Source organism: Leeuwenhoekiella sp. H156, assembly GCF_052218455.1.
Lineage (GTDB): Bacteria > Bacteroidota > Bacteroidia > Flavobacteriales > Flavobacteriaceae > Leeuwenhoekiella > Leeuwenhoekiella parthenopeia.
The window spans coordinates 3325858-3383528 of record NZ_CP197499.1 but is presented as its reverse complement, the minus strand read 5'-3'; the positions used below and the strand labels follow the sequence as shown (position 1 = coordinate 3383528).

At 42.5% G+C, this 57671-nt stretch carries 51 protein-coding genes (2 of these 51 only partly in view); 15 read left to right on the top strand and 36 right to left on the bottom strand.

The features are described 5' to 3' along the window. The 9 genes from ACSSS3_RS14300 to ACSSS3_RS14260 form a co-directional block, all read right to left on the bottom strand. Window positions 1-1176, bottom strand: partial view of an aldose epimerase family protein gene (locus ACSSS3_RS14300; protein WP_442845198.1) — the 5' portion only. Its footprint begins 9 nt before the window's first position; the window shows 1176 of its 1185 coding nt (coding positions 1-1176); the start codon lies at window positions 1174-1176; its stop codon lies beyond the left edge, outside the window. Window positions 1177-1200: 24 nt separating this feature from the next. Then, window positions 1201-2712, bottom strand: coding sequence for an L-arabinose isomerase (gene araA, locus ACSSS3_RS14295; RefSeq protein ID WP_442845197.1), 1512 nt, complete (start codon window positions 2710-2712; stop codon window positions 1201-1203). A gap of 45 nt (window positions 2713-2757) precedes the next feature. Beyond that, window positions 2758-4407, bottom strand: a complete 1650-nt coding sequence (locus ACSSS3_RS14290; RefSeq protein ID WP_228228263.1) for a solute:sodium symporter family transporter — start codon at window positions 4405-4407, stop codon at window positions 2758-2760. 31 nt (window positions 4408-4438) lie between these two features. Continuing rightward, on the bottom strand, window positions 4439-5137 hold the full coding sequence (locus tag ACSSS3_RS14285; protein WP_442845196.1) for an L-ribulose-5-phosphate 4-epimerase: 699 nt from the start codon (window positions 5135-5137) through the stop codon (window positions 4439-4441). Continuing rightward, window positions 5130-6827: a ribulokinase gene (locus tag ACSSS3_RS14280; RefSeq protein WP_442845195.1), complete on the bottom strand. Its 1698-nt coding sequence runs from the start codon at window positions 6825-6827 to the stop codon at window positions 5130-5132. Before ACSSS3_RS14280 ends, ACSSS3_RS14285 begins: the two co-directional genes overlap by 8 nt. 85 nt (window positions 6828-6912) lie before the next feature. Further along, a complete protein-coding gene (locus ACSSS3_RS14275; RefSeq protein WP_442845194.1) occupies window positions 6913-9270 on the bottom strand; it encodes a beta-L-arabinofuranosidase domain-containing protein in 2358 nt (785 codons plus the stop codon). A gap of 1 nt (window position 9271) precedes the next feature. Continuing rightward, window positions 9272-10252: an arabinan endo-1,5-alpha-L-arabinosidase gene (locus ACSSS3_RS14270; RefSeq protein WP_228228266.1), complete on the bottom strand. Its 981-nt coding sequence runs from the start codon at window positions 10250-10252 to the stop codon at window positions 9272-9274. A 5-nt stretch (window positions 10253-10257) separates the two neighbouring features. Then, window positions 10258-11256, bottom strand: coding sequence for a glycoside hydrolase family 43 protein (locus ACSSS3_RS14265; protein WP_442845193.1), 999 nt, complete (start codon window positions 11254-11256; stop codon window positions 10258-10260). Between the two features lie 31 nt (window positions 11257-11287). Then, entirely contained in the window at window positions 11288-12832 is a 1545-nt protein-coding gene (locus tag ACSSS3_RS14260) for an alpha-N-arabinofuranosidase (RefSeq protein WP_442845192.1), read from the bottom strand. Window positions 12833-13031: 199 nt separating this feature from the next. On the opposite strand from ACSSS3_RS14260, the gene ACSSS3_RS14255 reads away from it, so the two are divergent. The 6 genes from ACSSS3_RS14255 to ACSSS3_RS14230 all read left to right on the top strand — a co-directional run bounded on the left by ACSSS3_RS14255 (window position 13032) and on the right by ACSSS3_RS14230 (window position 18279). Beyond that, window positions 13032-13721, top strand: a complete 690-nt coding sequence (locus ACSSS3_RS14255; protein ID WP_228228269.1) for an NUDIX hydrolase — start codon at window positions 13032-13034, stop codon at window positions 13719-13721. Between the two features lie 169 nt (window positions 13722-13890). After that, complete coding sequence (locus ACSSS3_RS14250) at window positions 13891-14796, top strand: MerR family transcriptional regulator (RefSeq protein WP_442845191.1); 906 nt, start codon at window positions 13891-13893, stop codon at window positions 14794-14796. A gap of 8 nt (window positions 14797-14804) precedes the next feature. Then, a complete protein-coding gene (locus ACSSS3_RS14245; RefSeq protein ID WP_228228271.1) occupies window positions 14805-16268 on the top strand; it encodes a phytoene desaturase family protein in 1464 nt (487 codons plus the stop codon). Window positions 16269-16274: 6 nt separating this feature from the next. Then, complete coding sequence (locus tag ACSSS3_RS14240) at window positions 16275-17114, top strand: phytoene/squalene synthase family protein (protein ID WP_228228272.1); 840 nt, start codon at window positions 16275-16277, stop codon at window positions 17112-17114. A gap of 1 nt (window position 17115) precedes the next feature. Then, window positions 17116-17565 (top strand): sterol desaturase family protein, encoded by a 450-nt coding sequence (locus ACSSS3_RS14235; protein WP_228228273.1) that lies wholly within the window; start codon window positions 17116-17118, stop codon window positions 17563-17565. After that, window positions 17566-18279 carry a YqjF family protein gene (locus tag ACSSS3_RS14230; protein ID WP_442845190.1) on the top strand — a complete coding sequence of 238 codons (714 nt, stop codon included), beginning with the start codon at window positions 17566-17568 and terminating at the stop codon, window positions 18277-18279. Here ACSSS3_RS14230 and bshC read toward each other — a convergent pair. Continuing rightward, window positions 18269-19873, bottom strand: a complete 1605-nt coding sequence (bshC, locus tag ACSSS3_RS14225) for a bacillithiol biosynthesis cysteine-adding enzyme BshC (protein ID WP_442845189.1) — start codon at window positions 19871-19873, stop codon at window positions 18269-18271. The two genes, ACSSS3_RS14230 and bshC, sit on opposite strands and share 11 nt — an antisense overlap. A 123-nt stretch (window positions 19874-19996) precedes the next feature. On the opposite strand from bshC, the gene ACSSS3_RS14220 reads away from it, so the two are divergent. The 4 genes from ACSSS3_RS14220 (at window position 19997) to ACSSS3_RS14205 (ending at window position 26989) form a co-directional block, all read left to right on the top strand. Continuing rightward, window positions 19997-22477, top strand: a complete 2481-nt coding sequence (locus ACSSS3_RS14220) for a M14 family metallopeptidase (protein WP_442845188.1) — start codon at window positions 19997-19999, stop codon at window positions 22475-22477. A gap of 6 nt (window positions 22478-22483) precedes the next feature. Beyond that, window positions 22484-23050 (top strand): mechanosensitive ion channel family protein, encoded by a 567-nt coding sequence (locus ACSSS3_RS14215; RefSeq protein WP_442845187.1) that lies wholly within the window; start codon window positions 22484-22486, stop codon window positions 23048-23050. 18 nt (window positions 23051-23068) lie between these two features. Further along, complete coding sequence (locus ACSSS3_RS14210; protein ID WP_442845186.1) at window positions 23069-25915, top strand: M16 family metallopeptidase; 2847 nt, start codon at window positions 23069-23071, stop codon at window positions 25913-25915. A gap of 69 nt (window positions 25916-25984) precedes the next feature. Beyond that, entirely contained in the window at window positions 25985-26989 is a 1005-nt protein-coding gene (locus tag ACSSS3_RS14205) for a carboxypeptidase-like regulatory domain-containing protein (protein ID WP_228228279.1), read from the top strand. Here the strand turns inward: ACSSS3_RS14205 and ACSSS3_RS14200 are convergent. Both ACSSS3_RS14200 and rimO read right to left on the bottom strand, forming a co-directional pair. After that, complete coding sequence (locus ACSSS3_RS14200; protein ID WP_228228280.1) at window positions 26952-27395, bottom strand: hypothetical protein; 444 nt, start codon at window positions 27393-27395, stop codon at window positions 26952-26954. The genes ACSSS3_RS14205 and ACSSS3_RS14200 overlap by 38 nt on opposite strands. A gap of 31 nt (window positions 27396-27426) precedes the next feature. Further along, the gene (rimO, locus tag ACSSS3_RS14195) at window positions 27427-28734 is read right to left on the bottom strand and encodes a 30S ribosomal protein S12 methylthiotransferase RimO (RefSeq protein ID WP_442845185.1); all 1308 of its coding nucleotides are present in this window, start codon (window positions 28732-28734) and stop codon (window positions 27427-27429) included. A gap of 171 nt (window positions 28735-28905) precedes the next feature. On the opposite strand from rimO, the gene ACSSS3_RS14190 reads away from it, so the two are divergent. Further along, window positions 28906-29982, top strand: a complete 1077-nt coding sequence (locus ACSSS3_RS14190; RefSeq protein ID WP_442845184.1) for a serine hydrolase domain-containing protein — start codon at window positions 28906-28908, stop codon at window positions 29980-29982. Here ACSSS3_RS14190 and ACSSS3_RS14185 read toward each other — a convergent pair. The 21 genes from ACSSS3_RS14185 to ACSSS3_RS14085 all read right to left on the bottom strand — a co-directional run bounded on the left by ACSSS3_RS14185 (window position 29975) and on the right by ACSSS3_RS14085 (window position 47401). Next, window positions 29975-30391, bottom strand: a complete 417-nt coding sequence (locus ACSSS3_RS14185; RefSeq protein WP_442845183.1) for a type II toxin-antitoxin system VapC family toxin — start codon at window positions 30389-30391, stop codon at window positions 29975-29977. The genes ACSSS3_RS14190 and ACSSS3_RS14185 overlap by 8 nt on opposite strands. After that, the gene (locus ACSSS3_RS14180) at window positions 30388-30633 is read right to left on the bottom strand and encodes a DUF6364 family protein (protein WP_442845182.1); all 246 of its coding nucleotides are present in this window, start codon (window positions 30631-30633) and stop codon (window positions 30388-30390) included. Before ACSSS3_RS14180 ends, ACSSS3_RS14185 begins: the two co-directional genes overlap by 4 nt. A 53-nt stretch (window positions 30634-30686) precedes the next feature. After that, complete coding sequence (locus ACSSS3_RS14175; RefSeq protein WP_442845181.1) at window positions 30687-32333, bottom strand: amidase family protein; 1647 nt, start codon at window positions 32331-32333, stop codon at window positions 30687-30689. Between the two features lie 85 nt (window positions 32334-32418). Further along, on the bottom strand, window positions 32419-33372 hold the full coding sequence (ftsY, locus tag ACSSS3_RS14170) for a signal recognition particle-docking protein FtsY (protein ID WP_228228285.1): 954 nt from the start codon (window positions 33370-33372) through the stop codon (window positions 32419-32421). 226 nt (window positions 33373-33598) lie between these two features. Next, entirely contained in the window at window positions 33599-33751 is a 153-nt protein-coding gene (locus tag ACSSS3_RS14165) for a DUF4295 domain-containing protein (RefSeq protein WP_228228286.1), read from the bottom strand. Between the two features lie 3 nt (window positions 33752-33754). Beyond that, entirely contained in the window at window positions 33755-33937 is a 183-nt protein-coding gene (gene rpmG, locus ACSSS3_RS14160; protein WP_028375871.1) for a 50S ribosomal protein L33, read from the bottom strand. A gap of 23 nt (window positions 33938-33960) precedes the next feature. Next, complete coding sequence (gene rpmB, locus ACSSS3_RS14155; protein ID WP_228228287.1) at window positions 33961-34200, bottom strand: 50S ribosomal protein L28; 240 nt, start codon at window positions 34198-34200, stop codon at window positions 33961-33963. Between the two features lie 79 nt (window positions 34201-34279). Beyond that, the gene (locus tag ACSSS3_RS14150) at window positions 34280-35527 is read right to left on the bottom strand and encodes a competence/damage-inducible protein A (RefSeq protein ID WP_442845180.1); all 1248 of its coding nucleotides are present in this window, start codon (window positions 35525-35527) and stop codon (window positions 34280-34282) included. Next, the gene (locus ACSSS3_RS14145; protein ID WP_228228289.1) at window positions 35527-35868 is read right to left on the bottom strand and encodes an Hpt domain-containing protein; all 342 of its coding nucleotides are present in this window, start codon (window positions 35866-35868) and stop codon (window positions 35527-35529) included. Before ACSSS3_RS14145 ends, ACSSS3_RS14150 begins: the two co-directional genes overlap by 1 nt. Window positions 35869-35885: 17 nt before the next feature. Next, on the bottom strand, window positions 35886-36497 hold the full coding sequence (locus ACSSS3_RS14140; RefSeq protein WP_442845179.1) for a fumarylacetoacetate hydrolase family protein: 612 nt from the start codon (window positions 36495-36497) through the stop codon (window positions 35886-35888). Next, on the bottom strand, window positions 36498-37274 hold the full coding sequence (locus tag ACSSS3_RS14135; protein ID WP_228228291.1) for a 3'-5' exonuclease: 777 nt from the start codon (window positions 37272-37274) through the stop codon (window positions 36498-36500). It lies immediately after the preceding gene. A gap of 199 nt (window positions 37275-37473) precedes the next feature. Beyond that, window positions 37474-38829, bottom strand: a complete 1356-nt coding sequence (locus ACSSS3_RS14130; RefSeq protein ID WP_442845178.1) for a dihydrolipoamide acetyltransferase family protein — start codon at window positions 38827-38829, stop codon at window positions 37474-37476. 88 nt (window positions 38830-38917) lie between these two features. Then, window positions 38918-40024, bottom strand: a complete 1107-nt coding sequence (locus ACSSS3_RS14125; protein WP_442845177.1) for a glycosyltransferase family 2 protein — start codon at window positions 40022-40024, stop codon at window positions 38918-38920. 3 nt (window positions 40025-40027) lie between these two features. Further along, entirely contained in the window at window positions 40028-40645 is a 618-nt protein-coding gene (gene recR, locus ACSSS3_RS14120; protein ID WP_228228294.1) for a recombination mediator RecR, read from the bottom strand. 52 nt (window positions 40646-40697) lie between these two features. Further along, entirely contained in the window at window positions 40698-41549 is an 852-nt protein-coding gene (rfbD, locus tag ACSSS3_RS14115; protein WP_442845176.1) for a dTDP-4-dehydrorhamnose reductase, read from the bottom strand. Beyond that, window positions 41542-42096 (bottom strand): dTDP-4-dehydrorhamnose 3,5-epimerase, encoded by a 555-nt coding sequence (gene rfbC, locus ACSSS3_RS14110; protein ID WP_442845175.1) that lies wholly within the window; start codon window positions 42094-42096, stop codon window positions 41542-41544. Before rfbC ends, rfbD begins: the two co-directional genes overlap by 8 nt. Continuing rightward, window positions 42093-42953 carry a glucose-1-phosphate thymidylyltransferase RfbA gene (gene rfbA, locus ACSSS3_RS14105; protein WP_442845174.1) on the bottom strand — a complete coding sequence of 287 codons (861 nt, stop codon included), beginning with the start codon at window positions 42951-42953 and terminating at the stop codon, window positions 42093-42095. Before rfbA ends, rfbC begins: the two co-directional genes overlap by 4 nt. A gap of 10 nt (window positions 42954-42963) precedes the next feature. Next, on the bottom strand, window positions 42964-44010 hold the full coding sequence (gene rfbB / locus ACSSS3_RS14100) for a dTDP-glucose 4,6-dehydratase (RefSeq protein WP_442845173.1): 1047 nt from the start codon (window positions 44008-44010) through the stop codon (window positions 42964-42966). After that, entirely contained in the window at window positions 44007-45134 is a 1128-nt protein-coding gene (wecB, locus tag ACSSS3_RS14095) for a non-hydrolyzing UDP-N-acetylglucosamine 2-epimerase (RefSeq protein ID WP_442845172.1), read from the bottom strand. The genes rfbB and wecB overlap by 4 nt, the downstream gene beginning before the upstream one ends. Then, a complete protein-coding gene (locus ACSSS3_RS14090) occupies window positions 45121-46392 on the bottom strand; it encodes a nucleotide sugar dehydrogenase (protein WP_442845171.1) in 1272 nt (423 codons plus the stop codon). Before ACSSS3_RS14090 ends, wecB begins: the two co-directional genes overlap by 14 nt. 10 nt (window positions 46393-46402) lie before the next feature. Continuing rightward, window positions 46403-47401 (bottom strand): SDR family oxidoreductase, encoded by a 999-nt coding sequence (locus ACSSS3_RS14085; protein ID WP_442845170.1) that lies wholly within the window; start codon window positions 47399-47401, stop codon window positions 46403-46405. Window positions 47402-47591: 190 nt separating this feature from the next. Between ACSSS3_RS14085 and ACSSS3_RS14080 the strand changes: the two genes are divergently transcribed. The 3 genes from ACSSS3_RS14080 to ACSSS3_RS14070 all read left to right on the top strand — a co-directional run bounded on the left by ACSSS3_RS14080 (window position 47592) and on the right by ACSSS3_RS14070 (window position 50384). After that, window positions 47592-48080: a Dps family protein gene (locus tag ACSSS3_RS14080; RefSeq protein ID WP_228228302.1), complete on the top strand. Its 489-nt coding sequence runs from the start codon at window positions 47592-47594 to the stop codon at window positions 48078-48080. Between the two features lie 27 nt (window positions 48081-48107). Then, entirely contained in the window at window positions 48108-49052 is a 945-nt protein-coding gene (locus ACSSS3_RS14075) for a mechanosensitive ion channel family protein (RefSeq protein ID WP_442845169.1), read from the top strand. Window positions 49053-49244: 192 nt separating this feature from the next. Then, on the top strand, window positions 49245-50384 hold the full coding sequence (locus tag ACSSS3_RS14070; RefSeq protein ID WP_442845168.1) for a pentapeptide repeat-containing protein: 1140 nt from the start codon (window positions 49245-49247) through the stop codon (window positions 50382-50384). Here the strand turns inward: ACSSS3_RS14070 and ACSSS3_RS14065 are convergent, their stop codons facing one another. Beyond that, on the bottom strand, window positions 50385-51950 hold the full coding sequence (locus tag ACSSS3_RS14065; protein WP_228228305.1) for a bifunctional GNAT family N-acetyltransferase/carbon-nitrogen hydrolase family protein: 1566 nt from the start codon (window positions 51948-51950) through the stop codon (window positions 50385-50387). 15 nt (window positions 51951-51965) lie between these two features. Continuing rightward, the gene (locus tag ACSSS3_RS14060) at window positions 51966-55676 is read right to left on the bottom strand and encodes a metallophosphoesterase (RefSeq protein ID WP_442845167.1); all 3711 of its coding nucleotides are present in this window, start codon (window positions 55674-55676) and stop codon (window positions 51966-51968) included. 59 nt (window positions 55677-55735) lie between these two features. Between ACSSS3_RS14060 and ACSSS3_RS14055 the strand changes: the two genes are divergently transcribed. Further along, window positions 55736-56941, top strand: coding sequence for a Pycsar system effector family protein (locus tag ACSSS3_RS14055; RefSeq protein ID WP_228228307.1), 1206 nt, complete (start codon window positions 55736-55738; stop codon window positions 56939-56941). A 7-nt stretch (window positions 56942-56948) separates the two neighbouring features. Here the strand turns inward: ACSSS3_RS14055 and ACSSS3_RS14050 are convergent, their stop codons facing one another. Then, on the bottom strand, window positions 56949-57671 hold the final stretch of the coding sequence (locus ACSSS3_RS14050; RefSeq protein ID WP_442845166.1) for a GAF domain-containing protein. 1656 nt of this gene lie beyond the right edge of the window; 723 of the gene's 2379 nt are visible here — the last part of the coding sequence; the start codon falls outside the window, past its right edge — the gene reads right to left on this strand; the stop codon is at window positions 56949-56951.

The window sequence follows — 57671 nt, the reverse complement described above, 5'->3', positions numbered from 1 at the left end:
TACCGAAAATTTAAAAGAAGTGGTAGTCTCGTATTTTTCTCCGGGTTTTAAAACCGTTGAAGGAAAATCAGCCTGATTTGGTGAATCAGGATAATGTTGGGTTTCTAAACAAAAACCACTTCGGTAAGCATAGGTGCCTTCGCCGTCTTTTTGTGTAAGGGTTCCATCCAGAAAATTCCCCGTGTAGAACTGAATCGCAGGCTCGGTGGTCATAATTTCCATAAATCTTCCGCTTTCCGGATCAAGAGCAGTAGCTGCTAATGTCATTTCGCCACCGGTTCCATTTAAAATCCAGCAATGGTCATAGCCCAGGCCTTTTTTCAGTTGATCATCTTCGGCATTGATTTCGGTTCCGATTTTCTTTGGTGTATTAAAATCGAAAGGTGTCCCAGCAACAGGTCGAAGCTCTCCGGTAGGGATTAAACCGGCATCAACCGGAAGGTACTGATCTGCATTGATCATCACTTCGGTATCCAAAATAGTCTTGTCAAAATCCCCGGAAAGATTGAAATACGAATGCTGGGTAAGATTTACCACAGTTGGCTTATCAGTCGTTGCTTCGTATTTCACCATCAGGGTATTGTCTGCCTGTAGGGTATAGGTTACGGAAGTTTCCAGATTCCCGGGATATCCCATATCCCCGTCAGGACTTAAATAGGTAAGTTTTAAACCTACATTATCGCCGTCTTTTACTTCTTCGGCATTCCAAACCACTTTATCAAAACCGGCAGTACCTCCGTGAAGACTGTTTTCACCATCATTTACCGGTAACTGATAGGTCTGACCTTCAAGTTCAAAAGTACCCTTAGCAATACGGTTTCCGTAGCGGCCAATGATTGCCCCAAAATAAGGCGAACCTTCCACATACTTATCCAGACTGTCAAAACCTAAAACCACATCCTGAAAAGTGCTGTCTTTACTTGGAGCCTTTAAGCTGGTGATGATCCCTCCGTAGGTAATGATATCTACCTGCATTCCGTTTGCGTTAACCAAAGCATATTTGGCTACCGGAATACTATCCTGAAACATCCCGAAATCAGATTTGGTGATCGATGCCTCTGGCATCTCCTCCACTACAGCTGTCTCGTCTTTTTTTGTCTCGTTTTTACAGTTAACTGCTGTAAACGCCATTCCCAAAACAACAGGAACGACCAGTAATCTTTTAATTATATTCATAAATGATAAAAGCTAAGTTGTTAATTACATTCTATGCTGAAACAAGTGAAAATAAGCTTCATTCGCATTTAGTGTGTCTTTAAAGTCACGCACACGCGTTTGATCGTCTATTACCACCAGTTCAATACCTGCAATATCGGCAAAATCCTCCATAAACTCTGTCGTAACCGCCTGGCTGTACACGGTATGGTGCGCGCCACCCGCTAAAATCCATGTTGTGGCAGCAATATCAAGGTTTGGCTTACAATCCCAAAGCACGCGAGCTACCGGTAAATGCGGCAGGTCAGCTTCCGGTTTAACGGCTTCCACTTCGTTGACAATAAGTCTGAAACGGTTACCCATATCTACCAAAGAAGCGTTGATTGCAGGACCTTCGGGCGAATTAAAAACCAAACGCGCAGGATCTTCCTTTCCTCCTATTCCTAAAGGATGCACCTCACAACTCGGCTTTCCGTCTGCGATAGAAGGACAAATCTCAAGCATGTGTGATCCCAGAACGTATGAACCTTTTGGCGTAAAATGATAGGTATAATCTTCCATAAACGAAGTACCGCCTTCCATACCAATTGCCATTACTTTCATAGCGCGTACCAAAGCAGCAGTTTTCCAGTCACCTTCTCCACCAAAACCGTAACCATCAGCCATAAGACGTTGGGTTGCGATACCTGGCAATTGCTTCAGTTCACCTAAATTTTCAAACGTATCTGTAAAAGCACCAAAACCACCTTCCTCTAAAAAGGCACGAAGTCCCAATTCAATTTTAGCGGCCTCTACGAGTGAATCGCGCTGTGCGCCACCTTCCTTAATTTTATCGGCTAAATTGTATTCGCTTTCATAGGTTTTAAGCAGTGCATCCAAATCTTCCTGCTTGATCTCGTTTATTTTAGCAACAATGTCTGAAGAATCAAAACCGTTTACGGTAAAACCAAAACGCATCTGCGCTTCAACCTTATCCCCCTCGGTTACGGCTACTTCACGCATATTGTCTCCTATACGGGCTACCTTCAGGTTTTGGAACTCATTCCATCCCAAAGCTACACGGGTAAAAATGCCGAGTTTTTGCTGAACACGGGCTTCCTGCCAGTGACCTACAACCACTTTACGCTTTTTACGCATACGCGACATCATAAAACCAAACTCCCGATCTCCGTGAGCCGACTGGTTTAAGTTCATAAAATCCATATCGATTTTATCCCACGGAATGGCCGCATTAAATTGCGTATGCAGGTGGCAAACCGGCTTGGTAAGCAGGTTAAGACCTTTAATCCACATTTTAGCAGGTGAAAAGGTGTGCATCCATAAAATTAAACCGATACAGTTTTTGTTTCCGTTTGCTTCCAGACACAGGTCTGTAATTTCGTTTGGAGTTTTTACCAGGTCTTTGTAAACAATCTTTACCGGAATGTCTTTAGAGTTATTCAGGCCTGAAGCTATTTCCTGAGAGTGGGCAGCCACCTGCTTCAGAGTTTCTTCGCCGTATAAATGTTGGGTTCCGGTTACAAACCAGACCTCTAAATGTTCAATAGTGTAATTCATAAAATAGGTTGTAGTCGTATTAATTTTATTAAGATGCTTTTCAGTTTAAGAGAAATAGATGTAGACCATCGCTACCATTGCACAGATCGCAATACCGGCGGGTTTTAGATATTTCCACGGAGTGATATCCACCTGACGGGTGTATTCCTCCAGATAATCGGTTTCGCGTGGGTAGAATTTACTTACACTAAACAGTATTCCCAGTACCAAAACAAAGATGATTCCCATAATGTGTAAGAAACTTGGGAAGGCTTCTTTAGCAATCACAGCCAGTTCTGAAGCGTCAGTAATACCTCCTGCTTCTGCAGCTGTAACCGCATTACCGGTGATGATGGGTTTGATCACGTAAAGGGTCACCAGATAGGTAACTACCGCAAAAACAATCGCAATATTTGCGGCTTTGCCGGAAACACGTTTTGAGAAATAACCTACCAAAATAATGGCAAGGATAGGCACACTAAACGAACCGTTAAGTTCCTGCAGGTAATTGAAAATACCTCCTTCAACGCCATAGAGCAAAGGAGCAATCATCATCGAAAATACAGCGAGTAAAGTACCGAAGATTTTACCGGCACGTACCACCTGCTTTTCTGAAGCGTTGTTGTTGAAATATTGTTTGTACAGGTCAAGACCAAAAAGGGTCACAGACGAGTTAAGAGCCGAGTTAAACGAACTCAAAATCGCACCAAAAAGTACCGCTGCAAAGAACCCTACAAAAGCAGTGGGAAGTACCGCTTTTACAAGCATAGGATAAGCCTCATCAGCATTGTCCAAATTTCCATTGAAGTATTGGAAGGCAATGATACCCGGCAATACCACGATAATAGGACCTAAGATTTTTACAAAAGCAGCAAGACAAAGACCCTTTTGACCTTCAGCAAGGTTCTTGGCACCTAAAGCCCGCTGAATGATTGCCTGGTTAGTACCCCAATAGTAAAAGTTTACAATTAACATCCCGGTAAATAGAGTGGTCCACGGCACCGAAGAATTAGGACCACCCAGAATGTCAAACTTTTCAGGCAGGTTTGTGGTCAACACGTTCATACCCTCAATGACACTTCCGTCACCTACGGCCATCAATCCAAAAATAGGAATCAATAAACCTCCTACAATAAGACCTACAGCATTGATCGAGTCGGAAACTGCAACGGCTTTCAATCCCCCAAAAATTGCATACACCGAACCGATAAGGCCAATACCCCATACGGTTACCCAAAGGGCAGATTCAGGCGACATGCCCATACGCTCGGGAAGATCAAACATCGTATTGATCGCCAATGCACCCGAGTATAATACGGTGGGAAGCATCGAGATTGCGTACGCCATCAAAAACAGGATAGACACAATCGTTTTCGTAAGTTTTCCGTAGCGTTTTTCTAAAAATTGCGGAATGGTAGAAATACCTCCTTTCAAATATTTAGGCAAGAGCACAAACGCAGTAAATACCATTGCAACTGCGGCAATAATCTCATAAGCAGCAATAAGAATACCTTCACTAAAACCTACACCGTTGGTACCGATGATCTGTTCGGTAGAGAGGTTAGTAAGCAGTAAAGATCCCGCGATTACCGGACCGGTAAGACTACGTCCTCCCAGGAAATACCCGTCTGAGGTGGTCTCATCGGTCGTACGCGACGCGAAATACGAAATAACCGCCACTAACAGTGTAAATGCGGCAAAAGTGATTAGTCCCATAATATGAAAATGTAAAAGGTTAAATTAAAAATTAGCAGCCCTGCCCGTAATAGGCATCTTTACCATGTTTACGCTCGTAATGTTTTTTGATCAAAGAATCCTTCAGTCTGGGTGCATTGGGATTAATTTGAAGCGTCAATTGCGCCATACGCGCGATTTCTTCAAGCACCTTGCTGTTGTAAACCGCTTTTGCAGCGGTTTCTCCCCAGGCAAAAGGTCCGTGGTTACCCAGCAAAACCATATTTACCTCGTTATAATCCAGATTGCGTTCCTTAAAGCAATCCAATATCTGAATACCCGTGTTGTGCTCGTAATTACCCGCGATTAAATCGTCGTGCATAGGTGCAGCACAAGGTATGTCTGCCGTTAAATGGTCTGCATGGGTGGTTCCAAATACCGGAATATCCATTTGTGCCTGTGCCCATGCGACAGAATAGGTAGCGTGGGTATGTGCAATACCTCCTATCCTTTCCCAGTGTTTGTAGAGATAGGCGTGGGTTTTGGTGTCTGAAGAAGGTCGCTTGGTTCCTTCAACGATTTCGTTATCAAAATCGACAATAACAATGTCTTCGGGCTTTAAGATTTCGTAGGGCACACCGCTTGGTTTTATGGCGAAAACTCCATTTTTACGGTCAACGGCGCTTACGTTACCAAAGGTGTAAATAACCAGACCTAAAGCGTCTAGTTCCATATTAGCCTCGTAGCACTCTTCTTTCAGGGATTTATACATGATGTTCTAATGTCTTTTTTGATTTTACAATTGAATTTTCAACGAAAGCACTCAGTGCCTCGTAGCGTTCCATCTGTTCTGAAAAAACCTCTAAATATTCCGGTTGGGGATGATATTCGGCCTCATAATCACTTCCTAAAGTTTGGCTGGCAGTGATCACATCCGGATAAATACCTGCAGCTACAGCGGCATAGACCGCTGCTCCCAAAGCAGGCGCCTGATCTGATGCTGCAACTTTGATGGGCACGTTAAGCGTATTTGCCAGCGATTGCATGATAAATTTAGACTTGCGGGCAACGCCACCAATACCTACAACGGTTTTGATCTCGATACCTTCATAGGCAAAGCGATCCATTATTTTCTTGGAGCCAAAGCAAATCGCGTTCACCAAAGCCTTAAAGATGTGCGGAGCACGCGTACCCATATTGAGATTGGTAACTGCCGCTTCCAGTTCCTGATTGGCGTCTGGTGTTCTTCTTCCGTTGATCCAGTCTAAAGCAACCGGAATGGCTTCGTGATGCGGAATAGCCTCAGCGGCATCAGATAATTTTCTGATAAAGTCTGATTCTATTTCAGCTTTAAGTTTTTCTTTTTGTTCTGCGGAAAGTATATCTGAAGTCAGAACAAGGTTATCTATAGGCCAGCTCAAAACATCTTTAAACCAGGCCAATAAATCTCCAAAAGCGGACTGACCGGCTTCCAGACCTACAAGGCCGGGAATTACCGAGCCTTCAACCTGCCCGCAAATACCGCGAACGGTCTTATCTGCCGTAACTTCAGGAGCCGAAACGCTGATGTCACAGGTAGACGTTCCCATCACCCGAACCAGCGTATGCTCTTCAACCTTGGCACCTACTGCACCGGCGTGCGCATCAAAAGTACCCACGGCGATAACCGTATCTGTTGTAAGGCCTAATTTCTCAGCCCAGGCTGCGCCTAAGGTACCGGCAATCTCATCTGAGGTATAGGTTTCAGTATATAATCGATCTCGCAATTGCGCCAGATACGGATCTAATTTTCCTAAGAATTCTTCGGGTGGCAAGCCGCCCCAGCTCTCGTGCCACATCGCCTTATGACCCGCTGCACAACGACTGCGTTTAAAGTCGGCTAACGAAACATTATCAAGCAAGGTAAACGTCATCCAGTCGCAATGCTCCATCCAGGAATAAGCTGCTTTTTTTACAGCTTCGTCTTCACGGGCAACGTGTAGAATTTTCGCCCAAAACCATTCAGAAGAATAGATTCCGCCTTCATATTTGGTAAAGTCTTCACCTCCCCAGCTTCGGGCGAGGTCGTTGATTTCATTAGCTTCCTCAATAGCGGTGTGGTCTTTCCACAAGACCATCATGGCGTTGGGGTTTTCTTCGAACCCGGCAGTTAGCGCTAGCGGAATTCCATCCTGATTAACAGGAATTGGAGACGAACCGGTGGTATCTATACAAATTCCTTTTACCGCTTCGGCTTCTACCCCACTTCGGGAAACAACTGCTTTTATCGTAGCTTCTAAACCTTCCAAATGATCTAAAGGATGTTGACGAAAACGATTTTCTGAAGCGTCACAATACAAACGCTCTTTCCAGCGCTTGTAATAACTAACTTCAGCTTCGATTTCCTGACCGTTAGATGCATCAATCAAAACTGCTCTAACCGAATCTGAGCCGTAATCCAGACCTATAACATATTTTTTCATAAACTAAACTGCTGTTATCTGACAAATCTACTATTTTCAAATTAAAAATGTAAAAGATACATTTAAAATAATTTTAACTATTTTCTTAAAAGTCTGCATTTAACAAACGCACACCATAAATTCCTGAGGTCCTGGAGTTGGGAGCCGCCTCAAAACGCACATTTAAAATTTCGCTTTTTGCAACAAGCTCGTCGGGTAAATCATAATCTACTTCGAAGAACGAATTGCCCTGCGTCCCATCAAATTGAGGAGATGCGATCACCTGCCCGTTTACCAAAATATCGAACTTCCTTCCCGCATCTTTACCGTAATAGGTAATGCGCAAGGTTTTAGCCAAAGCATCTTTGTTTCTCAAATCATAACTGAACCAACCCGTCGCATCGCGCCAGTGGCGGTTTTGATGCACACCGCTGTTAGAATCTTTAGAATCAAAACCATGATCAGACTCGGGTTGCTGCTCTCCCGGAGCTACATAATCAAGTGTTATTGATCTCAGATAGGCTTCTGCTTTTTGCTGCTCCTCGAGTTTGCGCTGCATTTCGGAAAGACTTTCAGGAGTTTCGGTTTTAAAATAAATGGTGTAGCGCTTTTCGTGAATGTTGTAAAATGGCTGAAGCACCAAATCCTTATATGCATCAGGATACAACAATTGCGAAGCGGTAAATTGTAAAGTTTTACCGGCAATGGGCTTGATCTGGTCAAGCATAGATTCACCGGCTTTTGCAACAAATGTAGGTGCTTCAGTCAAAGGCAAAAACGGACCGTTAGCAATATGACCGCCACGACTATCGTCAGCAAACATACCTTTTTGATCTTCATCTCCGGTCACAGCCGCCAAAACCAGCGGACCGTACTTAACCGAAACATATCCCGACTCATCCGGAATTTCTTCAAGACTGAGATGCATTGGCATTTCCATTTTTACACGATCGCCGTTTTTCCATTTGCGTTTCAAAGCAATATAGCTTCCGGGCTTGGCTTCAAGCTCCTGAAGCTTTCCGTTTACATAAACTTTTAAAGCCCCTGCTGCCACCCATTCCGGATAGCGTAACATCAGTTTTGCTTTGGTTTTCTTTCGGCTTTGCCAAATCAATTCTGTAAAATCAGCTTCCGGGAACCGGGTTTCCTGTTTTAAGGAAGCCTGTTTTTCTTCCCATTTCACTTCAGAAGGAATAAACAGGTTTACATAAAGCTTGTCTTCCGCTTTTGCGTAAATGAGTTCGTTGTACTTGGTATGATTTTCCATCCCCGAGCCTACGCAGCACCAGAAACTGGTTTCAGGTTGCGAGTACACGCGGTAATGCCCGGGACGCATTGGAGTAAAATACACAAAGCCACCCTCGGGATTTTGAGTGGATAAAATGTGATTGTATAGGGCGCGCTCGTAAAAATCGATATAATTTTCTTCCGCCGTGTCTTCAAATAAGAGCTTGCTGAGTTTAAGCATATTGTAGGTATTGCAACTCTCAGGCCCCTGCTCGCTGCTCATAACCGAAGAAAAATCATCAATAGGATTGAAATGTTCGCGAACGCTATTTCCGCCGATGCTCAGGCTGCGTTTTTCAGTCACGTTATCATAAAAATTGGAAGCGGCGTTGTGGTATTCTTTATCTGCTTCCAATTGATTGATGCGCTCAAAACCGATGAATTTCGGGATTTGAGTGTTGGCGTGCATTCCGGTTAGGATGTCTTCATCAACTGCTAGTGGCTCCAACAATGCCAGTTGGGAAAAGTCTTTAGCTAGTTTCAAGTACTTTTTATCGCCGGTAATCGCATAGACTTCAGCAAAAACTTCGTTTAGGCCGCCGTGTTCGGAGCGCAGCATATCCTGAATTTGTTCTTGAGAAAGATTTTCAGTGATGCCCATAAACCAATCAGTCAAATCGATCAACATGTCTTTTGCAATTGGAATTTCGGCGTGCAGCCACGCGTCTTTGAGTCCGTTGAAGGTCTTGTGAATATTGTACAAAGGCACCCATTTGTTATTCAATCCAAAGCTTGATGCATTGATTTTTCCGGCTTTAATTTCATCCCATAGCTGCTTACTTCCGGGAATTCCGCCCACGTAACCATTACCGTTTGCCTGTTGTGCTTTTTGTAATTCGGTAAGCGCATAGTCTAGCAACTCTTTAGCTTCAAGATCGCCGATAGACGCGTAATACATAGACAAGGCAGACAGGTAATGTCCTGCAGTATGCCCGTCAAGACCGGTATTTTCCCAGTTGGTATAAGATTCGGCTTTAGGCTCGAGACCGGCTTCGCGTAAAAAAGGTGCAAGCAGGCGATCTGCCTCTAAATCTTTGATGTATTCAAAATCGGTTAAAGCGGCTTCTTTAAAAACGCCTGAAGTAACCTCAACCTGATTGAGCGGGAATAAATCAACGCTTTGCTGCGCCGAAAGACCCCAACTCCATATTCCTAATACTGCAAGTATTTTTTTCATATTAATCTACTATTTTAATATTTAAACCCGGCCAGCCTGTATCGTCCCAAGAGAGCTGAGCGATTTGCAGTTTTGGCTTCGCATTATCCTGCGCATCGTATGCGTGGAAAATGATATAATCTTTGTCATCAAAGGTATAGGCAGCGTTGTGCCCAGCTCCATACCAGTTCGCATTGCCTTCAAGGATAAGGGTTCCACCACCTGCGTTAAGGCTTTTGCCTTCCCGGTCAACATAGGGACCGGTTGCCTTTTTAGAACGGCCCACGACAACTTTATAGGTGCTGTTTTCTCCCCGGCAACACAAATCCCAGGATAGAAACAGGTAATACCAACCGTTCTTTTTAAAGATAAACGGAGCCTCAAGAGCCGCATCACCCGGGTTATCGTCTGCCAACTCAAAAGAGCGTTCTCTTCGTGCAATCGTGTACCATTCCTGAGGTTTTGCGATTGATTTTAAGTCGTCAGCAAGTTTGACCATTTTGAGGCCTTCCCAAAAACTTCCAAAAGCCAGCCAGGGCGTTCCTTTTTCATCAATGATCAAATTGGGATCAATGGCATTCCACAAATCCCGGTTGGGAATCGACTGAATTACTATTCCCTGATCTTCCCACTTATAGGCAGGATCGTTTGCATCTAATGTTGAATTTATTGTCAGGCCTATAGCTGATGTATTTTTCGCGAATGCGGAAACCGAATAATACAAATAGTATTTCCCGTTATGAAAACTGATGTCTGGAGCCCAGATATGATTGTTAAAATCCTGAGCAACCTCATCTGCCCAAACCGGCTCTTCCTGAAAAACCTGAGGCTGGCGTTCCCAGTTCTTCAAATCTGATGAACTGAAAACCGATATTCCCCTACCGGTACTAAACAGGTAAAACGTATTTCCCTCTTTAATCATTACCGGATCATGCACCCGTATGTCCTGAGCAAAAAAGCTTCCGTTGATTAGGAATACTAAAAGTGCAAGGTGCTTTTTCATTTATATTACGGTTGAATTCCCTCTGAGGTCATCACAATACGTTTGATGCTTCCGTCTTCATTGTAATACAGGCGATCTACACATACCGAACGATGATAACTACTTCCGTGAATAGGAATGCTCCCGTTATGATAAATAAAATACCAGTTGCCTTCAAACTCAATAATAGACTGGTGATTGGTATTGCTATTGCCGGCCACTTCATTTAAAATCCCTTTAAACTCCCAGGGACCGGTAACGGATTTAGACATCGCATAAGCTATTTTCTCAGGAAAGTCATACGCGTAAGACAGGTAATACCAATCGCCGCGTTTGTGGATGTAAGGAGCTTCGGTAAACTTGGGAAGATCAACGGTATGGATAGGACCGTCCATTTCAATCATAGTGTCTTTCAGCTTAACATATTTACAAACCCGATTACCCCAATATAGATACGGCGTGCCATCATCATCGATGAAAACGGTAGGGTCGATATCGTCCCAGCTTATATCAGTTTGCGTCGTCATATCATTTGTGATGAGCGCTTTGCCAATGGCATCTTTCCAGGGTCCTTCCGGGCTGTCTGCCACGGCTACTCCTATAGCCTTTCCGGGTTTTGAATCATTATGTTCTGCGGTCACAAACCAGTAGAACCTGCCATCCTTTTCAACAACCTCAGAAGCCCAGGCTGAATGAATAGCCCAATCAAAATCACTTGGTTTTAACGGAACAAGATGCTCTTTCCAGTTGACCATGTCGTCTGAAGAATACAGCAGCCACTCATCCATAATATAGCGCTCTTCATTTTCCGGCGCCTGATCGTGCCCGACATACAGATAGACCCGGCCGTTATGAACAAAAGCTGCGGGATCAGCCGTGTATTTATTGGTAATGATGGGATTGTTAAACGAACTTTCAAGTTCTTTAAAAAGTTCTTCCCCCCGCTCAGGATCCTGAGCTAAAGCGTTGTCAGACAACACAAAACACAGATATGAAAAAAATGCTATTCTAAGACTTTTGATCATAAGTCTCTATTTGATTTGTTGCTACGCGCTTTTAGTTTGCTTCAAGAACCACTACCGAAAACGGTGGTAACTCTACTTCAAGAGTTCCGTTTTTAAGCTTGAATTTTTTGAATTGTTCAGGCTGAATTTTTTCCGGCGACTCAAATGTGTTGTGATCTTCAAGTGTTTTTGAAGTTAGAATTGTTGCGCTGATATCTTTCAGTTTTAAAGCACCTACGGCTACGCTAACAGTATTTGATTTTTTAGAATCGATATTCACCAAAGAGATGTGAACCTTTCCTGCTGCATCTTTTGAAGCCGAAGCATTTACTGCCGGAAGCTTTTCACCATTAAACTCATAGTCTGGCGTATTCAATTCGATAGGAATAAGCTGCGCATCCTGATGCACGTTGTACATTTTCATCACATGATAGGTAGGAGTCAGGATCATTTTCTCACCTTCGGTAAGAATAACCGCCTGAAGCACATTTACAACCTGAGCCAGATTGGCCATTTTCACACGTCTTGCATGATTGTGAAAGATGTTTAAAGTCATACCTGCAATCATCGCATCACGCATCGTATTCTGCTGAAATAAGAAGCCGGGATTGGTATCTTCCATAACATCATACCAGCCGCCCCACTCATCAACGATTAAGTCTACCTTGCCTTTAGGATCGTACTTATCCATGATTTCAACATGCTTGGTAATGAGTTCTTCCATTAACCAGGCCTGCTCCATAGTTTTAAAATACTGGTCTTCCGAAAAGCCTACAGAAGGTCCTTTTGCATTCCAGTCTATTACCGAATAATGGTGTAAAGCAACACCTTGCAGCAGGTTATGCGGAATGTCGCGCATCAAAACTTCCGTCCAGTGATAATCGTCGTTACTGGCACCTGAGGCTATTTTATACAAACCGCCTTCAAGACCGGCATCAGACATAAAAGTGGCATACTTACGGTAGATATCAGCATAATATTCTACTCGCATATTTCCACCACAACCCCAGGCTTCGTTTCCTACACCCCAGTATTTTACACCCCAGGGCTTTTCACGGCCGTTTTCCTTTCGCCAATCGGACATTGGGCTGATTCCGTCAAAATTCACGTACTGTACCCAGTCTGCCAGTTCCTGTACTTCACCGCTTCCCACGTTTCCGGCCAGGTAAGGTTCTGCTCCAAGCTCTTCGCAGAGATTTAAAAAGTTATGAGTACCAAAGCTGTTATCTTCGGTCACATTACCCCACCAGGTATTTACGATTGTAGGACGCTCGCTTTGTGGCCCTACCCCGTCCTTCCAGTGATAGGTATCTGCAAAACAACCGCCCGGCCATCTCAGGTTGGGAATCTTCAAATCTTTTAAGGCGTTGATAATGTCATTACGAACACCCTCTGTATTGGGAATATTACTTTTTTCGCCCACATAGAGACCGTCGTAAATACAACGTCCCAGATGCTCTGCAAAATGACCATAAATATTTTTGTCAATTACGGGAGCTTCGTCTGATGGATTGAGTGATACTGTAGCCTGAGCCAAAGTGATCAACGGAGTCAAAAAAAGAAGAAAAACCGGAAGAATACGGGTTGTACGTAACATAGAGTTTATTTTTTTAAATAAAACGTTTGCGCTATTGAAGCATTGTTTTAAGTGTTAATTTCACATTTAACAAATTAAGGTAAAATTTTCTTAAAATCAAACCTACTTTTGAATATTTATAAAAACACAAAAGCCAGTAAGGGCCTAAACTGTGTAATCCACATTTGTTAATTAATTTTATATTTGTTAAAAAATTAAAATGTTAAGCAGCTATTCAACCGCAGATAAAGTGCTTCTGGCTCTGGACTGCATCATCTTTGGATTTGACCAGCATCAACTTAAAATCCTGCTTATTCAAAGAGACTTTGAACCTGAAAAAGGAAAATGGTCACTTATAGGAGGCTTTCTAAAACGCACCGAAACTCTGGATGATGCTGCAAAACGCATTCTCAATCACCTCTCCGGTCTTGATGACATTTATTTGGAACAGCTGTATACCTTTAGCGAAGTAGATCGCGATCCCGGCGAGCGTACACTTTCTACCGCATATTATGCCCTGATTAATAGTGAGGATCACAAACTCCTGGAAGACGGCGACTATACTGCAAAATGGTTTGACATTAAAGAGGCTCCCAACCTGATTTTTGACCACAATGAGATGGTACAAAAAGCAATCCTGAGATTACGCCGCAGGGCGGTGAGTAAACCTATTGGTTTTGAATTACTGCCCGAGAAATTCACGATGCTGCAATTGCAGAAACTTTATGAAGCCATTCTGGACGTCGAGCTGGACAAACGCAACTTTATCAATAAAGTAAATGCGCTTGATATTCTGGTTAAACTCGATGAGAAGGATATGACTTCCTCCAGAAAAGGCTCTTACCTCTATCAGTTTGATAAAGAGAAATACGACCAAAAGATCGAGGAAGGTTTTACCTTTAAAATCTAGTGTAATTGCGGAGTTAAGACTCCTCTTCCATTAGGTATTCCTTAACAATCTGTGCGTTATAGCCCCAGTTATCTTAATTAAATCCCAATTTTAATCCTTTTGTATAAGAATTTCCTCATTCTTTTAAACAAAGAATTAAATTTGAAAGTTGATCGGCTTATAACCACATATGGATGCAGTAAAATCTACTTTCAGTATAAAAGATCTGGAATGCTTTGGAGGTGTGAAAGCGCACACCATACGTATGTGGGAGCGCAGGTATAATCTTTTGGAACCCAAACGTACCGACACCAATATTCGATATTACGATCTGGCCGATCTGCAAAAACTACTCAATGTCACGTTTCTGCTTCAGCACGACTATAAAATTTCTAAAGTAGCAGAACATTCAACCGAAGAGATTGCTCAGCTGGTTCAGGAAATCCTTAAGAAAAACCGGCTTGGCTCTAATTATCACGCTATTAGTTCGTTTAAAATAGCGATGATGAATTTTGATCACCATTTGTTTACCAAAACGTTTAATACGCTTTCGGAGAAAATGGAGTTTAGAAAGATATTTTTTCAGGTATTCATCCCGCTTCTTGAGGAGATTGGCCTGCTTTGGCAATCCAACGCCATAAACCCGGCACACGAGCATTTTATTTCCAATCTTATACGTCAAAAAATGCAGGTAAAGATTGAAAGTTATAGTGCCAACAACAAGAGTACGAGTTCTAAAACCTTTGTTTTATTTCTTCCTGAAAATGAAATCCACGATCTGGGACTTATATTCCTCAACTACGAAGTAGCCGCAAAAGGCTTCAAATATATTTATCTAGGTCAAAGTATTCAGACCGAAAGTTTAAAATATCTGGTAAGCGCACTGCCCGATGCGCATTTTGTGAGTTATATGACCATAAATAGCAACGGGATTAGTATTGCTGAATTTGCCCGGCAATTCAACCGGGATGTAGAAAGCGATAAAGTACCTCTATATTTGTTAGGTCGCCTCATTCACGAAGAAAATCAGGCAGATATGCCTTCAAATGTAAAACTTATTAAAACCATTGAAGCGTTTCAGACGCTTTTAAATTGATACAAATCATGCCAAAAAAGATTGCTGTTTTAGGATCAGGATTTTCAGCTCTGGCTGCCTCTGCTTATCTGGCTAAAGCCGGTCACGACGTTCATATTTACGAGAAAAACAGTTCTGCCGGAGGGCGCGCGAGACAATTAAAAAGGGAAGGCTTCACCTTTGATATGGGACCATCCTGGTATTGGATGCCAGATGTTTTTGAACGCTTTTTTCAGGATTTTGGCAAGTCGGCTTCAGATTATTACAGTCTGGAGAAACTGGGACCTGCCTACAGGGTATATTTTGGCCCCGGTGACTACATCAGTATTCCCGACACACTCGAAAAAATAAAATTGATTTTTGAACAGGAAGAACCCGGAAGCGGTGCAAAACTGCAGCGCTTTATAGACGAAGCCGGCAAAAACTACGATGTGGCCATAAAAGATTTGGTATACAGACCGGGAGTTTCCCCTCTTGAGCTGGTAACACCGGCAACCATAAAAAAAATAGGAAGCTTTTTTAGCACCATAAGTAAAGACGTACGCAAATCATTTAAAAATCCCAAGCTTGTACAAATTTTGGAGTTTCCGGTATTGTTTCTGGGTGCTAAACCACAGGATACCCCGTCTTTTTACAGCTTTATGAATTACGCCGATTTTGGGATCGGAACCTTTCACCCTAAAACCGGTATGCACGCCGTTGTAGACGCGATGACCAGTCTGGCTACAGAACTGGGAGTTACCTTCCATTTTAATAGTGAAGTGAGTCGCATTCGTACCCAGGGCAATAAGGCTATAGGTATTGAAGTCAACAATAAATCAGTTGAAGCAGATGTTGTTTTAAGCGGGGCAGACTACCATCATACCGAGACCCTTCTGCCTCAAAAACTGAGACAGTATTCTGAAAAATACTGGGAAAGCCGGGTATTTGCCCCTTCTTCTCTCCTGTTTTATGTAGGTTTTGATAAGAAAGTTGAAAACGTTGATCACCATACCTTATTTTTTGATGTGGACTTTGAGCAACACGCACGGGATATTTACGATAATCCCGAGTGGCCAGACGAACCCTTATTTTACGCAAACTTCCCTTCAAAAACAGACGCTACTATGGCTCCGGAAGGAAAAGAAGCCGGCTTTTTTCTGATTCCGCTTGCTCCGGGTCTGTATGATTCACAGGAATTACGTGATACCTATTTTGATATCATCCTAACCAGACTTGAGAAGATCACCAATCAAAAGCTCAAAAAAAATATTATATTTAAAGAGTCTTTTTGTGTAAATGACTTTGTAGAAGTATATCATTCCTATAAAGGTAACGCCTACGGGATGGCCAATACGCTGCTTCAAACTGCATTCTTAAGACCTAAGTTAAAGAGTAAAAAAGTTGCTAATTTATATTTCACCGGTCAATTAACAGTTCCGGGACCCGGAGTACCTCCTGCTTTGATTTCGGGAAAACTTACAGCAGGTTTAATTACCAAAAAGAACAATTGAAAAAGAATGAAACAAATTTTTGACAACGTATCCCTTTCCTGTTCAGAAACCGTAACGCGCTCCTACAGCACTTCGTTTTCTACGGCTACTCGCATGCTCTCGCCGGGCATACGTCAGGACATTCACAACATTTACGGTTTTGTACGCTTTGCTGATGAAATCGTCGATACCTTTCACGATTACGATAAAGAAACTCTTTTTAAGCGTTTTGAAATCGATCTCGAAAACGCCCTTACCGATCGCATAAGCCTAAACCCGATTCTCAATTCTTTTCAGAATACCTATCACAAATATGGAATTGAAAAACATCTGGTAGATGCGTTTATGAACAGTATGCGTCTTGATCTAAGTAAAAACAAATACCTTACCGAAGAAGAATACAAAAATTACATTTACGGTTCTGCAGATGTGGTAGGCCTTATGTGCCTTACCGTTTTTGTAAAGGGTGATCGCCAGAAGTATGAAGAACTCAAAGATTGTGCGATGAGTCTGGGTTCTGCTTTTCAAAAAGTGAACTTCTTACGCGATCTCAAGGCAGACCACGAAGAACTAAGTCGCACCTACTTTCCCAACACCAACCTTAACGAACTTGACGAGGCTTCAAAACAACGTATCATAACAGAAATTGAGGCCGATTTTGCTAAAGGACTCGCGGGGATTTGTAAATTGCCGGTAGAAGCAAAATTTGGGGTTTACACCGCTTACCGCTATTACAAAAAGCTGTTGAGTAAACTTAAAAACACCCCTTCGCTGGAAATTAAAAACGCGCGTATACGAGTTCCTAACTATGTAAAAGCATCATTGCTGGCGCGCAGTTATGTGAAATACAGATTAAATCTTATATAAAATGCAGGCATTACTTTGGATTGCTGTTTTTGTACTTACCTTTTTTATCATGGAGTTTATGGCGTGGTTTACCCATAAATACGTAATGCACGGGTTTCTCTGGGTATTACACCGTGACCATCATCATAAAGACCATGGTTCCTGGTGGGAACGCAACGACTTCTTCTTTATTTTCTATGCCCTTATAAGCATAGGTTGTTTTTTGCTTTGGCAATATGAAAATGTATGGATTGGACTGCCCATTGGACTGGGTATTTTTGCCTACGGGGTAACCTACTTTATGGTTCACGATATCTTTATACACCAGCGTTTTAAACTTTTTAGAAACGCCAACAACTGGTACGCAAAAGGCATTAGACGGGCGCACAAAATTCATCACAAACACCTGGGCAAGGGAGATGGTGAATGTTTCGGGATGCTCATTCCTCCGCTTAAATACTTTAAAAGGTAGATGAGTTTTCTCACCGCGCACTGGAAATACCTGTGCTTTGCAAACTATGCAATCGATCCCGCGATCTTAGAACCTTACCTTCCTCCTCATACCGAACTCGATTTTTTTGAGGGGAAGTGTTATGTTAGTCTGGTGGGATTCTTATTTGATGATGTTAAGCTTAAAGGCATTCCTGTTCCTTTTCACCGCAGTTTTGAAGAGATCAACTTACGCTTTTATGTACGGTATAAGGATGGAAATATCTGGAAGCGCGGTACGGTATTCATCTCTGAAATTGTAAACAAACCGGCCATTGCCTGGGTTGCAAACACTTTGTATAACGAAAAATACAGTGTTTATAAAATGCATTATAAACACGATCTTGCCAAAGAAGAAAACTTTTTTAGCTACGGCATACATCTGGAAGATCACTGGAATTTAATGCAGGTCGCCACATCCCCTGAAGCTAAAAGCTACGATCCTAAAGGGATTACAGCCTTTATCACAGAGCATTTTTGGGGTTACAGCAAAAAATCAGATACCCAAACCTGGGAATATGAGGTCAAACACCCGCTGTGGAAAAGCTATGACATACTCGATTACGAGATTGTTTTTGATTTCGAAAGGTTTTACGGTGAAGCGTTTAGCGATCTCTCTACCCGGGAACCCGATAGCATTCAATGTATGGACGGCTCTGCTATTAGCATCGAAGGCAAAAAGCTTATCAAAAACTAATTACCGTAAACCGGTAATCAAGCGGGTCGAGAGCTTCAAACAACTGCGGAAGCAAATCTGCTCCGTATTCTGCATAAAACTCCGAGAAATTGAACACCCGCTCCTGTAAATTCTGAGCCGGAAAGAGTTCGTTTTGAATCAGTGTAAAGCGTTGTACGTGATCGCTTAATTTTCGCTTTTGGGCTTTCAGCAGGCGTTTCTCCAGATTATCGAGCCCCTTTAACTGTTTTACTTCCTGCGCTTTTACGGCTCCTAAAAAGGATTTATCGGTTTGCTCTGCGAGTTCGTATAAAGCTTCAAACTGCTTTACCAAATGTTGTTTTTGAGGCGAAAAATCAATGTCGATATTCGAAATTTTACGAATTTTTCGGTTGACCAGGTCATTTTGACTCAGGAACAATTCGTTTAGACTTATATCCAGTTTTTCGAGTTTTTCCTTCTGCTTTTCGGTAATTAACAAAGCGGAATTACGCAACATCAACATTGGGAAAGTCGCCCCTACGGCATCAAAATAAGTTTTGAGCTCCAGCCAGTATGCGATTTCTCCTCCACCGCCTATGTACGCCAGATTCGGCAAAATTACTTCCTGATAAAGTGGACGCATAATCACGTTAGGACTGAAAGCTTCCGGTGTGGATTGCAATTTTTCTAAAAGCTCAGCTTCCGAAAACTGAAGCTCGGTATCGTTTACAAAATAGCTTCCGTCTTGTTTAATGATACGCTCGCGAAGACCTTCCGCCAGGTAAAATAAATTGATTTCGCGGGCATTCACCTGTACCGAATACCCATTTTCCTCTAATTTTTCAGCCTGAGCACCTACCAGGTCAAAAGCCTTTTGCTCCAGCAATTCCTGCTTCATATAGGGCGCAAAAACTGCTTTTAAATCGTGATCGTTTCCATCTACAATCACCAGACCATAGGCTGCAAAAAGCCGGTGCGCCAGAAAACGCGTGGCTTTTGCCAGATTATTATGTTTGAGATAGGCGCTTTCAAAAAGCTGAGCGAGTTCCTGCGCAACACGTGTGGTACCCAGTTCTGCCTGCAAACGCTCGTAGACAGCGTCAAGTCCGCCATTATTCAAGGCTCCAACTGCACCTTTATCGTTATCTGAAATGTCCTCGCGGTTCCATTGTATTTTTTTTCCGTGAAGTCTGAAATAGTTGATTTCATCAAAATCGTGATCTTCGGTCGCCATCCAATACACCGGCACAAAATTCGAATCGGGATAGGTTTCTTTAAGCTTTCGCGAAAGCGTAATGGTACTGATTATTTTATACAAAAAGTAAAGTGGCCCCGTAAACAGATTGAGCTGATGCCCGGTCGTGACGGTATAGGTATTGGGCAATGCCAAAAGTTCAAGTGCATCAAGGCTTTCAGGAGTGTGCTCCAGTCCTTCATACTGTTTACGCAAAGCGGAAACCAAAACCTCCCGGTTCTCCGCAGAAAAATTCTTGTTTTCAATCTGAGACTTAAAGTTCTCCAGTGTTGGGAAATGCCCGTAAAAGCCGGAAAGATTTTCGTCCTGATCCAGGTAATCGCAGATAAGCTTTGAAAAATAACCGGTCTCTGAATAGGGAATTTTATGCGTGGACATTTACTGTTTTTTACAGGGTAAAATAATACGAATAGGGCTTTAACAGCCCCAAATTTACGTTAATTCACACAGATGACTTCGCTCTAATTTTAGTAGTTTTAAAGCTTCTAAAATACAACGCTGATGATTCGATCTTTTTTCTTCCTGTTTACCTTCACGTGCACCATTCTTTCGGCACAAAACCTTCAAAGTCCGTCTGAATTTTTAGGCTATGAGATTGGCACCGAGTTTACCCGTCACGCCAACGTAGTTTCCTATTTTAAACACGTAGCAGAGCAGTCTGACTGGGTAACCTATCAGGAATATGGAAAAACAAACGAACGCAGACCCCTCACCTATGCCGTGATTTCCACACCTGAAAATCTGTCCAATCTGGAGACCATTCGCAGCAATCAATTAAAAAATGCCGGTTTGGAAAGCGGCTCCGTGAGTCCGGACAAGGCCATAGTTTGGCTTAGCTATAATGTACACGGTAATGAGGCAAGCAGCACCGAGGCTTCGATGCTTACGCTTTATGATCTGATCACCACCAAAAAGGAATGGCTAAAAAATACGGTCGTAATTATAGATCCCTGCGTAAATCCGGATGGAAGAGATCGTTATGCCAACTGGTACAATCAGGTTAAGGCCAGCCCTTATGACACCAACCCCGATGCGATTGAGCACAATGAGCCCTGGCCCGGTGGTCGTCCCAATCATTATCTTTTTGACCTCAACCGCGACTGGGCCTGGGCGACACAGGTAGAAACCCAACAGCGTCTAAAAGTATACAACCAGTGGATGCCGCATATTCACGTAGATTTTCACGAACAGGGTATTAACGAACCCTACTATTTTGCACCGGCTGCAGAGCCTTTTCACGATATCATAACTCCGTTTCAACGGGATTTCCAGACGCAAATCGGTGCCAACCACGCCAAATACTTTGATAAAAATGGTTGGTTGTTTTTTACCCGGGAGCGTTTTGACCTGCTGTATCCCAGCTACGGCGATACCTATCCTACCTATACCGGTGCGATTGGGATGACTTATGAGCAGGCCGGTAATGGCGGTGCGGGTCTGGGTATTAAAACATCAGATGGCGAAGTACTCACCCTGGTAGATCGGGTGCAGCATCATTTTACTACCGGAATCTCAACTGTGGAAATCGCCTCTCAAAATGCCGAAAAACTGAATGCGGAATTCAAAAAATACTTCAGTGCTCCTGATGTGGCGTACAAAAGCTTTACCCTTAGCGGTGAAGCAGATCATTTGCAGGCGTTGGCCGATTTGTTTAATATTCACGGAATCAAGTATCAATTTACCGGAAAAGGCAAAACCAGCGGTTACAACTATACCTCTCAGAAAAACGAAAGCCTTTCTTACGACCGTGCTCTTGTTGTTAGTACCAATCAGCCCAAAGGAAAACTGGTTCACGTTTTATTAGAGCCTGAAGCCGCACTTTCAACTCCGTTAACCTATGATATTACCGCCTGGAGCTTGCCTTACGCTTATGGACTTGATGCGGTTGCGAGCAGTTCTAACGGCTCATCTACTGCAGATTCAGCTGTAGATGCAGTGTCGAATACCGTAAATACCAATGCTGCGGGCTACATTAGCAAATGGAACAGTATGCAGGATGCACGTTTCTTAGCCGCTTTGCTGAAAGAAAACATCAAAGTACGTTTTAGCGAAAAAGCTTTTCGCCTTGAGAATAAAGACTACCCGGCAGGGAGTCTGGTGATTACACGCAGTGACAATGTAAACCATTCAGCATTTGATGAAAAACTCGTTGAAATCGCCAATCAATTCAAACGAAGCTTAACGCCATCTTCAACCAGTTTTGCCAGCGCGGGGCCGGACTTTGGTTCGCCAGACGTTAAACTCATCAACAAAGCTAAAATCGCGATGCTCACAGGTGAGCAAACGAGTTCGTTAAGCTACGGTGCCACATGGCATTTCTTTGAGCAACAAATAGACTACCCGGTGACTTCAATTCGCGCAGATGAATTGAGCCGCGTCAATCTAAATGATTACGATGTTTTAGTAATGCCTGACGGAAGGTATTCGCTTTCAGACGAAGCCTTAGACCAAATAAGGAGCTGGGTTCGCTCGGGTGGAAACGTGGTTGCCATACGTGGCGCACTTAGAGCTTTTGCAGACCAGGATGGTTTCAGTCTTAAAACAGCTGAGGATTCTGAAGAAAATGCTGAAGATTCAATCGCTGCAAAGCTGATTCCCTATAAAGATCGCGAAATGCAAAGCTCAAAAGATCTTATTAGCGGAAGCATTTTTGCAACTCAGGTAGACAACTCGCATCCTTTGGCTTTTGGCTATGACGACACCTATTACAGTTTAAAAATTGGTGATCAGGCTTATCAATTACTCGATGCCGGTTATAATGTGGTCTATCTGGGCGAAAACCCTAAAAATGTTTCGGGCTTTGCGGGTGCCGATGCTCTTACCGGTTTAAAAAACTCCCTGATTTTTGGTCAGGAACCTATGGGACGCGGTAGTCTGATATATCTGGCAGATGATCCGTTATTTCGCGCCTTTTGGGAAAATGGAAAGCTCTTTTTTGTAAACGCTCTGTTTATCGCTAATCCTTCATCGTATAGAAATTAATTTGCCGTGAATTTTATAGAACTCAAAATACTTGAAAGTATCATTTTTTTGGCCGTGTTGCTGCTTATTCGCTACATGGTTTCCAAACTTATTATAAGACGCTATCTGCGTGCGAATTTTGATATTACCCGAAAGCAGATTACCATAAAAGTACTTAACATCCTATTTTTTGTGGTCCTGGGTTTTTCTCTGGCAATGATCTGGGGACTTAAAGGAGCAGATGTTATTGCAGGTATTGGCTCTATTTTGACCATTTTAGGAGTTGCTTTTTTTGCACAATGGTCGTTACTGAGCAACATCACTTCGGGACTTATACTCTTTTTCAATCATCCGCTAAAAATTGGGGATTATGTCGAAATTGTAGATAAGGATTTCCCGATGGCCGGTCGCGTAGAAAACATTACCCTCTTCTTTTTGCACCTGCGGAATAAGGACAATCACGTCTATACGCTTGCCAATACCATAGTTACTCAAAAAACCATGCGCATTATGAAGCCCGAGGAGTTTTTTGAAGAAAACCCAATAGAAGAAGAGGATGACGGCGAAGCAAACCGTTCTCAAATAGAAGATTAACCTGTTTACGCCTTTAAAATGATCCAAAAAATCACTGTCCTGTTACTCGTTGCCTGTGCTTTTACAGCCTGCAAAACCGAAACAAAAACCGAAGAATTCCAATCAGACTTTGAAGTAAGTTATGAAGCATACACCTTAGATAACGGGCTCACGGTAATTCTGCATCAGGACACCTCAGATCCTGTGGCAGCGGTTGCACTTACCGCGCACGTGGGCTCTGCCCGTGAGAAAGAAGGACGTACCGGTTTTGCTCATCTCTTTGAGCACCTCCTGTTTTTAGAATCTGAAAACCTGGGTAAAGGCGGTCTTGATAAACTAAGCGCCCGTGTAGGTGGCAGCGGAGCTAATGGATCGACCAACCGGGATCGTACCAATTACTTTCAGACCGTACCCAGCGATGCGCTGGAGAAGATGATTTGGGCCGAAGCGGATAAGCTGGGCTATTTCATCAATACGGTAACTGAGCCGGTTTTGGCTAAAGAAAAGCAGGTGGTTAAGAACGAAAAGCGTCAGAGCTACGATAACCGTCCGTACGGGCACGAGCGCTATGTGATTCATAAAAATCTGTATCCGAAGGATCATCCGTACAACTGGCAGGTGATTGGTTCGCTTGAAGATTTGCAAAACGCGACCCTGGCCGATGTTAAAGAATTCTACAACCGCTGGTATGTGCCCAATAATGTGACGCTGAGCATTGCAGGAGACTTTGACCCCGCTCAGGTAAAAGAATGGGTACAAAAGTATTTTGGCGAAATCCCTCGTGGCGAAGAAGTTACTCCGCTTGAAAAACGTATTCCTACTTTAGAGACTACCAAAAGTCTTTTTTACGAAGATAATTTCGCTCGCCTGCCACAGCTTACGATGACCTGGCCGGCTCCTGCTGAATATACGCCTGATTCGTACGCGCTGAGCGTACTTACAACCTATCTCTCTGAAGGAAAGAAAGCACCGCTCAACAGCATCCTTGTTGATACGCTTCAGCTTGCAACCAACCCGTCTATGCGTTACTTCGGTTCTGAACTGGCCGGGGAAGTGAGTCTTAGCGTACGTGCTAATGCCGGGGTTGATCTCGATTCGGTACAAACCGGGATTGAGCAGGCTTTTACGCTTTTTGAGGCAAACGGAATCAGCGAGCGGGATCTCGAGCGCATCAAAGCCACGCAGGAAACCCGCTTTTTCAATAGCCTGAGCAGTGCTCTAGGCAAAGGTTTTCAACTGGCGCAATATCAGATTTTTGCCGGAAGCCCGGGTTACATCAATCAGGATATTAAAGAAATACAGGCGGTTACTGCCGCTGACGTAAAGGCAGCCTACGATACTTACATCAAAGGCAAAAATTATGTAGTAACCAGTTTTGTCCCCAAAGGCGAAGCTGCTCTGGCTCTCGAAGGAGCAGAGCCAGCTGAAGTTGTGGAAGAGCAAATCGTAAACGGTTCCGAAGAAAGCTTTGATCCATCACTAACTGCCGAATACGAGCGTACGCCTTCCTCATTTGACCGCAGCATTGAACCACCTTACGGCAAATCTCCTGAGATTAAAGTTCCGGAAGTCTGGTCGCAACAATTAGAAAACGGACTTCAGGTTTATGGCATCCTCAGTGATGAAGTGCCTCTGGTAAATTTTGAATTTAAAATGCAAGGCGGTTTGCTCCTGGAGCCCGAAAATAAAAACGGAGTTGCCAATCTTACCGCAGGATTAATGACCAAAGGTACCGCAACCAAAAACACAGCCGAGCTTGAAGAAGCTTTAGATTTGCTGGGGGCTTCGGTTTATGTGTATGCCGGCGCTGAAAGCATCACATTACGCGGAACAACTCTGGCTCGCAATTTTGATAAGACGATGGCTTTAGTCTCTGAAATGCTTTTACAACCACGCTGGGATGCTTTAGAATTTGAGCTTCAGAAAAAAGAAGTGCTCACCCGCATTCAGCAGCAAAAAGCAGATCCGGGTAGTATTGCCGATCTCGCTTTCGCGAAAGCCATATACGGAAAGGACCATGTGCTGGCCAAAAATATTCTGGGCACCACGCAATCTGTTGAAGCCCTTCAGCTTGAAGATTTAAAGAACTACTACGAAAATCTGGTTCCCAATCTCACCGATGTGCAACTCGTAGGGGCATTAAATGAAGCTACAGCCCTTTCGGTATTAGAACCACTCGTGACGAACTGGACGCGCAAGGAAGTAAGCATTCCCGCTCCAAAATTTGATAAAACGCCTAAAAAACCGGTTGTTTATTTTCTGGATGTTCCCGATGCCAAACAGTCTCAGTTGCGGTTTGGCTATGTAGCCCTTGCCGCTTCAAACCCTGATTATTTACCGGCAACGATGATGAATTACCGTTTGGGTGGTGGTGGTTTTGCCAGTGAGCTTACCCAAATGCTGCGCGAGACCAAAGGCTATACGTATGGCATTCGTTCCCGTTTTGAGGGTTCTGCCCTGCCCGGTCCCTTCCTGGTGACCAGCGGAGTCCGCAGCAATGTAACTGCAGAAAGTACGCAGCTGGTACGTGATATTATGAGCAGCTATGCGACTGATTTTGATGAAGAAGATCTCGAACTTACCAAAGGCTATTTCTTAAAAAGTGAAGCCCGTAATTTTGAAACTCCGGCCGCCAAATTGAATTATCTGGGCGAAATTGCTACGTTCAACTATAAGCCAGACTATATCCTGAAGCAACAGGAAACGATGAAAACCATCACACTCGATAAGATTAAGTCACTTGCAAATATCTATGCAAATCCTGACAGGATGATCTATATAATTGTAGGCGATGCTAAAACCCAATTACAAAAAGTGAAAGATTTGGGTCTTGAAGTTCAGATCGTTACTGAAAATCTGGAGCCACAGCCAGCTTTAAAAAAATAAAGTTCAGAAATTTCGTTATTTGAAAACTATTAGTGTAGTTTTATAACTATACTAATAGTTTTTCTTTTCATGAGGTATTTGATACGTGTATTGGGGCTGTGTCTTTCGCTTTCGGGCTTTGCACAGGATAGACTTTCGGGTTACGTTTATAGTGCTCAGGATTCTACCGCACTGGCAGATGTTTCCATTTATTTTGACGGAACGACTTTAGGTACAATTACCAATAAGGACGGCCATTACTCAATTGCTATACAGCCGGGAGTAAAGAGTGCTTTGGTGATTAGTATGCTGGGTTATAATCCCGTATACATTAATAATTATCAAAACATAAGCGAACTTCCTGTTGTTTACTTAACGGAAAGCACCGAGCAACTGGGTGAAGTCTTTCTGGAAACCGACCCCTGGTCTCGGGAGCATAAAATGCGGGAATTTAAACGGGAGTTTTTAGGCGGAACTGAGGTGTCTAAAAACGTGAAAATCCTCAATGAAGAAGTTATAAAACTGCATTACAGCGCTTCAAAAAAAAGGCTGGTTGCCTGGGCCACTAAACCCATTCAAATCGAAAACAAGTATCTGGGCTACGTAATAGACTATGAGTTGCAGGACTTTTACATCGATTATGAAAAGAGCCTAAAATCTGACCTGAATCTGGTATATATGGTTTACTACGCGGGGACCAGCTTTTTCAGAGAACTTAAACCTAAAGTACCCCGGCGTTTCAAAAAGCACCGCGATGAAGCCTTTGAAGGTTCGACCCTTCATTTTATGAGGTCACTCGCAAATCAAAAACTTGGGGAGCACGGTTTCCGTATTTTTCACAAAAGTTTTGAAGTAGCCCCCTATCAGTTTTTTAAGTTGCAACAGGGTGAAGAAAACATACACGTAGAGCAAACGGCAGAACAACTTTCTATTCTTTTTGATAATGACCAGCAGTCTTCTATTACGGCTAAAGTACCATTTCAAATTGATAAATTTGGCAATCATTTTCCACCTTCGGGGATTATAATTGGAGGTGCCATGGGGAGAAGACGTCTCGCTATGATGCTTCCGCAAAATTATAAGCTTCAGCCCTAGACGAGTTCTCCTGAACAAATTCTTTATTAAAGAATGCCAGATCTTCTTCCTTGAAATAATCGAGATCCATCATTTCGCCAGAACCGAGGCCTGCGTTGATCGTCAGGCTTTTATCGGTAAGTTTAATTGATTTGATTGCTTTCCTGTCAAACACAATCGGCTTTTGCTCCGGAGCCTTTAGAATCAGCTTTTTAGAATCCCACTTAATCACAGAGAATAATCGCTTATTGTAGAGTTGGTAGGCTAGAACGGTCAGCATAACTACACCAAATATCAGATACGACCAATTTAAGACAGAGCCGGAATCTAGAGCATATTCTATACCGCCCACAATCAAATACAAAAAACCAAAAATCAATAAATAGTTGCGTTGCTTTTTATGCAGTTTAGAGGTAATTGTAGTCATCAGAGTTTATTTTACTCCTAAAACTAAACATTTAATTTGTAACCGGCTCGGCGTATAAGTCAAAATCTTCGGCTTCGGTGATTTTAACCCGGGTATACTCTCCGGTTTTCAAATAATGTTTCGTGGCGTCTATCAAAACTTCGTTATCCACATCCGGTGAATCAAATTCGGTTCTGCCCACGAAATAGTTCCCTTCTTTACGGTCAATCACGATACGGAACTCCTTCCCTATTTTTTCCTGATTCAATTCCCAGCTGATCTGCGACTGCAAGGCCATAATCTCGTTGGCACGCTCCATCTTTACGTCTTCCGGAACATCATCTTCCAGATTATACGCGTGGGTATTTTCTTCGTGCGAGTAGGTAAAACAACCCAAACGCTCAAAACGCATTTCTTTTACCCAATCGCGTAGCAACTCAAAATCTTCCTGAGTTTCGCCCGGATAACCCACAATCAAGGTTGTACGTATCGCCATTTGCGGTACTTTCTCCCGGAAGGTCTTCAATAACGCATTGGTTTTTTCGTAGGTAGTACCACGACGCATCGACTTCAGCAATTTGGTTGAAATATGCTGTAACGGAATGTCGATATAATTACACACCTTTGGTTCTTCGAGCATCACATCCAGCACATCCATTGGGAAACCGGTAGGAAACGCGTAATGCAGACGAATCCATTCTATGCCTTCCACCTTTACCAGCTCGCGCAAAAGCTTGGCAAGTGCCCGCTCCTTGTATAAATCAAGCCCATAATAGGTAAGATCCTGCGCGATTAGAATAAGTTCCTTAATTCCGTTTGCGGCTAGTTTTCCGGCTTCGATAACCAGGTTTTCAATCGGCGTACTTTTATGTCCACCACGCATCAATGGGATTGCACAAAACGAGCAGGGACGGTCACAACCTTCGGCTATTTTTAAATACGCATAATTTTTTGGCGTAGTCGTTAAGCGCTCACCGATGAGTTCGTGCTTGTAATCTGCACCTAAAGCCTTCAGTAATAACGGAAGTTCGGTAGTACCAAAATACTGATCTACATTAGGAATTTCCTTCTGCAAATCGGGTTTATAACGTTCGGAAAGGCAACCCGTAACAAAAACCTTATCAACCAGGCCGTCTTCCTTCTTTTGTACGTATTCAAGAATGGTATTCACCGATTCTTCTTTCGCGTTAGCGATAAAACCACAGGTATTAATCACCACGACATTCCCTTCCTCCTCGTGCGCAACCTCTTTATTGTTGGCACGCAGCTGGCCCATCAACACTTCACTGTCATAAACGTTCTTCGAGCAACCCAGGGTTACCACGTTTATTTTGTTCTTCTTAAGGGTTTTAGTACGCATAAGGCTCTTTATTTCGGGGCGCAAAGATACGGTAAATTCGTCAATCTATAAGCTCATAACCAAGGTATCTGCATACCCGGAATAAGCCGATTTTTTGTTCCATTTTAAAAAGTGACCATTCTGATTAAACCATTTTATGTTTAATTTGGTCAAAGCCGTAAATCCCTGTTTATGAAGACGCTTTTATATCTTTTTGCTGCGCTTTTGGTTTGCTCCTGCTCTTCGGGCTCTGATGATACTGAAGGTCCCGCGCCTGATGAAAACCTGTACTTTCCACCATTGACCGGTTCAACCTGGGAGACGGTAAGCCCCGCCGAATTGGGATGGAATACTGCAGCATTGAATAATCTGGATACTTTTCTTACAGACACCAATACCGAAGCCTTCATCATTTTAGAAAACGGAAAAATAGCTTTTGAAGCCTATTATGACGGAAAAACTGCAGCAGATTTCTTTGCCTGGAATTCTGCCGGAAAAACCCTGACGGCTTTTACGGTAGGGCTCGCTGAACAAAAGGGATTGTTAGAGCTTGATGACAAAACCACCGACTATCTGGGCAGAGGCTGGACCTCTATGACCCCGGCTCAGGAAGATGCGATTACCATAAAAAACCAACTTACAATGACTTCCGGTGGTGACTTCACAAGGGGCGACATTCATTGCTATGACCCGGAATGCCTGTACTATCGCAAAGCTCCGGGAACCGAATGGTACTATTACAATGCGTATTACACCCTGCTTCAGCCGGTACTTGATGCCGCAGCTCCAAATGGTTTTGATGCTTTTTTTAAAGCAGACCTGAAAGACCGAATAGGAATGGACGGTCGCTGGGTAAGTCTAGGCTACAACAATGTGTATTTTAGTACAGCCCGAGGGATGGCACGCTTTGGACTTCTCAATTTAAATAAAGGAAGCTGGGGCGAAAACAAGCTGCTGAATACCGACTACTGGGATGCGATGATCAATACGTCACAGCCGCTTAACCCGGCTTACGGATACCTCTGGTGGCTAAATGGAAAAAGCAGCTTTAAACTTCCCAGCCTTACAGAAAGCTTTACCGGAAAATTAATTCCCAATGCCCCGGATGATCTCATTGCCGGTCTGGGGGCCAACGATAAAAAGCTCTACGTAATTCCCAGTCAAAACCGCGTTATTGTACGCCTGGGTCCTGCTGCTGACGCCGACGACCTGGGACCTACGAGTTTTGATAATGAGTTGTGGGGAGTTTTGAAGGAGGTTTTTAAATAATACTTTTTAAGAACTCCTCTGCAGTCATAACGGGAAGCTGGGATTCTTTAAAATCTTTCCCGTTTCTGGTTATGATATAATCGCAGGATGATTCTGTTGCGCTAAAATATTGTAGAGCATCTTCAAAATCCTTTATAGTAGAATTAAGAGCCTTATCGAGTGTCTGCGGGCTGAGCGAAAATACCTCACTTAAAATTCTAAACTTGCGAAGTTTCTCTCTGGCAATCTCTAAACTTTCAAATTTTGAAATAAAATAATTCACCGTTGCAAAAGATATAGGAGAAACAACCATAGTTAAAACTTCTTTTTCTGCCAGCGTGGCAATCTTTGCTATATACTCGTAGTAAGGCTCCCGTTCGCCCAATAAATCAAGCATTATATTGGTGTCTATGAATAAGCGCTTTTTCATTTATATTTTTCCAATAGCGCATCAGCATACTCCTTTTCATCAATGTCTAAAGGAATTTTGTTACCTGTCGCAATACTTTTGACAAATGCAGATATCTCAAACTCCTCCTCGATTTCATTTGATGTTAGAGATTGCAAATACGCCTCAACGATACGAGATAGGCTCATTTTTCTGGTTGAAGCGTATGCCTTAGCCTTTTCTATGACTTCCTGATTCAGTTTTAATGTGAGTTTAGTATCCATACCCTAAATATTTACGTATAAATTTAAATAATCTATACGTATGATTAAAATGTTTACTCATCAAAATCTCCCGGAGTCTTTCGCTTTTGCGAAATGCTTTCATAGGCATACGCCAACTGAAGCAAGAGTTCTTCTGATAAGGTTGGTGCGATAAACGTGAGTCCCATCGGCTGATTGGTTTCAGAATAGCCCATAGGCACCGTAATTGCAGGATATTTGGCTACTGCCGCGTAACCTGCCATATAATTATTGATAGACAATACTGCATCCAGGTCATTCGCTTTCATAGGTTCATCAAAAAACTGCCTTCCGTTGCGTTCTAAGGTGTCTTTAATCGCAGTAAATTCTTCAGCAGAAGCCGAATCGGCAAGCACTCCATACAACAAACCCTGGCCGTAAGGCATACGTATTAGTGAATCCTTCTTATTGAAAGCCGTGATGTCGTTTAGATCTTTCACTGCAAGATCTTTAGCTCCATACGCAGCTATATAAGCCGGTAGATCGTTTTGCATATCGAGATTGAGTACGCGTAAAAACTGCGGAAGATCAATCTCAGGACGCTCTAGTTCTACCAACGTAGCACCGGCATCCCGTAATGCCGAAACCGCCTGAATGTACAACGTATCCTCGTAACTTTTATAATAGCCCAGGCGTTTGCCTTTCAGGAATTCTCTAGCATCCAAATCTTTTAAAGGCTTTACATAATCGGTTTGTGTTGCTGCCAGTTTAACTGCCTTCTCGTCTTCGGGATCGAGCCCCGTCATCGCCTGCAACAAAATTGCATTGTCAATTACCGATCGCGTCATTGGGCCCGGTGTGTCAAGCGTACTCGAGATAGGCACAATACCGCCGCGTGACAACAAACCAATGGTGGGTTTTAGCCCAACAACCGAATTGGCACTGGATGGTGACAAAATAGATCCGCTGGTTTCTGATCCTACCGCAGCAACAGCAAAGTTGGCCGCCATAGACACCCCGCTCCCCGAACTGGAACCGCCGGTATCGTGAATCTTACGGCCGTAGGGGTTTAAGGTTTGTCCGCCAACAGCCGAATAGCCGCTGGGGCAATCATTACAAAAGAAATAGGCCCACTCGCTTAGATTGGCTTTTCCCAGGATCAAAGCGCCCTGTTCTTTTAGTTTTTGGGTGATAAATGCATCATCTGCATTGTTGTTCTCAAAAACCACGGCACCTGCTGTAGTTGGCATACCCGCCGCATTGATGTTATCCTTTAGCAAAACCGGCATCCCATGAATGGAATACCTATCTATCAACAGCTTTTCCTGCAAATCAAGTTTTCGCGCTTCTTCAAGCACCTTAGGATTTAAAGCAATAACAGAGTTAAGCGACAGCTCATTATTTCGATCGTATTTTTTAATTCGGCTTAAATAAAAAAGAACCAGTTCTTCGTAGGTAAGTTTACCATTTGCTTTAGCCTCCTGAATTTCAGGAATGGTTTTTTCGAAAGCAAGTGCTTTTACTTTTTCATAATCAGCTTCTGAAAATTTTTCCAATGCATCTTGAAATGGTGACCAGAGCGCTTCGGTATTTAAAACTTTAGAATCGAGCACGGCATACTCGCGTTCTTTGACGGTAGTGTCTTTTACAGTTTCTGTTGACTCTACAACTGTTGATGCCGATTGATTTTCTTTACACGAAAGGACAGCAAGAGCTGTGAAAAGCAGTAGTAGGTTTTTCATAGTCTGAGGTAGATTTTCCTCTAAAAATACAAAAAGGCATCTCACGAATGTGGATGCCTTTCTATTTTGATGTAATTGCTAATTTTTAGACTCTAAAAAACGAATCTACAAATTCAATCTTATTAAATACCTGTAAATCTTCAATACCCTCACCTACTCCTATATACTTTACGGGAATTTGAAACTGATCGCTGATGCCGATAACCACGCCACCTTTGGCAGTACCGTCAAGCTTGGTAACAGCAAGCGAAGTAACTTCGGTAGCCGCAGTAAACTGTTTGGCCTGTTCAAAGGCATTTTGCCCGGTAGAGCCATCTAAAACAAGTAGAACTTCGTCAGGAGCGTCGGCAATCACCTTTTGCATTACCCGTTTTACTTTACTCAGCTCATTCATCAGGTTTACTTTGTTGTGCAAACGTCCGGCGGTATCTATGATCACCACATCGGCATCCATTTTTACTGCACTTTGCACCGTATCGTAAGCCACTGAAGCAGGATCACTGCCCATTTGCTGCTTGATGATAGGTACATCTACCCGATCTGCCCAAATCTGCAACTGATCTATAGCCGCGGCTCTAAAGGTGTCGCCAGCTCCGAGAACTACCTTCAGGCCTTTTTGTTTAAACTGGTAGGCAAGCTTCCCTATGGTAGTGGTCTTACCCACACCATTAACGCCTACAACCATAATAACGTAAGGCTTTTTAGCAGGAACCGAAAAGTCGGTCGCATTGCCTGCATTGGTTTCGCTAAGTAAACCTGCGATTTCTTCGCGTAAAATAGAATTGAGTTCTTCGGTTCCCAGGTATTTATCCTTAGCAACACGTGCTTCAATACGGTCTATGATTTTGATGGTTGTTGTCACCCCGACATCGCTGGACACCAGTACTTCTTCCAGATCATCAAGCACTTCATCATCTACCTTGCTCTTACCTGCAACGGCTTTACCCAGTTTGCTTAAAAAGTTGGTATTGGTTTTCTCCAGACCTTTGTCTAAAGTTTCCTTCTTTTCTTTGGAAAATATATTTTTAAAAAAACTCATCGTATTCAGGATGCATTGGTTAGCTGGGCAAAGGTATTGCCTTTATAAGGATTTTGAAATCACTAAAAGTAAATAAGGTTGGAGCAAGTCTAAATTACACCTGGCACCAACATATTTCCAATTTAAAAAAAGCCTTGACAACCTTTAGCCTCTGGCGGCGCCAATTAGGAAATACAAAAAGCCGTCACACTATGTGCAACGGCTCCAGATAAACATTTAAAATGTTTTATTTTTTATCTAAGAACTCTCCTACAAGTTCTGGTGTCATTACTGCCTCTACGAAAGTATATGCACCTGTCTTAGGAGATTTAACCATTTTAATGGCTTTGGTCAAACGTTTTGAACCGGTCTGTAATGTTGCTACTGATTTCTTTGCCATGTCTTATTTTATTTCTTTGTGAACAGTCATTTTATTCAAGATTGGGTTGAATTTCTTCAACTCCATTCTATCTGGGGTGTTCTTTTTATTCTTAGTGGTAATATAACGAGAAGTTCCCGGTTTTCCGGAAGCTTTATGCTCTGTGCACTCTAAAATTACCTGTACTCTATTGCCTTTCTTTGCCATAATTCCTAATCGTTATACCGTTATTACTTAGTAAGAAAGCCTTTAGCGCGAGCCTCTTTAAGCACAGCGGTAATACCTTTCTTATTTATATTTTTAAGAGCGGCTGTAGAAATTTTAAGTGTTACCCACTTATCTTCCTCAGGGATGTAAAAACGTTTTTTGATTAGATTGGCATCAAATTTACGCTTGGTTTTATTCATCGCGTGAGAAACATTGTTTCCTACCATTGCTTTTTTGCCCGTAAGCTCACAAACTCTTGACATGATTCTTAACTTTATAATGTGTTACTGAAAAACAGGGTGCAAATTTACAGAACTAAAACAAGTTGACCAACACAAAAGCCTAGTTTTTTAAAATTTCTTTTTGAAGCAGTTCAAATGCCTTGTTTACACTTTTTGAAATGACCCGCTCCCGCTGACTTCCCATCTTAAATTCCTGCGAATAAACACCATTGGGAGTGGCGATCCCAATAAAAACTGTGCCCACATCGGCATCAGAATCTCCTTTTGAAGGTCCTGCATTACCGGTTGTAGAGACTGCAAAGTCTGACTTGTACCAGTTTTGAACCGCTAAAGCCATTGCTTCGGCTACCGGAGCACTTACAACCGAATGTGTGTCAATTAATTTCTGATCTATTTTAAGCAGCTCTACCTTGCTGTGTGTGGCATAGGTAACCATTCCGCCCTTAAAATAGCCTGAAGCGCCCGGAATAGCCGTTATAGCCGCAGCAATTTGACCTCCCGTACAGCTTTCGGCGACAGCGAGCGTTTTATTTTTCTGTTTGAAGAGATTCCCTACTACGACTTCGATCAATTCGCCATCATCATAACCTACGATGATATCGCCTATCAATTCCTGTAGTTTTGCAATCTGTTCGGCCAGATTTCGTTCTAAAACATCGCGATTGGGACCTTTAGTAGAAAGTCTTAAGCGCACCTTACCTAAAGCAGGCAGATAAGCCAACTTTATAGCTGAAGGCAGGTTATTCTCGAAATCTTCAATCGTGTCTGCAATCTCACTCTCTCCACGTCCGTAGGTCTGTAAGGTTTTATGAAGAATATAAGGCCGGCTGAACTCTTTCTGAAGCCGGGGAATCACCTCATCGGTCATTAAGGCTTTCATCTCAAAAGGCACACCGGGCATGGAGATGAATACGGTATCATCCCTTTTCATCCACATTCCCGGAGCGGTACCGTTTTTATTCATCAGCACCGTGCACTTGCTGGGAACCAAAGCCTGAGATCGGTTTGCGGGCAGCATTGGCCTGCCCACATGATGCTTGAATATCCTTTCAATATTTGCCAGAACACCGGGATCTTCAACCAGCTCATCTTTAAAAAATTCACAAAAGGTATGCTTGGTAACATCATCTTTAGTGGGACCAAGACCGCCTGTGATCAAAACCACCTGACAGCGCTGCCGGGCGGCATTTAAGGTATCTACAATGTGTTGTTTAGAATCTGAAATCGATGATATTTCGGCAACTTCAATGCCTATTTTATCGAGTTCTTTGGCAATAAAAGCCGAATTGGTGTCTACAATCTGGCCTATGAGAATCTCATCACCAATTGTAATAATGTGTGCCTGCATTACATTTTCCAGTCTTTACGCATTTCTTCAATGGCGTCAGAAACCATTTTGTTAATTGTGTCGAGTTGCGGGCGTATGACCGAAGTAGGTTTACTGGTGTCTGCCCAGCGCTCCATTGCTGAAATTTCCCGTATAAGATCTATCCCGAACATTTCCAGATTGGGTTTCATTTTATGAGCAAACTGGTAGGCCATCCTGTGGTTGTCGTTATCGATTGCCATGTTCATACTTTGAAGATCCGGAGGAATTTCGGTTAAAAAAGTCTCTACAACAGTTTGCATAAATTCTTTGTCACCGCCAGACATATCTTCTAGCTGGTACAGGTCATAATGTTTGGGCATAATCGTGTAAATTTGGGTTATTTTATGTTGACGCTAAAAAGCTCCTTGTCTTCCAGATATCCACTCAGCTTATCACCAATACTTACCGGTCCTACTCCCGCGGGCGTTCCCGTAAAAAGGACATCTCCTATTTTGAGAGTCATAAACTTCGAAACGTGAGCGATAAGGGTTGGAATATCAAAAATCATATTTTTTGTATTTCCTAGTTGTACAATTTCATCATTTTTTTTCAAATGAAAATTAATTGCATTTAAATCTTTAAAACTTTCTTTAGGTAACCATTCACCTATTACCGCCGAGCCGTCAAAGGCCTTTGCCTTTTCCCAGGGATGGCCTTTTTCCTTGCACTCGCGCTGTAAATCCCGAGCTGTAAAATCTATTCCCAGACCAATCTGATCAAAATATTTATGAGCAAATTTAGGCTGAATATATTTACCCAAACGGTTAATACGTATCAATACCTCAACCTCGTAGTGCACTTCCTGAGTAAACTCGGGTATTACAAAAGGATGTTTGTTTAGTAAAACAGCCGAGTCGGGCTTTAAGAAAAAAAGCGGTTCGCCTGAAGCTTTGCTGTTAAGCTCTTTTATATGCTCAGCGTAGTTCTGACCAATGCAAATGATTTTCATCTAAGACAGCTTTGTATTCAATTTTCGCAACTTGATTCCGGTAAGCACTTTTTTAGTATACAATGGAAAATCGGCGTTTTGAATCCACCCAAAATAACCGGGTTCGTTTTCAAGCACGTCTTCCACCTTTTTCCCCTTATGCTTACCAAAGCTAAAAACCTCTTCTCCTTCTTTATTGTAGGCTATGAAGCCTGCAAAATCTGCAAACTTTTTACGAGCGCTGAATTCCGCAAGGGTTTTCATATTGTTTTCAAGCTCATCATAGCGATCAAGCTGTGCTTTTAAAACTTCATAGGTCGCAATGGTATCTGCCTCGGCACTATGCGCGTCATCGAGATTTTGATCGCAGTAAAATTTATAGGCCGCGCTCAGTGTGCGTTGTTCCATTTTGTGGAAAATGGTCTGAACATCAATAGCGTTGCGGTTTTTCATATCAAAATCTACCTCAGCGCGAAGCATTTCTTCAGCTAAAAGCGGAATATCAAATCGATTTGAATTAAATCCTGCCAGATCAGAATCTTTAATGAGATTATTGATCTCTGTGGCCAGTTCTTTAAAAGTAGGTTTATCGGCAACATCTTCATCTTTTATACCGTGAACCGCAGTAGTTTCGGGCGGAATAGGTATGGTAGGATTTACCAGCCAGGTATGCTTCTCTTCCTTTCCGTTAGGGAAAACTTTAAGTACCGAAATTTCTACAATACGATCATTAGCCACATTTACTCCCGTAGTTTCCAGGTCAAAAAAGCAAATGGGTCTGGTAAGATTTAAATTCATAGGTTGTCGTTTAAATGCAAAAGTACAATTACCAAATTCAAATCATCTGTTTTTTGAGATTCTTGATTTTGTTTTTTGATAGTGACAGGGTTTTAAACCCTATTTCAAAGGGCAATTATCTATTCCAAAATACTAAAAAATCCCTGCGGATAAACCGGAGGGATTTGATTCATTTTCTATAAGTATAAGGTTTACCGAGCTATACCTGACGGTCACTATCCCAGTCTTCGAGATATTGTGCCACGCGCTGAACGAATTGTCCACCCAGAGCTCCATTAACCACACGGTGATCGTAACTGTGCGATAAAAACATTTTTTGGCGAATGCCTATAAAATCCCCTTCCGGAGTTTCAATAACCGCAGGAACTTTACGTATGGCCCCTAAGGCCAGTATTCCTACCTGAGGCTGATTAATGATGGGTGTTCCCATCACACTACCAAATGTCCCCACGTTGGTAACTGTATAGGTTCCTCCCTGAGTATCATCGGGCTTAAGTTTACCATTGCGCGCACGATTTGCCAGGTCATTTACTGCTTTGGCCATTCCGACCAGGTTGAGCTGATCTGCATTGCGTATTACCGGAACAATCAAATTTCCATCGGGCAATGCCGCAGCCATACCCAAGTTTATATTTTTGCGTTTTACGATACGATCTCCATCAACCGAAATATTAATCATTGGGAAATCACGAATCGCTTTTGCCACAGCTTCCATAAAAATAGGCGTGTAGGTAAGCTTCTCTCCTTCCCGCTTCTGGAAATCATTTTTAACACGCTCCCTCCAGTTTACAATAGCCGTAACGTCTACTTCAATAAAAGACTGTACGTGGGCAGAAGTCTGTACCGAAGCAACCATATGCTTGGCGATCATTTTACCCATTCGGCTCATCTCGATAACCTCATCACCACCGTTTACACTTACAGGAGTTGCCTGAGCCTGAGCCGCAGGTTTAGATTCAGCTTTGGGCTGTTCAGCTTGTTTTGTTTCCGGTTTTTTACCGGATTTACGCTCTTCTAAGTAAGCCAGAATATCGTCTTTTGTAACCCGACCTTCAAGGCCTGTGCCGTTAACGGTATCCAGTTCTTCCTGAGAAATACCTTCCTGCTGGGCTATATTTTTTACCAAAGGAGAATAAAAACGCTCTCCTGTATTGGAAATTGCGGCTGCCGAAGTAGTCTCTTTTGCCTGATCAAGCATAGCCGCTGCATCTTCTGCTTCTGCTGATGCTGTTTCTTCCTCTTCCGGCTGATCGACATCTGCAACAGGTTCTTGAGACTCAGGCTCAGAACTGCTTTCAGCGGGTGCATTATCACCGGCAATCTCAATGATTGCCAAAGTTTCCCCCACTTTTACTACATCATCAGCCTCATAGAACTTTTCTACCAAAGTACCCGAAACTTCACTCGGCACCTCGCTGTCTACCTTATCTGTGGCAATCTCTACAACGGGTTCATCAAGTTCAATGGTATCGCCTACCTCTTTGAGCCAGTTGGTCACGGTAGCTTCGGCGACACTTTCTCCCATCTTTGGTAACTTAAGTTCGAATTTTGCCATATTATTAATAGAAAAGTTATTGGTTGAATTATTTTGCGAATTTAATAAAAATAAGTTGATATGACTTCTAAATAAATAATCATACCGCTTAAAGCACCTGCCCCCTATGATGAGCAGAATCACTACCGCAGCTAAAATTACAATTTGAAGGGCGTATGCGAAATGTATTTTGGCGGTTTTTTAACTGCTGCATAGCAGTAATAACGTCTGCAGTTCTACTGCCTTCCAGGTCAAAGATAAAACGGGAATGCTGCGGTTTTTCGGAGTAAGCCACTCTGAGTCCGTCCCAGTTAAGCCTAAGTATGTCATCTGGCTGATCGTTTAAATTAGGCGTATCACTTACCCAATAACGCCGCTCAAAACCCAGATTTATGGGCTTTTTGATTTCCTGCGCTGCATAGGTCTGACTGATGAGCTTAATCGCAAAACCCAGCAAACGATCAAAAAGATCGCTTTTGTGAAAATGCTTGCGGGCAAAAAGACGCATAGCTCCATAAAAACGAAGAGCATACTGCCTGTCTTTTACCGTGCTCTCTCCCTTAAAATGCAATACTGTTACTTTTCCCAGATAATAATTACTGTAACCCTTTTGGGTTATGGCATAGCTCAGGTCAATGTCTTCTCCATACATAAAAAAACGCTCATCAAAACCGCCTACCTCCTGATAAAGCTGTCGTTTTAAAAACATAAAAGCACCAACGAGAATAGCCACCTTTCCGGTTTCTGTTTCATCCAGATTTGTAGCATAATAGGAGTTACTATTGCCCAACAACTTTTGGATGCTCACCTTAGGCGTAGTCAGATTGCGCTTACTCTCGGGAAGGAAATTGCCGGTACCATCAATCAACCTAACCCCAACAGCTCCCAGATCGTCTTTATTTTCGGCGAATGCCAAAACATCCTGAAAACAGGTTTCGGGGACCATCGTATCCGGGTTTAGAATGCACAGGTATTTGCCCTTTGCAACTGCCACACCCTGATTATTGGCTTTAGAAAAACCCTTATTTTCTGAGTTTACGAGCAATTTAACCTGTGGAAAAGCAGTTTTTACAAGTGGGATTGTCGCATCTTCAGAGGCGTTGTCGACTACAATAATTTCAGAATCTATATTTTTCAGGGAACGGGTAAGGCTTTCGAGACAAAGCTGCAGATACTGCGGTACCTTATAGCTCACAATAATCACCGAAAGCAGCATAATTTAGTTTTTAAGCGAATTTTCAAAAGGAATACGGTGCAAAATGCTTCGGCCCAGAGTCACCTCATCTGCATATTCCAGCTCATCACCTACCGCAATACCGCGAGCGATGGTTGAAGTTTTAATACCAAATTCTTCAAGCTGCCGGTAAATATAAAAATTGGTCGTATCACCTTCCATGGTGGAACTCAGCGCAAAAATCACTTCTTCCACACCGCCCGACTTTACTTTTTCTTTGAGAGACTGAATCGTCAAATCCTGAGGCCCTATCCCATCTAATGGCGATATTTTTCCGCCCAAAACGTGATAATGACCGCGATACTGACTGGTGTTTTCTATCGCCATAACATCGCGCACATCCTCAACCACACAAACTATTGAAGCATCGCGATTGGGGTTTGCACAAATCTCGCAAAGGGCTACATCTGAAATATTATGGCAGTTTTTACAAAATTTAATGTCGGTGCGTAGCCTGGTGAGTGCTTCGGCAAGCTGAAGCGTTTGATTCTCATTTTGACGCAGTAAATGCAATACCAGTCTTAAGGCAGTACGTTTGCCTATACCCGGGAGTTGAGACATCTCGTAAACAGCCTGCTCCAATAATTTTGATGAAAAATCCATGCTTCAAAGGTACTAAAGATTTTAAGCTCTTAAACCTTACCCGGAAACAAGCTTAGCCGGGCAAAGCTGTGCTCCAGTCCCTGATTGAATAGTTAAAGGTTTTCTGGAGTTTTGAATTGTCGAGAACACTAAATTTTGGGCGACGGGCTAATGTAGGATACTGTGCGCTGCTCACTGCGATCACCTTTGTTTTGAGTCCGTTTTGGGCAACAATCGCCTGTGCAAAATCAAACCAGCTGGCCTGACCCGAATTCACAAAATGATATATCCCCGAATTTTGCGGATTAAGCTGTGGTATATGTTTCAGTATAAAATGAGCCAGGTCTAATGCCTGTGTGGGCACTCCCGTCTGATCATTTACCACGCTTAATTCATCCCGGGATTGTGCCAGATTGAGTATGGTTTTATAAAAATTCTTACCGTAAATACTATACAACCAGGCGGTGCGAATAATCCAAAATGCCGGGATGGCTGCATCCAAAATCGCCAGTTCTCCTGCGCGTTTTGATTTCCCGTAAGTCGTCTGAGGTGCTGTAGCATCGCTTTCCAGATAGGGTCTGGAAGACGCTCCATCAAAAACATAATCTGTAGAGATATGAATGAGTTTCACCCGGTTTTCCGAACAATATGCTGCCAGATTTGCGACTCCCCGTTCGTTAACGGCGAAAGCGGCGTCTGTTTCGGTCTCTGCGAGATCAACCTGTGTATAAGCTGCCGCGTTGATGATCACGTGGGGTTTTAGGGCATCAAGGACTGTCTTAACCGAATTGGCATCGGTTATATCAAGCGCTTTTCGGTCTTTATAATAAAAAAGGTGATTAAAATTGGGATCGAGATGTTTTATACACTGCGCCAATTGCCCACCGTCACCTGTTACCACCACACGCAGTTGTTTGCTAACCATACATTTTTTTTAACACCTTATCCAAATCAAGACCTGCCTGATCTTTTACTGAAAGTTTTAAATCGTTCTGTGTTGGCCAGTCGATTAAGATTTCAGGATCATCATAGCGCAGGGTAAGTTCTGCTTTGGGATTGTAATAATTATCGCAACTGTAGGTAAAAATGGTTTCGTCTTTAAGCGTTAGAAAACCATGAGCCATTCCCCTGGGAACAAATAAGGATTTCTGATTTTCAGCATTGAGTTCTATAGCGTAGTATTGACCGAAAGTTGGTTCTTCCTTTCTAAGATCTACCACTACGTCAAGAACACTGCCCTGAATGATGCGCACTAATTTGGCCTGCGCAGCACTCCCTACTTGTAAATGCATACCGCGTAGCACATTTTTACCCGATTTAGATTGATTTTGTTGAACAAATTCAGGTGCCAGTTCCGTGTTCCTTTTAAACTCCATCGCATTGAATGCTTCAAAGAAATAACCTCTGGAATCCCCAAAAACCTTGGGCTCTATAACCCATAAATCCTTGAATCCTGTTTCTATAACTTTCATTGAATTAAAGATTTAAGGTAAGTCCCATAACTTGATTTGCCATATTGAGTTGCAATTTGGTCTATATTTTCAGGAGTTATAAAGTTCATCAGCAGGGCGACTTCTTCAATGCATCCTATTTTATATTGCTGGCGATGCTCAATGGCACGTACAAAATCGGTTGCCTCATTGAGCGAGTCAATAGTACCGGTGTCAAACCACGTCATTCCCCTGCTCATAACCGCAACCTGCAGTTCTTCCAATTCTAAATATCTGTTTTGGATGCTGGTAATTTCCTTTTCGCCTCTGGCGGAAGGTTTAACGTCTTTTGCAAAATCAACGGCCCGGTTATCAAAAAAATACAAGCCGGGTATGGCGTATTTTGATTTTGGGTTCTGAGGCTTTTCTTCAATTGAAAGAACCTTTCCGCTTTCATCAAATTCAACCACTCCGTAACGATTGGGATCTTTTACAGGATATGCAAAAATAGATCCACCTTTTAAATCGGTTTGCTGTTGAAGCATTTTACTTAGGCCGTTTCCATAAAAGATGTTGTCCCCCAAAATCAGGGCTACAGTATCCTTACCAATAAAATCTGCTCCGATAATAAATGCTTCTGCCAGACCATTAGGCTCGGGCTGTACCTCGTAGGTAAAAGAGCAACCCAGGGCCTTACCATCACCCAAAAGATTTTTAAATGAGTTCTGATCCTGAGGAGTGGTAATTATTAAAATTTCCCGTATTCCGGCCAGCATCAAGGTCGAGAGCGGGTAGTAAATCATAGGTTTATCATAAACCGGAAGCAATTGCTTACTTACCGCAACTGTGAGGGGATACAAACGGCTTCCCGAACCTCCTGCCAAGATAATACCTTTCATAAAACTTTAATTATTGTGTGTAATGATCATTATAATAATCCTGATACATTCCTGTTGTTACCCCTTTGAGCCAATCAGGGTTTGCAAGATACCAATCTACAGTCAAACGCAAGCCTTCTTCAAAGGTAACCGAAGGTTTCCAACCCAAATCCTGATTTATTTTTGAAGCATCAATGGCATAGCGCTTATCGTGACCGGGGCGGTCTTTTACATAGGTGATTAGCTTGGCTGAAGAACCTTCGGGTCTGTTGAGCTTTTCATCCATAATCCCACACAGCAATTTCACCAAGTCGATATTCTTCCACTCGTTAAAACCTCCAATGTTATAGGTCTCTCCTGTTTTACCGGATTCAAAAAGCAGTCCTATCGCAAGGGCATGATCAAGCACATACAACCAGTCTCTGGTGTAATTACCATCGCCGTATACCGGAAGCTCTTTATTCTCGATACAATTGTTTATAAAAAGAGGAATGAGTTTTTCAGGGAACTGATTAGGCCCGTAGTTATTACTGCAATTGCTTATGATATATGGAATCCGGTAGGTTTCGCCATAGGCTCTAACAAAATGATCTGAACTTGCCTTGGATGCCGAATACGGAGAATTGGGATCATAAGCCGTGGTTTCGGTAAACAATCCGCTTTCGCCCAAAGAACCATAAACCTCATCGGTACTGATGTGATAAAACAGATTGTCGCTGTATGGAGTTTCCCAATACTTTAAGCAGGCATTTAAAAGATTTACAGTCCCCAGAACATTGGTCTTTACAAAAGCCAAGGGGTCTTTAATAGAGCGATCTACGTGCGATTCAGCAGCCAGATGAATAACCCGCTCAAATTCATATTCTCTAAAAAGTGCATCCAGGGTTTCTGCCTGGGTAATGTCAGCCTTTAAAAATTGATAATTAGACGCATTCTCGAGGTCTTTAAGATTTTCGAGGTTACCTGCATAGGTCAAAGCGTCCAAATTAAAAATACGATCTTCAGGCCGGTTATTCACAAACAAACGCACCACGTGAGATCCTATAAAACCGGCTCCTCCAGTGATTAAAATATTCATAACCTATCTTTTAAAACCTGTACAATACGCTGCGAGGCCTTACCGTCACCGTAGGGGTTGTGAGCCTTGCTCATCGTTTCGTAGTGTTGTTTATCATCAAGCAAAGTTAGGATACCCTGTCTCAATTTCTCAGGATTTGTACCAATTAAAGATACTGTACCTGCACCTACTGCTTCGGGACGCTCTGTTGTGTCTCGGGTCACCAGAACAGGTTTACCCAGTGCGGGAGCCTCTTCCTGAACTCCACCGCTATCAGTTACGATAAGATAGGAACGGTTCATTAACCAGACAAAATCAGGATACTGTAAGGGGTCTATCAACGAGCAATTACGCACGTTCCCCAAAACGTCAAAAACCGTGTTTTTAACATTCGGATTTAAATGCACCGGATAAACGAGATGTATATCGGGTCTCGCAAGGGCCAGATCTCGTAAGGCTTCACAAACACGCTGCATACCATCGCCAAAATTCTCCCTGCGATGGCCGGTGATTAAAATGATTTTCTTATTCTGAAATGGAATACCCCTAGCAAAATTCGGTTGTAGTGCCGCTACCTTATTAACGGTGAGTTGCAGGGCGTCTATTACGGTATTACCGGTTACAAAAATATGTTCCCCGGCTATTCCTTCGGCCTTAAGGTTAGCTGAAGCAGTAGCCGTTGGTGCAAAATGAAAATCTGCTATACGACCCGTGATCTGACGGTTTAATTCTTCAGGAAACGGGGATTGTTTATTAAATGTGCGTAAGCCGGCCTCAATATGTGCTACTTTACAGCCCGCATAAAAAGCAGCCAGACTTGCGGCCATTGTTGTTGTAGTATCCCCGTGCACACAGACCAGATCGGGTTTAAACTCTGCAAGGGGTTGTTTTAAAGCAGTTAAAATGCGGGCAGTCAAATCAAACAAATCCTGATTTTTACGCATCAGATCTAAATCGTACCAGGCTTCAATCTTAAAAAAATCAAGAACCTGATCGAGCATTTCGCGATGCTGGGCGGTGAGGCAAACTTTTACATCAAAGAATGCATCATTTTGAAGTGCTTTTATGACCGGAGCGAGTTTTATGGCTTCGGGACGCGTACCAAAGACAAAAAGTATTCTTTTCCGCTCCTTATAATCTGCCATCTACTCCTTCTTTATAAAAGCCCTTTACATCGTAAACAACTGCATTTTCGGCTTTCAAATCGTCAAGATTTAAATCTGCAAATTCGGTATGACTCACTGCGAGCACAATGGCCGAAAACTTGTTACCTGATAACTTGGGTAACAAGGTATAACCATATTCTTCCTGGACGAGCCTCGCATCAGCCTGCGGATCGTAGACCGAAACCTGCGCACCATATTCTTCCAAATCCCGTATTATATCTATAACCCGCGTATTTCGCACGTCTGGACAATTTTCTTTAAAAGTGATTCCCAATACCAGAATCTTGCTATCCTTGAGCCTGATATCCCGCTGTGCCATCAACTTTACAACCTGAGCGGCGATATAAGTGCCCATACTGTCATTGAGGCGTCTTCCGGCAAGTATGATTTCGGGGTGATATCCTACCTGTTTTGCTTTCTGTGCCAAATAATAGGGGTCTACCCCTATGCAATGCCCACCGACTAAACCTGGCTTAAAGGGTAGAAAATTCCATTTTGTACCCGCGGCTTCAAGCACCTGCTGTGTATCTATTTCTAAAAGATTGAAAATTTTCGCCAATTCGTTTACAAAAGCAATATTAATATCGCGTTGTGAATTTTCAATCACCTTTGCAGCTTCGGCTACCTTGATCGAGGCGGCTTTAAAGGTACCCGCGCTGATTACCGAAGCGTAAAGTTCATCAACTCGTACTGCAATCTCAGGCGTGGAGCCGGCGGTTACTTTGCGTATTTTATCTACGGTATGGGTTTTATCGCCGGGATTGATACGTTCGGGTGAATAACCTGCAAAAAAGTCAATATTAAATTCTAAGCCTGAATCCCTTTCAAGAATGGGAACACAGATTTCTTCGGTAACACCGGGATAAACCGTAGACTCATAAATCACCAGATCTCCCCGTTTTAAATATTGAGCTACAAGTTCACTGGCTTTGATCAACGGAGTTAAATCGGGGTTATTATTCTTATCTATTGGGGTAGGAACCGTGACAATAAATACGCTAACCTCTTTGAGTTCTGAAGGTTCGGCAGTGCAGTAGAGTCCGTTAGAGGTGCTATTGGCAGATTTTAAAACTTCCTGAAGCTGCGGGGCCTCTACCTCTCCGGTATGATCTATGCCCTTCTGCAGTTCTGAAACACGCTGTTTCTTCAGGTCAAAGCCCACCACATCATAACGTGTTGCAAAGAGACGCGCCAGCGGAAGACCTACATATCCCAGGCCAATTACCCCAATTTTCATGAATTGTCTTTTAGTTCAAATTCTTAAAGTACCACTCCACAGTTTCTGTAAGCCCCGCTTTAAGGTCATAGGCGGGTTCATAGCCTAAAAGATTGCGCGCTTTGGTTATCGATGCGAGCGAATGCGGTACATCACCTTTTCGCTGAGGACCAAAAACAGGATCGACATCTTTAACGCTTTGATCGTAATTAAGCAATCGTTCTTTAATTTCCCGCACCAATTCTACAAGAGTGGTTTGCTCGCCGTAAGCAATGTTGTAAATCTCATTTAAAACATGACTTTCGGTGGCGGTCAAAGCTAATAAATTAGCCTGAACCACATTCTCTATATAGGTATAATCTCGGGAAAAAGAACCGTCACCATTTATTACAGGAGACTCGCCATTCATTAAACTCGCAATGAATTTTGGTATCACTGCCGCATAGGCACCTTCGGGATCCTGTCTTGGACCGAAAACATTAAAGTATCGCAAACCAATACTGCTGAATGCATAATTTTTGAAGTATACACGGGCATAAATCTCATTAAAGAGCTTTGTCGCAGCGTAAGGCGAAAGCGGCTCTCCAATCTCACTTTCTATTTTGGGAAGGGCTTTGGCATCTCCATAGGTAGCCGAACTCGCAGCGTAAACAAAGTGAGTAATGCCTTCTAATCGACTAGCCTCAACCATGTTTAAAAAGCCCGAAACATTAACGGCATTTGAGCTAACAGGATCTGCTAAACTTCTAGGCACAGATCCCAAAGCAGCCTGATGCGATACGGCATTACAACCCAAAACAGCCTTTTTACAAACATCAAAATCGCGGATATCACCCTCCATAAACTCAAAGTTCCTGTGCTCCCTAAATGGGAGAAGGTTTTGAGGCTTTCCGGTTGAAAAGTTATCGAGGCACCTCACAAAAGCCCCGAGATCAAGAAACTTGTGTATCAAATGCGAACCGATAAAACCGGCTCCACCGGTAACTAAAATACGTGTACCGGCAACACTAGGGAGAGTTGACGTATGCATAGGGGTTTGTATTTTTAATCTAATTTAAATCAAGATTATTGAATTAAATTAATATTTCGTTAACAAATTTGATTTAAACTTGGGAAAATATCATTTTCACAAGTTAAACTTATACTAAACGCCCGTATAATCTGCCAATAGGAGGAAAACATTAGTAATTTTAAGAAAAAAGATAAAGAAATTACACACTATGAATTACCTCAATTTAGATCGTGACAAAACACAAAATACAGTCACTCAATTAAACATCTTACTGGCAGATTATCATATTTACTATCAAAAACTCCGCAATTTTCACTGGAATATAGTAGGCGAAAACTTTTTTGACCTGCACGCGAAGTTTGAAGAAATGTATAATGACGCCCTCATCAAAATAGATGAACTAGCCGAACGCATACTTACCCTGCGTCATCAACCCGAAAGCCATCTTACCCGATATCTGGAACTTTCAAATATTAAAGAATCACCTAGTGATACCAACGACATCGATATGGTTAATATCCTCCTCGATGATCACGGTAAAATCCTAATTCAAATGCGCAAAGTGGTTGACGAGGCAGATAAAGGCAACGATGAGGGTACCATTGATCTTTTGGGAGCCTATATCAGAGAGCTCGAAAAAACGAGTTGGATGCTGGATACCTGGCGGATGAACAAGACCGAAAATCGCCAGAAATAATAAAACACTAACCAACCCTAAATTTTTATGTTATCAACTTTACAGACTGAAGCTCAGGAAAATTCAGATTGGAATTTTTTTGACTTTGATAAGCTAATCGAAAAATTACACGGCTGGGGCGAAAGTCTAATCCTCAAACTCCCCAATTTTGTTATAGCCATTCTGGTATTCGCCATTTTTTGGTTTCTGGCAAAATACGTATCCAAATTTGTGCGTCAAATCCTTATGCGTGGCGTAAAACAGGATTCCATTCGTGTGATGGCAGGCAAAACGGCCTTTGCCATTACCGTACTGATAGGATTTTTTGTTGCTTTAGGCATTATGGATTTAGACAAAGTATTGACCTCGGTACTTGCCGGAGCCGGTGTGGTAGGTTTGGCCATTGGTCTGGCTTTACAGGGAACTCTTAACAATACCTTTAGCGGGGTAATCCTAAGCTTTATGCCGAGATTACAACTTGGAGACTGGGTAGAGACCAATGATTATTCAGGATTTGTTGAAGATATTACGCTGCGTAACGTCACACTCAGACAATCTGATAATAACTATGTGATTGTGCCCAACTCGAGTATTGTAGATTCTCCTTTCAAAAACTGGTCACAAACAGCACGAAGCCGTGTTTTTGTCAATTGCGGTGTAGGCTATGAAAGCGATCTGGAAGCCGTAAAAAAACTCACTATAGAAACCTTGAGTGCTAAATTTGAACAACAGGGATCTGAAGAAATTGAATTTTTCTACGAAAGTTTTGGCGACAGTTCAATCAATTTTGTTGCGCGTTTCTGGGCTCCCGTTACCAAACGGAAAGATATGCTTGCCGCTCAGGATTTAGCAATTATCGAGATCAAGAAGGCCTTTGATGCAAATGACATCAACATTCCGTTCCCAATACGCACACTTGATTTTGGTAAAAATAAATTCCGTTCTGAGACCATTACCATTGCCAACTCAGGTGGCGGTGAGGCTGTATCTTAAACAGCTATACGGATATGTAAATAGAATTTAATTTTAAATAAGCAACGCCCGAAGTATCACAATTACTTCGGGCGTTGTTGTTTTATGCGTATGTCATTTAATTTAGCGAACATACTCCCGATTAATTTTCAGTTTTTATAACAAGACGGCTTGAATTTCGTTTTACTACATTTACACAACTAGTAAAATTTTATGAGTCCCGAAGAATTTGCACGGCTGCAGGCCGAAAATCAAAAACTAAAAGCCAAACTCGATAAGCAACAGCATTCTAAACAGAAACGCCGTAAACTGGGTTGGACTTTTTTAAAGCAATCTTCCGGCTTTATTCTGGGAGCAAAGCTTAAAAAAAGCATCGAACGCTTTCTTGAAGAACTTTCAGAACAGCAGCTCGTTTCGAGAGAAACCTTGTCTGATTTACTCAGTGCTATTATTATTCGCCTTACACGCGTAGGCTTTTTGCTGGTGATTACAGCCATTCTGCCTTCAATCCTGCTTATTTTTCAAACTTATTACCTTTCGCAGCAAAACAAACTGATTACGGGGCAAAGTGAAATGTTTAAACAGCAAAACAACCGCCTCGATCAGCAAACCTATTTACAGGAAGCCGAACGTCGCGGACAAACGCTTTTGCTCATGGATAATATGCTGAAAGAAATAAGTGATGATGTACGTTTAAATCCACAAAACACCATAAATGATGCGACTGCGGGTCGGCTTATTTCACTAAGTAAAATGCTGAAGCCTTACAAATACCTGGAAAACGACAGCCTCATCGAGCAGGTAATAAGTCCTGAGCGCGGTTATCTGCTGGTTTCGCTTCTGGAAACCGGGATAAACCTCAACGCAACCTCCCGCAGCCGAACTAATGGTAAACTGATGAACCGTCTCGATTTTACGTATGCCGAGTTGCGCGATCTTACGCTTAAAGGCGCAGATTTGCTCGAAATCAATTTATCGTACGCAGACCTCAGAAATTCTAACTTCACCGGAACCGATTTTAAAAAAGCCGATTTAAGCAACGCGCGCCTGCAACAAACAAACCTGAGCTATACAGGCCTGGGCGAGGCAGATTTGGAAAACGCAAAACTTCAAAACGCCATTTTAGACCGGGCTGATCTAAGCAAAACCAATCTTACCGGGTCTGATTTGCGCAACACCAGTCTGGTAAAGACTAAAATCAAAGAAGCTGTTTTAAAAAACGTCCGTGTTCAAAAAGCCTTTGAACAGGACGCTTCTTTACAACTCAACAAAGATCAGAGTGCCTGGTTATTTCAAACCTATGAAGTGGTTGAAATTGACGAAGACCACTATCAGCTGCTGCCTAAATCCTGATTAGTTTTTACGCTTCCACTTAAGCTGAAATAAATCTTTTCTTCGATCTATAAGGTTGTGTACGCTACCAAACTGATTAAGCTCTTTAAGCAGGTCGATATCCACGTCTGCAACCAGAATCATTTCGGCATTCGGTGTAGCTTCCGCCTTAACCCCATTGGTAGGGAATTGGAAGTCACAGGGTGTAAGCACCATACTTTGTGCAAATTGCATATCCATATTATGTACTTTTGGGATATTGCCCACGCTTCCCGCTATGGCGACATAACATTCGTTTTCAATTGCACGGGCCTGAGCACAATGCCTTACGCGGCTATAGCCGTTTTGGGTATCGGTAAGGAAAGGAACAAAGAGGATATCCATACCTTCATCGGCCAGCAACCTGCTTAACTCCGGAAACTCGACATCATAGCATATAAGAATACCTATTTTACCACAATCGGTATTAAAGGTTTTGAGTTTTTCGCCACCGCTCATCCCCCATGCCTTGGCTTCATCAGGGGTTACGTGAAGCTTGTAAAACTTTTCGATAGTACCGTCGCGTTTACATAAGAACCCTACGTTGTAGAGCTTTCCATCTTCTATATACGGCATACTACCCGTGATGATGTTGATGTTGTAGCTCACCGATAGTTCTGAAAACCGGTCGCGTATGCGTTCGGTATATTTTGCAAGTTCGCGTATCGCATCAGGCTCAGAAAGATGGTTGTACGCCGCCATCAAAGGCGCATTAAAAAACTCAGGAAACAAGGCGAAATCAGAGCGGTATCCCGAAATGGTATCTATAAAGTATTCGGCCTGCTCAATGAGTTCTTCAAAGTTTTTATAGGTACGCATTTGCCATTGTACCAGACCAAGACGCACAACAGTTTTAACGCTGTTAGGCTTCTTCTCGGGCTTTTGATAATAAATGTTGTCCCATTCCAGGAGCGCAGCGTATTCCTTAGACTGCTTATCCCCTTCCAGATAATTGGTAATAATTCGTTTTACGTGAAAATCGTTGCTCAACTGAAAATCAAGGACCGGATCGTTAATTTCACGAGTCCGTACTTTCTCAATGTATTGTTTCGGCGTTAATTCTTTTGCATACTGATGGTAATTTGGCAAACGACCACCAAAAACGATACGTTCTAAATTCAGGTTTTCACAAAGCTCCTTGCGGTAATCGTAAAGTCTGCGACCTATACGCATACCGCGGTATTTATGCGAGATAAAAATATCTATTCCGTACAGGACATTACCTTTGGGCGTGTGGGTGCTGAAACTTTCATTACCCGTTATTTGCATATACGTATGCTTATCTGAAAACTTATCGTAGTCTACAATAATAGACAATGCACAACCAGCAATCTCTCCGTTTACCTTAACAACAACCTGTCCTTCGGGGAAAACCGTCATCAGTTTTTTAAGGTGCTTTTTCTCCCAATACGGATCTGGGATCGCGGGATAAACGGCTATCATGATTTCTTTGAGTTCCTCAAAATCCTTGATATCTAAATACTCCAGATTAATGGTATCTACGCGCTCGCGTTTATCAATATTATCTACGTTTTCTACGTCTTTCATAAAATGTTTAAAAATTTAAAAATTAAAGCCGAAGCCAAAAGAAACCCGGTAACCTTCAGACCCTTTAAAAAGATTGAAGGTTCCGCTTAAAGCATCGGCACTATTTACCCAGAAGCCCAGGCCGTACGAATCATGCCATTTTTCTGAATTGACGTCGCCATCAAACCAGACGCGACCTACATCATAGCCTGCAAATATACCTATTTGCAAGGGCAGCAAACCGGTTTTAAAGGTATCAAAACCATAACGCAAATCTGCCGATGTGGAAAATGCCTCATCTCCGATAAAGCGGTCAAAACGATATCCGCGTAAGCCGTTATCTTCGCCCAGTCGCGCTCCCTGATAAAACTCGTAATTGTCTCCAAACCTGAACTGCGCACGGGCCGTGGTTTTCAACACAAGCTTACGATTGGCACTTAATGCATTGTAAAAACCCAGACTGGGATTGAGGTAAAAAAACCGTCTTCCGGTATTACTCAGGTTGTTTGTAAAACCACCGTTTAAAACAAAATCCATACCTCTGCTGGGTACGAGGGTATTGTCTTTACTGTGGTACTCATAGGTTGCATCTAAGGTTGCAAAAAACTGAGCTTCGTCGAGTTCGGTAATGGAGGCACGCTCAATAAAGCGCAGGGCATTTTCCTGCAGTTTAATGCTTTGTAATAGTGCATTTGCTGAAAAGGTACTACCATAGTCTGAATTGCGCAATAAACCTCCGGAAACCTCTGTTATGCTCATTCGCACGCGGTTAAAGTCATAACCCTGCCGGTCGTCGGGATTTATACTTTCATTTCCGAAGCCAAAGAAGTTCTGAGTAAAATTAGGCGTTGTAAATCTTCCTTTTAAAACCAGATTCCAGTCATTTAATATCCCCGCGAATTCCCCTTCATAACTGAAGTCAAAGCCGTGGGTGGCAAAAAAATAATTGGCTTTAAAGCGGTGCTGTTGACTAAAAGGATTTTGTTTAAAACCGTTTACGGTATAAACATCACTCAAACCCAAAGTAAGACCGTTATCCGGATTATATCCAATAGCCGGAGTTATGGTGTTGTAACGCAGAATGTCTTTTTGATAATCATAGGTATTGTAATCGTAAACATCGGTAAGTCTAAAATTAGCTCCTCCTCTGGCCTCAATCGTATTTGGGAGACTTTCGTGGTCGTAAATTTTAATTTCCCGACCGTTGTAGACCCGGTAAATATCATTGTTCTGCCCTCCGATAATCCGAATAAAAATGGGGTTATCACCTGTTCCGTTTACTTCAAATACATCATCGTCGTCCAGACCGTAAATCCATAATTGATTGGTCTCATCTGAGTAATAGGTACGGTTGATTAAAACATCGGCTTTTTTACCGTCTTTAATACGCCAGGCTTTAACTGTAGTCTCATTATCGCTTCGTGTAATTTCAAAGTAGTCATCTTTATCGGTCCCGGTTACCATTTGCAACTCTGCCAGGTACTCATAGTACGTCTGTGCTATTTCTAAAATATTGTCCCTACGCCCTTTGAGATTCTCTTTTATGTTTGCTATAGACTTTCCAACTCGCACCTCTGGAGGTAATTGATTAAAGGCCTCTTCTATAATCGAATCGGTTATTTGTTTCTGAATATGACGTGCCTCATTGAGCCAAACTTCACGTCCCGAACGCTGTGCCAGTGCTCGGTCTAATTTTATTCCTTCTTTGTTAAACCATTTAATGTCCTTAAGGTTTTTATCATAAGCCTGAAATTGTCTTGCTGCACCAAAAAGGGTCTGGGCAATATTTAAAATGGTTCCATCAAAGTTGGTAAAAACCTGATCCCGATCCCGGGGTATGGGTACAAATACATCCTTACCGTTCTGATTTTTGTACTCTGCCCAGCGCCATTGATCATTGTCACGATCCCAGTCTCCAACCAGCATATCAAACATTCGGGCACGGATGTAAGCGGTTTCATCGACACTATTTTCTTCATCACTGCGCAATTTATTCAGTATATCATCAGTGCTCTCTATATCATCAGGATAATTGAATAACGCTCCATCATATTCTTTAGCCGGCCGCTCGACGATCATGTAAAGTTCATCGCCGTAATTTTCATTATAAATACCTAAAGCAGGCTGTCTGGGTACATAGAACAATTGGGGATGTGTGCTTAAAACACCTGCGGCTTCACTCAAGGTAGGAATTGCGAAAGCACCATAAGGATGTGCCGATGTATAAAAATCCTGAATGAGGCTTTGCGGAAGACTGTTTTCAAGATCTTCCTCCATGTCTTCGTTTTGCTTGAGAACCGTATTCTGTAAAAACTGCACACCGCTTTTTCGCAAGGACCTTAGATTGTATTCTTTTCCGTCTTTATCTTCAAGTCTGAGGGACTTGGTTTGGTTACCTCCACCGGGTCTAATCACCTTAAGCCCTCCGTATAATGTATCTAAAATAGCCACCGGAACGGTTACTTTTTTGCCATAAACATCGCGGTACTGCTCTCCCCAAACATTCTCAAAAAGATCTGAACGCTGTGTTTCTTCAACAGTATACACCGAAGCCTGAACGGTAGGCTGATAATCAAGATTGAGATTTGAATAGTCTACTAATTTATCTGGGGAATAAACCTGCTTTTGAAAAAAGAGCTCCGGTTCTCCGGTCTCCTGATTGGTGCCGTAATACCTAACCCAGGAAGAACCGTCTGTAAAAATATCAAGCCGGGCAAAGCCTTCATAGTCGCTGCTAAACAGGCCGTCATTACCTAAAAAGGCATACGAAGATTTAGAGCCTGAGCCTGAAACAATTTGCCTTACCTCCTCGTGTTCTATGTACTGTAAACCGTGCTCGTGACCCGAAACGAATATCGATTTTTTTACGTCCTTCGCCAGAATACGCAGTCGCTTCATCAATTCATTATACTTTTCGTTGAATCGATCCTGTTTTGAAACTCCACCCTGAGTACGTACCTGCGTGACTAGAGAGGCCAGTATGGGTAAGGGTAGCTTTTGCTGAGAAGGATACAGGTGTTTATCTAAAGCAAATTTACCTCCGTGTACACCATTAGTGTACATAGGATGATGCATCGCTATTATCACTGTTTTCTGCTGATTCTTTTTGAGTTCATTTTGAAACTCGATAAAAAACTTCTCCCGATCTTTAATGTTATCGCACTTATCGTTGATTTTGGGGTTTTTGTTCCAGTCTTCAAGATACCATTGCGTGTCTAGCAAAATCAGGTGAACCTCGTCATTCACGTCATAGCTCACCAGTGGACAACCGTCACGCGGTAAAAAAATATCATCTTCCCCGGTAATTTTTTTAATATACTCTTCTTCCCGGTTGAGTCCGTTGAGTCCGTCATTATACCAGTCATGATTACCGGGTATGATTATAGGGGTGCCTTTATATTCTTTAATTGCTGCTATCTGGGCGTCTATGCGATGCTCTGCCAGAGCGCGTTCCGGTGTGTTTTCGGGAGGCATTCCCACCGGGTAGATATTGTCCCCTAAAAAAATCGCAAACGAATTAGGATCATTATTCTGATCGAGGAGTTTTTTGAAAAGCAACAAACCTTCTGTACTTCCACCCATTGCGGCATTCCCGGCATCTCCTATAAGATAGAAGCTGCGTTCAATCTCCTTATCTTCGGGATAGTCACCTTGCTCAACCCCATTGCGATAGCGGTTAGTGTAGGTGGCGCAAGCCGTTAAAAGCAAGAGGCTGCCAAGTGTTAGAAGTATGTTATTTTTTGTCATGAAAATTCTATTCGAAATTCTTTTTTGTACTTTTCGTAACTTGTTAAATCAATATTCACATGGCTGAAACTGCAGAAAAAGAATCAAACTCTATCTCGAAAGCAGATCAATTTGTACTCGAACTTTTTAAGGAAAAACTTCCAAATAGTTATCTGTATCATAACTATGATCATACGGTCAGAGTGGTTAAAAGTACTAAAGAAATCGCCGATAACTCTGAAATTAATGTTAAACAGAAAGAGGCGCTGGTGCTGGCCGCATGGATGCATGACACGGGTTATACAGTTACCAGAGAGGCTCATGAAGATGCCAGTATAAAGATTGCTAAAGACTATATGAAACAAGAAGGAACCGATCCTGAAATTCAGCAAATGGTCATCGATCTTATCGCTTCTACCAAAATGGGAGTTGAACCTAAAAATGAAATGGAGCGCATTCTTAAAGATGCAGACAATTCGCATTTTGCCAAAGACTACTACAAGCAAACCAGTGAGTTTTTACGTCAGGAATTACTGCTTACCGGAAGTGCAGACTTCTCTCCTACCCAGTGGAGGGAAGAAAACATCGATATGTTTACCAATAAACATCGATTCTATACCGATTATGCCGCCCGTAACTGGAAATCTCAAAAAGATGAAAATCTGATTTCCCTGCTGAAAAAAGAAAAAAAGAAAAAGAAAAAATACAAGAAAGAAGAGATCAAAGCCAAACTAAAGGCTAAATACAAAGATGAAAGTCCGGATCGCGGGGTTCAAACCCTGTATCGTACCACATTGCGAAACCATATCAAACTGAGCGATATCGCAGATACCAAAGCAAACATCCTGCTTTCGGTAAATGCGATCATTATCTCTCTGGCTTTGTCTAATATGATCCCCAAGCTAGATGCGCCCAGTAACCGTCACCTGCTTGTACCCACGCTGATTTTGGTGCTTTTTAGCGTAGCCTCTATAATTATGTCTATACTTTCTACGCGGCCCAATGTCACCTCCGGCGAATTTACCCGTGAGCAGGTCAAGAAGAAGCAGGTAAATATTTTGTTTTTTGGAAACTTCCACAAAATGAAATATGACCAGTATCAATGGGCAATCAATGAGATTATCTACGATAAAGACTATATCTATGAAGCGCTTACCAAAGATTTATATCTGCTGGGTGTGGTTCTAAATAAAAAGTATATGCTGCTAAGGCGCACCTATACCGTATTTATGGTCGGTATTATCGTTTCGGTAATCAGTTTTATTACTGCCTTCTCGATAATGTAAGATCCCTTTAAGAGTCTAAAACTTCCATCAGATCATCATACGTGATGGTCTGATTTTCTTTAGACCGGGGTAGTTTTGAAGTATACAACACATTTACCCGAATGGCTTTTAGCCCCACAACACCCTGTACATCTTCAAGCTCTACGTATTCCACTTCCTGACCCAGGTATTTTTTACGCTGTAAATAGTGAATATAACGGGTGTACTCTTCAGCATCAGTATCCTGCGAATAAATTATAGCGATCTTCCCTTTTTGAGTCACACGCTCGTCACTGCCCTTAATACAGGCTTTATCAATGCGCTTTTTGATAATCTCATACCGCGCGTTGTACGTTCCGTCTACATCAAATTTTTTCTCATCCATTCGGTAACGGATAGATAAGGTGGTGCTAAAAACCAAAATTAGCGACGCGGCATCAAGCTGCAATTGCGCTCCCTCCTGTTTGTGATAAAAATGATTTTCCATCTCACACATCGTAGAAAGCTGCCACAATCTTAAATTGTACAGGTAGACCTCGTTAAAAGCACTGGTGGGCGTCATCGATGCGCCTATGTAAATGTTGTGATCAACCCCGTCGGTCTTGTAACGCTCAAAATAGTGCGGAAAAATTTCCTGTGCCTCCTGTTGCTTACGGTCTATGAAGGTTGCCAGATTTTGATTGATAAGCTGAACGGTCTCATCATAATGCTTGCGGTTCTCATAAATGAGCCCTGTATCCTTATTAATGGC

Bases quoted from the DNA above. Each gene is read 5' to 3' on its own strand.
- ftsY (WP_228228285.1), bottom strand. From the start codon at position 33,372: ATGAGTTTTTTTAAAAATATATTTTCCAAAGAAAAGAAGGAAACTTTA.
- ACSSS3_RS14135 (WP_228228291.1), bottom strand. From the start codon at position 37,274: ATGAATTTAAATCTTACCAGACCCATTTGCTTTTTTGACCTGGAAACT.
- rpmG (WP_028375871.1), bottom strand. From the start codon at position 33,937: ATGGCAAAGAAAGGCAATAGAGTACAGGTAATTTTAGAGTGCACAGAG.
- araA (WP_442845197.1), bottom strand. From the start codon at position 2,712: ATGAATTACACTATTGAACATTTAGAGGTCTGGTTTGTAACCGGAACC.
- ACSSS3_RS14200 (WP_228228280.1), bottom strand. From the start codon at position 27,395: ATGACTACAATTACCTCTAAACTGCATAAAAAGCAACGCAACTATTTA.
- rpmB (WP_228228287.1), bottom strand. From the start codon at position 34,200: ATGTCAAGAGTTTGTGAGCTTACGGGCAAAAAAGCAATGGTAGGAAAC.
- ACSSS3_RS14280 (WP_442845195.1), bottom strand. From the start codon at position 6,827: ATGAAAAAATATGTTATAGGTCTGGATTACGGCTCAGATTCGGTTAGA.
- wecB (WP_442845172.1), bottom strand. From the start codon at position 45,134: ATGGCAGATTATAAGGAGCGGAAAAGAATACTTTTTGTCTTTGGTACG.
- rfbB (WP_442845173.1), bottom strand. From the start codon at position 44,010: ATGAATATTTTAATCACTGGAGGAGCCGGTTTTATAGGATCTCACGTG.
- ACSSS3_RS14230 (WP_442845190.1), top strand. From the start codon at position 17,566: ATGAGTTTTCTCACCGCGCACTGGAAATACCTGTGCTTTGCAAACTAT.
- ACSSS3_RS14080 (WP_228228302.1), top strand. From the start codon at position 47,592: ATGAATTACCTCAATTTAGATCGTGACAAAACACAAAATACAGTCACT.
- ACSSS3_RS14075 (WP_442845169.1), top strand. From the start codon at position 48,108: ATGTTATCAACTTTACAGACTGAAGCTCAGGAAAATTCAGATTGGAAT.
- ACSSS3_RS14220 (WP_442845188.1), top strand. From the start codon at position 19,997: ATGATTCGATCTTTTTTCTTCCTGTTTACCTTCACGTGCACCATTCTT.
- ACSSS3_RS14275 (WP_442845194.1), bottom strand. From the start codon at position 9,270: ATGAAAAAAATACTTGCAGTATTAGGAATATGGAGTTGGGGTCTTTCG.
- ACSSS3_RS14190 (WP_442845184.1), top strand. From the start codon at position 28,906: ATGAAGACGCTTTTATATCTTTTTGCTGCGCTTTTGGTTTGCTCCTGC.
- ACSSS3_RS14125 (WP_442845177.1), bottom strand. From the start codon at position 40,024: ATGCTGCTTTCGGTGATTATTGTGAGCTATAAGGTACCGCAGTATCTG.
- ACSSS3_RS14265 (WP_442845193.1), bottom strand. From the start codon at position 11,256: ATGATCAAAAGTCTTAGAATAGCATTTTTTTCATATCTGTGTTTTGTG.
- recR (WP_228228294.1), bottom strand. From the start codon at position 40,645: ATGGATTTTTCATCAAAATTATTGGAGCAGGCTGTTTACGAGATGTCT.
- ACSSS3_RS14165 (WP_228228286.1), bottom strand. From the start codon at position 33,751: ATGGCAAAGAAATCAGTAGCAACATTACAGACCGGTTCAAAACGTTTG.
- ACSSS3_RS14090 (WP_442845171.1), bottom strand. From the start codon at position 46,392: ATGAAAATTGGGGTAATTGGCCTGGGATATGTAGGTCTTCCGCTGGCG.
- rimO (WP_442845185.1), bottom strand. From the start codon at position 28,734: ATGCGTACTAAAACCCTTAAGAAGAACAAAATAAACGTGGTAACCCTG.
- ACSSS3_RS14180 (WP_442845182.1), bottom strand. From the start codon at position 30,633: ATGGATACTAAACTCACATTAAAACTGAATCAGGAAGTCATAGAAAAG.
- ACSSS3_RS14205 (WP_228228279.1), top strand. From the start codon at position 25,985: ATGAGGTATTTGATACGTGTATTGGGGCTGTGTCTTTCGCTTTCGGGC.
- ACSSS3_RS14255 (WP_228228269.1), top strand. From the start codon at position 13,032: ATGTTAAGCAGCTATTCAACCGCAGATAAAGTGCTTCTGGCTCTGGAC.
- ACSSS3_RS14055 (WP_228228307.1), top strand. From the start codon at position 55,736: ATGGCTGAAACTGCAGAAAAAGAATCAAACTCTATCTCGAAAGCAGAT.
- rfbC (WP_442845175.1), bottom strand. From the start codon at position 42,096: ATGAAAGTTATAGAAACAGGATTCAAGGATTTATGGGTTATAGAGCCC.
- ACSSS3_RS14150 (WP_442845180.1), bottom strand. From the start codon at position 35,527: ATGCAGGCACACATTATTACAATTGGTGATGAGATTCTCATAGGCCAG.
- bshC (WP_442845189.1), bottom strand. From the start codon at position 19,873: ATGTCCACGCATAAAATTCCCTATTCAGAGACCGGTTATTTTTCAAAG.
- rfbA (WP_442845174.1), bottom strand. From the start codon at position 42,953: ATGAAAGGTATTATCTTGGCAGGAGGTTCGGGAAGCCGTTTGTATCCC.
- rfbD (WP_442845176.1), bottom strand. From the start codon at position 41,549: ATGGTTAGCAAACAACTGCGTGTGGTGGTAACAGGTGACGGTGGGCAA.
- ACSSS3_RS14070 (WP_442845168.1), top strand. From the start codon at position 49,245: ATGAGTCCCGAAGAATTTGCACGGCTGCAGGCCGAAAATCAAAAACTA.
- ACSSS3_RS14260 (WP_442845192.1), bottom strand. From the start codon at position 12,832: ATGTTACGTACAACCCGTATTCTTCCGGTTTTTCTTCTTTTTTTGACT.
- ACSSS3_RS14130 (WP_442845178.1), bottom strand. From the start codon at position 38,829: ATGGCAAAATTCGAACTTAAGTTACCAAAGATGGGAGAAAGTGTCGCC.
- ACSSS3_RS14060 (WP_442845167.1), bottom strand. From the start codon at position 55,676: ATGACAAAAAATAACATACTTCTAACACTTGGCAGCCTCTTGCTTTTA.
- ACSSS3_RS14235 (WP_228228273.1), top strand. From the start codon at position 17,116: ATGCAGGCATTACTTTGGATTGCTGTTTTTGTACTTACCTTTTTTATC.
- ACSSS3_RS14270 (WP_228228266.1), bottom strand. From the start codon at position 10,252: ATGAAAAAGCACCTTGCACTTTTAGTATTCCTAATCAACGGAAGCTTT.
- ACSSS3_RS14145 (WP_228228289.1), bottom strand. From the start codon at position 35,868: ATGCCCAAACATTATGACCTGTACCAGCTAGAAGATATGTCTGGCGGT.
- ACSSS3_RS14245 (WP_228228271.1), top strand. From the start codon at position 14,805: ATGCCAAAAAAGATTGCTGTTTTAGGATCAGGATTTTCAGCTCTGGCT.
- ACSSS3_RS14240 (WP_228228272.1), top strand. From the start codon at position 16,275: ATGAAACAAATTTTTGACAACGTATCCCTTTCCTGTTCAGAAACCGTA.
- ACSSS3_RS14250 (WP_442845191.1), top strand. From the start codon at position 13,891: ATGGATGCAGTAAAATCTACTTTCAGTATAAAAGATCTGGAATGCTTT.
- ACSSS3_RS14285 (WP_442845196.1), bottom strand. From the start codon at position 5,137: ATGTATAAATCCCTGAAAGAAGAGTGCTACGAGGCTAATATGGAACTA.
- ACSSS3_RS14140 (WP_442845179.1), bottom strand. From the start codon at position 36,497: ATGAAAATCATTTGCATTGGTCAGAACTACGCTGAGCATATAAAAGAG.
- ACSSS3_RS14210 (WP_442845186.1), top strand. From the start codon at position 23,069: ATGATCCAAAAAATCACTGTCCTGTTACTCGTTGCCTGTGCTTTTACA.
- ACSSS3_RS14290 (WP_228228263.1), bottom strand. From the start codon at position 4,407: ATGGGACTAATCACTTTTGCCGCATTTACACTGTTAGTGGCGGTTATT.
- ACSSS3_RS14185 (WP_442845183.1), bottom strand. From the start codon at position 30,391: ATGAAAAAGCGCTTATTCATAGACACCAATATAATGCTTGATTTATTG.
- ACSSS3_RS14175 (WP_442845181.1), bottom strand. From the start codon at position 32,333: ATGAAAAACCTACTACTGCTTTTCACAGCTCTTGCTGTCCTTTCGTGT.
- ACSSS3_RS14065 (WP_228228305.1), bottom strand. From the start codon at position 51,950: ATGAAAGACGTAGAAAACGTAGATAATATTGATAAACGCGAGCGCGTA.
- ACSSS3_RS14085 (WP_442845170.1), bottom strand. From the start codon at position 47,401: ATGCATACGTCAACTCTCCCTAGTGTTGCCGGTACACGTATTTTAGTT.